This window comes from Pseudobutyrivibrio sp. (assembly GCF_017471675.1).
Lineage (GTDB): Bacteria > Bacillota > Clostridia > Lachnospirales > Lachnospiraceae > Pseudobutyrivibrio.
The window spans coordinates 1-45,519 of the sequence record NZ_JAFUSK010000091.1; the positions used below are offsets into that span (position 1 = coordinate 1).

41 protein-coding genes and 1 riboswitch are annotated in these 45,519 nt (G+C 39.2%); of the genes, 3 read left to right on the forward strand and 38 right to left on the reverse strand.

Going from position 1 to position 45,519, the window contains the following annotated elements; genetic code table 11:
* Positions 1 to 197 precede the first annotated feature (197 nt).
* From IJ535_RS13585 to IJ535_RS13615, 7 genes are all read right to left on the reverse strand, one after another.
* Positions 198 to 464 (reverse strand): hypothetical protein, encoded by a 267-nt coding sequence (locus IJ535_RS13585; protein ID WP_294303896.1) that lies wholly within the window; start codon positions 462 to 464, stop codon positions 198 to 200.
* Positions 465 to 522: 58 nt separating this feature from the next.
* Positions 523 to 1,224, reverse strand: a complete 702-nt coding sequence (locus IJ535_RS13590) for an ABC transporter ATP-binding protein (RefSeq protein ID WP_294294670.1) — start codon at positions 1,222 to 1,224, stop codon at positions 523 to 525.
* Between the two features lie 113 nt (positions 1,225 to 1,337).
* Positions 1,338 to 2,723, reverse strand: a complete 1,386-nt coding sequence (gene gltA, locus IJ535_RS13595; protein ID WP_294303898.1) for an NADPH-dependent glutamate synthase — start codon at positions 2,721 to 2,723, stop codon at positions 1,338 to 1,340.
* Positions 2,723 to 3,613 carry a sulfide/dihydroorotate dehydrogenase-like FAD/NAD-binding protein gene (locus IJ535_RS13600; RefSeq protein ID WP_294303900.1) on the reverse strand — a complete coding sequence of 297 codons (891 nt, stop codon included), beginning with the start codon at positions 3,611 to 3,613 and terminating at the stop codon, positions 2,723 to 2,725. The genes gltA and IJ535_RS13600 overlap by 1 nt, the downstream gene beginning before the upstream one ends.
* Before the next feature lie 132 nt (positions 3,614 to 3,745).
* Positions 3,746 to 4,702, reverse strand: coding sequence for a TIGR03943 family putative permease subunit (locus tag IJ535_RS13605; RefSeq protein ID WP_294303920.1), 957 nt, complete (start codon positions 4,700 to 4,702; stop codon positions 3,746 to 3,748).
* Positions 4,703 to 4,716: 14 nt separating this feature from the next.
* Positions 4,717 to 5,856 carry a GTP-binding protein gene (locus tag IJ535_RS13610; RefSeq protein ID WP_294303922.1) on the reverse strand — a complete coding sequence of 380 codons (1,140 nt, stop codon included), beginning with the start codon at positions 5,854 to 5,856 and terminating at the stop codon, positions 4,717 to 4,719.
* A gap of 128 nt (positions 5,857 to 5,984) precedes the next feature.
* Entirely contained in the window at positions 5,985 to 7,550 is a 1,566-nt protein-coding gene (locus tag IJ535_RS13615; RefSeq protein WP_294303923.1) for an ABC-F family ATP-binding cassette domain-containing protein, read from the reverse strand.
* Between the two features lie 168 nt (positions 7,551 to 7,718).
* On the opposite strand from IJ535_RS13615, the gene IJ535_RS13620 reads away from it, so the two are divergent.
* Positions 7,719 to 9,611, forward strand: coding sequence for an EAL domain-containing protein (locus tag IJ535_RS13620; RefSeq protein ID WP_294303936.1), 1,893 nt, complete (start codon positions 7,719 to 7,721; stop codon positions 9,609 to 9,611).
* A 21-nt stretch (positions 9,612 to 9,632) separates the two neighbouring features.
* Here IJ535_RS13620 and IJ535_RS13625 read toward each other — a convergent pair whose 3' ends face one another.
* The 3 genes from IJ535_RS13625 to IJ535_RS13635 all read right to left on the reverse strand — a co-directional run bounded on the left by IJ535_RS13625 (position 9,633) and on the right by IJ535_RS13635 (position 12,987).
* The gene (locus IJ535_RS13625) at positions 9,633 to 10,091 is read right to left on the reverse strand and encodes a low molecular weight protein-tyrosine-phosphatase (protein WP_294303938.1); all 459 of its coding nucleotides are present in this window, start codon (positions 10,089 to 10,091) and stop codon (positions 9,633 to 9,635) included.
* A 24-nt stretch (positions 10,092 to 10,115) separates the two neighbouring features.
* Positions 10,116 to 11,651: a hypothetical protein gene (locus IJ535_RS13630; RefSeq protein ID WP_294303943.1), complete on the reverse strand. Its 1,536-nt coding sequence runs from the start codon at positions 11,649 to 11,651 to the stop codon at positions 10,116 to 10,118.
* A 94-nt stretch (positions 11,652 to 11,745) separates the two neighbouring features.
* Positions 11,746 to 12,987 (reverse strand): Y-family DNA polymerase, encoded by a 1,242-nt coding sequence (locus IJ535_RS13635; RefSeq protein ID WP_294303947.1) that lies wholly within the window; start codon positions 12,985 to 12,987, stop codon positions 11,746 to 11,748.
* A 103-nt stretch (positions 12,988 to 13,090) separates the two neighbouring features.
* Here IJ535_RS13635 and IJ535_RS13640 point away from each other — a divergent pair, with 103 nt between their 5' ends.
* On the forward strand, positions 13,091 to 13,990 hold the full coding sequence (locus IJ535_RS13640; RefSeq protein ID WP_294303949.1) for a TIGR01212 family radical SAM protein: 900 nt from the start codon (positions 13,091 to 13,093) through the stop codon (positions 13,988 to 13,990).
* On the opposite strand, the gene IJ535_RS13645 is transcribed toward IJ535_RS13640, so the two are convergent.
* From IJ535_RS13645 to IJ535_RS13780, 28 genes are all read right to left on the reverse strand, one after another.
* Positions 13,980 to 14,939: a Gfo/Idh/MocA family protein gene (locus IJ535_RS13645; RefSeq protein WP_294303951.1), complete on the reverse strand. Its 960-nt coding sequence runs from the start codon at positions 14,937 to 14,939 to the stop codon at positions 13,980 to 13,982. The genes IJ535_RS13640 and IJ535_RS13645 overlap by 11 nt on opposite strands.
* A 56-nt stretch (positions 14,940 to 14,995) precedes the next feature.
* Positions 14,996 to 16,039, reverse strand: a complete 1,044-nt coding sequence (locus tag IJ535_RS13650) for a pyridoxal phosphate-dependent aminotransferase (RefSeq protein WP_294303952.1) — start codon at positions 16,037 to 16,039, stop codon at positions 14,996 to 14,998.
* Between the two features lies 1 nt (position 16,040).
* Positions 16,041 to 16,985 carry an adenosylcobinamide-phosphate synthase CbiB gene (gene cbiB / locus IJ535_RS13655; RefSeq protein ID WP_294303954.1) on the reverse strand — a complete coding sequence of 315 codons (945 nt, stop codon included), beginning with the start codon at positions 16,983 to 16,985 and terminating at the stop codon, positions 16,041 to 16,043.
* Positions 16,954 to 17,529: a histidine phosphatase family protein gene (locus tag IJ535_RS13660; protein WP_294303956.1), complete on the reverse strand. Its 576-nt coding sequence runs from the start codon at positions 17,527 to 17,529 to the stop codon at positions 16,954 to 16,956. Before IJ535_RS13660 ends, cbiB begins: the two co-directional genes overlap by 32 nt.
* Positions 17,529 to 17,861 (reverse strand): bifunctional adenosylcobinamide kinase/adenosylcobinamide-phosphate guanylyltransferase, encoded by a 333-nt coding sequence (locus IJ535_RS13665; RefSeq protein WP_294303958.1) that lies wholly within the window; start codon positions 17,859 to 17,861, stop codon positions 17,529 to 17,531. Before IJ535_RS13665 ends, IJ535_RS13660 begins: the two co-directional genes overlap by 1 nt.
* Positions 17,862 to 17,869: 8 nt before the next feature.
* The gene (locus IJ535_RS13670) at positions 17,870 to 18,628 is read right to left on the reverse strand and encodes an adenosylcobinamide-GDP ribazoletransferase (protein WP_294303960.1); all 759 of its coding nucleotides are present in this window, start codon (positions 18,626 to 18,628) and stop codon (positions 17,870 to 17,872) included.
* Positions 18,625 to 19,140, reverse strand: coding sequence for a bifunctional adenosylcobinamide kinase/adenosylcobinamide-phosphate guanylyltransferase (locus IJ535_RS13675; RefSeq protein WP_294303962.1), 516 nt, complete (start codon positions 19,138 to 19,140; stop codon positions 18,625 to 18,627). The genes IJ535_RS13670 and IJ535_RS13675 overlap by 4 nt, the downstream gene beginning before the upstream one ends.
* Positions 19,137 to 20,222, reverse strand: coding sequence for a nicotinate-nucleotide--dimethylbenzimidazole phosphoribosyltransferase (locus IJ535_RS13680; protein WP_294303964.1), 1,086 nt, complete (start codon positions 20,220 to 20,222; stop codon positions 19,137 to 19,139). Before IJ535_RS13680 ends, IJ535_RS13675 begins: the two co-directional genes overlap by 4 nt.
* Positions 20,209 to 21,570 (reverse strand): cobyrinate a,c-diamide synthase, encoded by a 1,362-nt coding sequence (locus IJ535_RS13685; RefSeq protein ID WP_294303966.1) that lies wholly within the window; start codon positions 21,568 to 21,570, stop codon positions 20,209 to 20,211. The genes IJ535_RS13680 and IJ535_RS13685 overlap by 14 nt, the downstream gene beginning before the upstream one ends.
* A 135-nt stretch (positions 21,571 to 21,705) precedes the next feature.
* Positions 21,706 to 23,751 (reverse strand): precorrin-6A reductase, encoded by a 2,046-nt coding sequence (gene cobK, locus IJ535_RS13690; protein WP_294303971.1) that lies wholly within the window; start codon positions 23,749 to 23,751, stop codon positions 21,706 to 21,708.
* A complete protein-coding gene (cobJ, locus tag IJ535_RS13695) occupies positions 23,748 to 24,503 on the reverse strand; it encodes a precorrin-3B C(17)-methyltransferase (protein WP_294303972.1) in 756 nt (251 codons plus the stop codon). Before cobJ ends, cobK begins: the two co-directional genes overlap by 4 nt.
* Positions 24,491 to 25,501 (reverse strand): cobalt-precorrin 5A hydrolase, encoded by a 1,011-nt coding sequence (locus IJ535_RS13700; protein WP_294303974.1) that lies wholly within the window; start codon positions 25,499 to 25,501, stop codon positions 24,491 to 24,493. Before IJ535_RS13700 ends, cobJ begins: the two co-directional genes overlap by 13 nt.
* 65 nt (positions 25,502 to 25,566) lie before the next feature.
* Positions 25,567 to 26,322 (reverse strand): precorrin-4 C(11)-methyltransferase, encoded by a 756-nt coding sequence (cobM, locus tag IJ535_RS13705; protein ID WP_294303976.1) that lies wholly within the window; start codon positions 26,320 to 26,322, stop codon positions 25,567 to 25,569.
* A gap of 163 nt (positions 26,323 to 26,485) precedes the next feature.
* Positions 26,486 to 26,842 carry an endonuclease domain-containing protein gene (locus IJ535_RS13710; protein ID WP_294303978.1) on the reverse strand — a complete coding sequence of 119 codons (357 nt, stop codon included), beginning with the start codon at positions 26,840 to 26,842 and terminating at the stop codon, positions 26,486 to 26,488.
* A gap of 60 nt (positions 26,843 to 26,902) precedes the next feature.
* Entirely contained in the window at positions 26,903 to 28,012 is a 1,110-nt protein-coding gene (gene cbiD / locus IJ535_RS13715; RefSeq protein ID WP_294303980.1) for a cobalt-precorrin-5B (C(1))-methyltransferase CbiD, read from the reverse strand.
* 15 nt (positions 28,013 to 28,027) lie between these two features.
* Complete coding sequence (locus tag IJ535_RS13720; protein ID WP_330619626.1) at positions 28,028 to 28,666, reverse strand: precorrin-8X methylmutase; 639 nt, start codon at positions 28,664 to 28,666, stop codon at positions 28,028 to 28,030.
* A 24-nt stretch (positions 28,667 to 28,690) separates the two neighbouring features.
* Entirely contained in the window at positions 28,691 to 30,166 is a 1,476-nt protein-coding gene (locus IJ535_RS13725; RefSeq protein ID WP_294303985.1) for a cobyric acid synthase, read from the reverse strand.
* 59 nt (positions 30,167 to 30,225) lie between these two features.
* The gene (locus IJ535_RS13730; RefSeq protein ID WP_294303987.1) at positions 30,226 to 31,017 is read right to left on the reverse strand and encodes an ABC transporter ATP-binding protein; all 792 of its coding nucleotides are present in this window, start codon (positions 31,015 to 31,017) and stop codon (positions 30,226 to 30,228) included.
* Positions 31,010 to 32,026: an iron ABC transporter permease gene (locus IJ535_RS13735; protein ID WP_330619627.1), complete on the reverse strand. Its 1,017-nt coding sequence runs from the start codon at positions 32,024 to 32,026 to the stop codon at positions 31,010 to 31,012. The genes IJ535_RS13730 and IJ535_RS13735 overlap by 8 nt, the downstream gene beginning before the upstream one ends.
* A 4-nt stretch (positions 32,027 to 32,030) precedes the next feature.
* A complete protein-coding gene (locus IJ535_RS13740; protein ID WP_294303989.1) occupies positions 32,031 to 33,557 on the reverse strand; it encodes an ABC transporter substrate-binding protein in 1,527 nt (508 codons plus the stop codon).
* Between the two features lie 100 nt (positions 33,558 to 33,657).
* On the reverse strand, positions 33,658 to 35,235 hold the full coding sequence (locus IJ535_RS13745) for a sirohydrochlorin cobaltochelatase (protein ID WP_330619629.1): 1,578 nt from the start codon (positions 35,233 to 35,235) through the stop codon (positions 33,658 to 33,660).
* A 139-nt stretch (positions 35,236 to 35,374) separates the two neighbouring features.
* A riboswitch (cobalamin riboswitch) is annotated at positions 35,375 to 35,561 on the reverse strand.
* Between the two features lie 42 nt (positions 35,562 to 35,603).
* Positions 35,604 to 37,766 (reverse strand): EAL domain-containing protein, encoded by a 2,163-nt coding sequence (locus IJ535_RS13750; RefSeq protein ID WP_294303991.1) that lies wholly within the window; start codon positions 37,764 to 37,766, stop codon positions 35,604 to 35,606.
* A gap of 110 nt (positions 37,767 to 37,876) precedes the next feature.
* Positions 37,877 to 38,245, reverse strand: a complete 369-nt coding sequence (locus tag IJ535_RS13755) for an NYN domain-containing protein (protein ID WP_294303993.1) — start codon at positions 38,243 to 38,245, stop codon at positions 37,877 to 37,879.
* A gap of 9 nt (positions 38,246 to 38,254) precedes the next feature.
* On the reverse strand, positions 38,255 to 40,444 hold the full coding sequence (locus IJ535_RS13760) for a GTP-binding protein (protein WP_294304001.1): 2,190 nt from the start codon (positions 40,442 to 40,444) through the stop codon (positions 38,255 to 38,257).
* Positions 40,444 to 41,310 carry a YitT family protein gene (locus tag IJ535_RS13765; protein WP_294304003.1) on the reverse strand — a complete coding sequence of 289 codons (867 nt, stop codon included), beginning with the start codon at positions 41,308 to 41,310 and terminating at the stop codon, positions 40,444 to 40,446. The genes IJ535_RS13760 and IJ535_RS13765 overlap by 1 nt, the downstream gene beginning before the upstream one ends.
* A complete protein-coding gene (locus tag IJ535_RS13770; protein ID WP_294304006.1) occupies positions 41,300 to 42,619 on the reverse strand; it encodes an RsmB/NOP family class I SAM-dependent RNA methyltransferase in 1,320 nt (439 codons plus the stop codon). The genes IJ535_RS13765 and IJ535_RS13770 overlap by 11 nt, the downstream gene beginning before the upstream one ends.
* Positions 42,619 to 44,379, reverse strand: a complete 1,761-nt coding sequence (gene argS, locus IJ535_RS13775) for an arginine--tRNA ligase (RefSeq protein WP_294304008.1) — start codon at positions 44,377 to 44,379, stop codon at positions 42,619 to 42,621. The genes IJ535_RS13770 and argS overlap by 1 nt, the downstream gene beginning before the upstream one ends.
* Positions 44,380 to 44,400: 21 nt before the next feature.
* On the reverse strand, positions 44,401 to 44,901 hold the full coding sequence (locus tag IJ535_RS13780) for a QueT transporter family protein (protein WP_294289388.1): 501 nt from the start codon (positions 44,899 to 44,901) through the stop codon (positions 44,401 to 44,403).
* A gap of 116 nt (positions 44,902 to 45,017) precedes the next feature.
* Between IJ535_RS13780 and IJ535_RS13785 the strand changes: the two genes are divergently transcribed.
* On the forward strand, positions 45,018 to 45,407 hold the full coding sequence (locus IJ535_RS13785) for a thioesterase family protein (RefSeq protein WP_294304010.1): 390 nt from the start codon (positions 45,018 to 45,020) through the stop codon (positions 45,405 to 45,407).
* Positions 45,408 to 45,519: the final 112 nt, after the last annotated feature.

Genomic DNA, 45,519 nt, shown 5'->3' on the forward strand with positions numbered 1-45,519 from the left:
AGTTTCTTTAAATGTTTTGGTTTCATATGCGACCTCCTTGCAATCAAGATTCCCTTAATTACAAGGGCCGCTTTCGCTTCTTTGCTTGAGTTCAAAGCGAAAGCGGCCGCACATCTGAAACACCTTGTCAACCCCTTTATCACAAAATAAAAAGACCCCTATACCATTTCTGGTATAGAGATCCTTTGGCTGCCATCTTAACTTAATGACATTGGCTCTACAGCCCTTGCTTTTATATTATTTCCCAGATAATTTATATCTTCATCTTCAAGCCCTAATGTAGAAACTAATCGAAAATCAAAAAATTCCTTGTCCTTTAAATAATCGTGCATAGATGTGCGCATAGCAGGATCTGTTACCTTTAATCCTGCAAAAAATCCCACGCCAAGAGCAATGATTAATAGCAATGCTAAAAATCTGCCAAAGGTATCTTTAATTTCTCTTAATAATGAAACCAACAGCATACATATCACCTATAAACAAGGAATACCAATTTGAAACTATGTTCTAAAATAATTACATTTACCAAATTATCTCATCAACGCTCTTAGGATTCTCGTTTAGCTTAATGCTTGAAACTGTTCCAGATTTTACGGTTATCACTCTATCAGCCATTGCCGTCAAGGCATGATTGTGGGTAATTACAACTACTGTTTTATGATTCTTCTTGCAGGTTTCCTGCAATAGCTTAAGCACCGCTCGTCCTGTTTCATCATCAAGGGCTCCTGTAGGCTCATCACACAAAAGTAGCTTAGGATTTTTTGCCAAAGCTCTTGCTATAGCAACTCTTTGTTGCTCGCCACCTGATAGCTGAGCAGGAAAATTATTCATTCTATCCTTTAAACCCACAGAAGTAAGTATTTCCTCTGCTCCAATAGGATCCTTGCAAATCTGAGCTGCCAATTCCACATTTTCCTTAGCAGTAAGATTTCCCACCAGATTATAAAACTGAAATACAAAGCCTACATCATAACGCCTATAGCTGGTTAGTTCCCTAGGACTATAGCCTGATATGTCTCTATCAGCAAGATATACTCCACCAGCTGTAAGGGTATCCATACCACCTAGAATATTAAGTATTGTAGTCTTGCCTGCCCCTGAGGCTCCTACAATAATACAAAATTCCCCCTCTTCTATCTCAAAATTAACATCCTTCAATGCTTCAATTTTTATATCACCAGTCTTATAGGTTTTGCCTACATTCTTAAATTCAACAAATGCCATAGGTAATACCTCCATCGCAAAACTTAAGGATTGTAAAGCAAATATATCATGAATTTGTGACATAAATAAGAAAATCCACCCTAAATAAGGTGGATTTTCTAACCAATAACATTTTATTTATTCTTGAAATATTCATCGATGGCTGCAGCTGCTGTCTTTCCAGCACCCATAGCCAGGATAACTGTTGCGGCACCTGTTACCGCATCACCACCAGCGTAAACGCCAGCCTTTGTTGTTGCGCCATCCTCTGTTGCAATAAGGCAGCCCTTCTTGTTTGTCTCAAGTCCTGCTGTTGTGCTTGAGATAAGTGGGTTTGGTGATGTACCAAGTGACATGATTACTGTATCACATTCAATTTCATATTCTGAACCTGGGATTTCAACTGGTCTGCGTCTGCCTGAAGCATCTGGCTCGCCCAGTTCCATCTTAATAATCTTACAGCCCTTAACTGAACCTTCCTCGTTAACAAGAATTTCAACAGGGTTCTGAAGAAGATCAAAGATAACGCCCTCTTCCTTAGCATGATGTACTTCTTCTGCTCTTGCAGGCAGCTCAGCCTCTGAACGACGATATACTACGTGAACCTCTGCCCCAAGACGAAGTGCTGTACGTGCAGCATCCATAGCAACGTTACCACCACCAACAACTACTACCTTCTTGCCGCGGGCAATTGGTGTGTCATAGCCTTCCTTGAATGCCTTCATAAGATTGTTTCTTGTAAGGAATTCGTTTGCTGAGAACACGCCGTTAGCCTGCTCACCAGGAATATGCATAAACATTGGAAGTCCTGCACCTGAACCAATAAATACTGCCTCAAAGCCTTCCTTTTCAATAAGCTCATCAATTGTAATTGAGCGGCCAATGATTACGTTCTTTTCAAACTTAACACCAAGGGCCTTTACGTTTTCAACCTCGGCCTTAACTACCTTATCCTTAGGAAGACGGAACTCTGGGATACCATAAACAAGTACACCGCCCATCTCATGAAGAGCTTCAAATACTGTAACATCATATCCAGCCTTTGCAAGGTCTCCTGCTGCTGTAAGACCAGAAGGGCCTGAACCAATAACAGCTACCTTGTGGCCATTAGGAGTAGATGTATTCTTAGGCTTGATTCCATTTTCTCTAGCCCAGTCAGCTACAAATCTCTCTAGCTTACCAATAGCTACAGCCTCGCCCTTGATACCACGGATACATTTACCTTCGCACTGAGATTCCTGTGGACAAACACGTCCGCAAACTGCTGGAAGTGCTGATGACTCAGATATAATCTCGTAAGCCTTTTCAAAATTGCGTTCCTTAACCTGCTCAATAAATGCAGGGATATTAATAGAAACCGGGCAACCGCCTACGCACATTGGCTTTTTACAATTAAGACAACGGCTTGCCTCAGCAACTGCCTCTTCTTCTGTATATCCTAAACATACCTCTTCAAAGTTTGTAGCACGAACCTTAGGGTCCTGCTCTGAAATAGGTACTCTAACCATCATATCTGCCATTATTTGTCACCTCCGCAATTTCCGCATCCGCCGTGGTGTGTATCGCCCTCCTGAAGCTTCAGAAGTGCTCTACCTTCCTCTGTCTTGTACTGCTTGCTACGAGCCATAGCCTGATCAAAATCAACTAGGTGTCCGTCAAACTCTGGTCCATCAACACAAGCAAACTTAACCTCATCGCCAACAACAAGACGGCAAGCTCCACACATACCAGTTCCATCAACCATGATTGGGTTCATAGAAACTACTGTAGGAATGCCAAGATCCTTTGTAAGTAAGCATACAAATTTCATCATAATCATAGGACCAATTGCTACGCAGTGATCAAATCTCTTGCCTTCATCCCATAAAGCCTGAAGCTGCTGACAACCATTTCCATGGAATCCGTAGCTTCCATCATCTGTTGCAAGATAAAGATTAGTTGCTACAGCCTTCATTTCCTCTTCGTAGAAAAGGATGTCCTTTGTACGTGCACCAATGATAACTGTTGAATCAATGCCATGTTCCTTAAGCCATTTAACCTGAGGATATACTGGCGCTGTACCAACACCACCTGCTATGAAAACGATGTTCTTCTTTTTAGTCTCTTCAAGATTCTCTTCTAAGCAAAGCTCTGATGGCTGACCAAGTGGTCCAACAAAATCATCAAATGCATCCCCCTCATTAAGAAGTGCCATACGCTCTGTAGATGCACCAACAGTCTGAAATACTATTGTAACTGTACCCTCGGCTCTATCGTAATCACAAATAGTAAGTGGAATACGCTCGCCCTCTTCGTCGATTTTTACAATAATAAACTGTCCTGGCAAACATCCTGCAGCAACGCGAGGTGCCTTGACAACCATTAGGAAAATCTTATCTGAAAGCTTTTCCTTTTTTAAGATTGAATACATAAATTAGACTCCTTCCCTATCATCCTTTAATCAGGTATTATATCTTTTTACTTTAGCATTGTAAAGTGTTAAATTAACCAAATACTAATAAATAGCCTCTAGTTTATTTACTAGAGGCTATTTTAAAGACTTTTAACTAAAATATACTAACTCATCCTCAGGCTTTTCAGTAGGTTCTACACTAATTGGATAAAGAACTGGCCCCTTACCCTTATATTCCTTAGCGAACTCAACCTTTATCTGAGCTGTAATATCAATCCAGCTTCTATGCTCTAATGATGATGCCTTGTCCCATTTACATTTCATACCAAGGAACTGAATATCCTCTACGCAACATGTCATAGCAAATCTTCCTGGAACAAATACATCACGGCGAAGCTTTCCATCGTTAGGATTGTAAACAAGGCCAGTGAAATGAACCTTCTTACCATCATACTTCTTAGGTGTCTCCATACAATCCATAAACCAAAGAGCATAATCAGCATCTGTAATCTCTATCACATCTGCATTAATATCAAATGGAAGCTCCTCTGGAGAATCATCAACAGTACCATCTGCTCTCTCATATACAATCTGAGCTGGTCTGTTCATAGATTTAATCTGACCGCGGAACTTAGTCTTTGGTGTGTCATCTGTACATCTGTTAAAAATAACTACCTCTGCCTTAAACAGCTGTTCCATCATCATGGTACGCATATTGTTAAGGTAATTCTCAAATGTGGTAGCATCAACAGTTGCTAAAGACTGAGCTGGTACCCAACCTTCTGGAAGCTGTTCATCATATATGTGATCCACACCCCAGGTACCGTTGTACTCAAGGAAGATAACATCTGGGTCATATTCCTTCTGAAGCTTGTTAAGGTTCTCTAGATTGAAATCCTCTTCGTTTTCAATCATTGTAACCTTAGCATTAACTGTCTTAAGCTTTTCAATGTCGTATTCAACATCTCCATCCTCACATGCAATAATGAGGATTTTATCATCACCGCCCTGGGTGAAATCATTTTCAAACAAAGTCTCCTGGATAAGGGTAGTTTTTCCACTATCCATAAATCCAGTAAAGACGTAAACTGGTATATCCTTTGCCATAAAAAACCTCTAAATTATAATCCGAAAATCTCTTCAATCTTGTGCTCGTCAATATCAGCACCGATAACTACAAGACGTCCTGTGTAATCTGGCTCGCCACTTCTTAATTCATACTCGCCATCAACGAAGTCGAAGTAAATCCATCCACCGTTAACATCCTCAACCATACCCTTTGAACGGATGATTGTTCCATAATCGTTTGTGTTAGCAAATGCCTTCATAGCATTTTCGATAGTAGACTTCTCGAACTTGTGAGGTGTCTCCTTGCCCCATGTAGTAAATACATCATCTGCATGATGGTGATGATGATGCTCATGGTCGTGATCATGACAACCGCATGTGCAATTCTCGCCATGCTCATGATGATGTTCGTGATCGTGTTCCTCATGGTCATGATCGTGATGATGCTCGTGCTCATGCTCCTCGTGGTCATGATCGTGATGATGCTCGTGCTCATGCTCCTCGTGGTCATGATTATGATGATGCTCGTGCTCATGTTCCTCTTCTTCATGCTCATGGGCTTCTTCTGCAAGATGCTTCATCTCTGATGCAAGATTGTCCTGTCCCTCCATAACTGAGAGAAGCTTTTCACCTGTGATTTCATCCCAAGGTGTTGTAATAATAGCAGCCTTTGGATTAAGCTTCTGAATCTGCTTAACGCAGAACTCAAGCTGATCCTCAGTAGCTGTCTGTGAACGTGATAATACTACTGTTGTAGCAAACTCAATCTGGTTGTTGAAGAACTCACCAAAGGCCTTCATCTGCTTAGAAGCCTTAAGAGCATTAACGACTGTAACAAGACCAGTAAGCTTAACATCAGCTGATTCCTCAAGCTTGATAACTGATGTCATAACATCTGAAAGCTTACCAACACCTGATGGCTCAATAAGAATTCTGTCTGGGCTGAATTTCTCAAGAACCTCGTGAAGATTCTTATCAAAATCTCCAACAAGTGAGCAACAAATACATCCTGAGTTCATTTCTGAAATAGTAATACCAGCATCCTTAAGGAAACCGCCATCGATACCTACCTCACCAAATTCGTTTTCAATAAGAACTACCTTCTCACCCTTGTATGCTTCCTCAAGCATCTTCTTAATGTAAGTAGTCTTACCTGCACCTAAAAAACCTGAAATTATATCAATCTTTGTCATAATGTAACCTTCCTTCCAAAGAAAAATTTATTATCTAAACAACACTTAATTTTAGCACACTATTATAAAAAGTGCTATATTAATAGTGTATATATTGTGTACAATTTAATTTGTCTTTTAATGCATTTTTATAATACTTTTGTAGTCCATTGACTAACATCCCACACATCTGTTGCAAGACCTTCATAAAACTCTGGCTCATGACAAACCATGAGGATAGAGCCATTATATTCCTTAAGGGCGCGCTTTAGCTCATCCTTTGCATCCACATCCAAGTGGTTAGTAGGCTCGTCAAGAAGAAGTAAATTAGTCTCACGATTAAGTAGCTTGCAAAGTCTAACCTTAGCCTGCTCTCCACCTGATAATACGCGGCATAGGCTTTCAATGTGTTTTGTTGTAAGGCCGCACTTTGCAAGAGCAGCACGTACTTCGCTTTGGTTGTAAGAAGGGAACTCATTCCATATCTCTTCAATACATGTAGTTGAAATATGCTGATCCATCTCCTGCTCAAAATATCCTATTTCAAGGAACTCTCCCTGATATACTGTGCCTGAAATTGGTGGAATCAAACCTAAAATACTCTTAAGCAGTGTTGTCTTTCCAATACCATTTGCTCCTGTAAGAACCACTTTCTGCTTTCTTTGCATCTCCAGGTTAAGCGGCTTTGATAAAGGCTCATCCTTATCATATCCAATTACCAAATCCTTTGTTGAGAAAATCACTCTACTTGGTGTTCTCGCTTCCTTAAAATAAAATTCCGGCTTTGGCTTTTCAGCAGCAAGCTCAATCTTATCCATCTTATCAAGCTTCTTCTGACGAGACATTGCCATATTACGAGTAGCCACATTTGCTTTATTTCTGGCAACAAAATCCTTAAGCTCGGCAATCTCCTTCTGCTGCTTGTTATATGCAGCCTCCAGCTGAGCCTGCTTCATAGCATATACTTCCTGGAACTTATCATAATCTCCCACGTATCGCTCCAGCTTCTTGTTATCCATGTGATAAATCAGATTAATAACAGAATTCAAAAATGGCACATCATGGGAAATAAGAATGAAGGCATTTTCATAATCATTAAGATATCTTTTAAGCCATTCAATATGTTCCACATCCAAATAGTTAGTAGGCTCATCCAAAAGCAGTATGTCAGGCTTTTCAAGGAGCAGCTTCGCCATCAGCACCTTGGTACGCTGTCCACCTGATAGCTCAGTAACATCTCTGTCAAGGCCAAGGTCAAGTACTCCAAGTGCTCTTGCAACCTCTTCCACCTTAGAATCTATCATGTAAAAATCATGCATTGTAAGAAGGTCTGCAATAGTTCCAGCCTCCTCCATGCGCTTGTTCATTTCATTATCATCAGTAACATCACCAAGGCTTGCATAGATATCGTTCATCTCTGTTTCCATCTCATATAGGAAATCAAAGGCTGAACGAAGCACATCACCGATAGTCATTCCCTTTTCAAGGACTGTGTGCTGGTCAAGATAGCCAACACGCACCTTCTTAGACCACTCTATCTTACCTTCGTCTGGCTGAAGCTTTCCTGTGATAATATTCATAAAAGTAGATTTACCTTCACCGTTAGCTCCAACAAGCCCAATGTGCTCTCCCTTAAGTAATCTAAAGGAAACATCTTCAAAAATCGCTCTATCACCAAATCCATGGGATAAATGCTCAACATTTAAAATACTCATACTATTAATCCATTTCTATATTCAAACTTCGCCCTATTTTAACAGATAATCAGTGGCGCTAACAAGCTTTATTTCTAGGACACAAATTGTTCATTGGAAAAGACTGTTCCACTCAAATAAAATAAGAGTGAAAGGTTTGTTTATTACATCATTTTTAGGAGACTAAATATGTGGGATTACAGCTTTGCCATACCTAGCCTTATGATACTAGGCCTATTAATGTCAAATTATTTTTTACTTAAGCGTCTTCCGCTTAGGGTTGATAGATATTTCGTAGATTTATTAATTATTGAAGCTATAGTCATTTCTTCTAATATTATTTCCAGCTGGGCATGTGAAGAATATAGAGATTTACCTAGAACTATTGTTATATTGACAAACATGGTATTCTTCATTTTCTTTGCAATCCAAGGGCAAGCCTTCTTTGCCTTTACCTGCAGTTTTTTGGGACTAGACCCTAGTGAAAATAAATTTAGAACCTTTCTATGCCAACTTCCGCTAATATTCAATGAACTTGTTATTATTTCATCCCCATGGACCAAAGCCATATATAGTGTAGATGAAACTGGCTATCATCGTGGAAAATACTATATGTTAATTGTATTTATATTTTTCTTCTATATATTATTTAGTGCTTATGTTTCCATAGTTTATCGAAAAAATATAAAACGACGTCGCGAATTATATGGAATTGCCATATATCTTGTATTGCTATGCATTGGCCTAACTTGCAGAACCTTTATACCACAATTTCTTTTGATGGATACATTTTGTATCATGGCAATTTTGACAATCAATCTTGTGTTTATGAATCCTGATTTTTATATCGATATAAGAACCAGGCTCTTTAATACAGAAGGGCTTAGAATGTATTTAAATGAAATGAATTCTAAAAAACACTTTGTGATTGCCGCATTTATTATAAACCATTATGAAGAGGTTGTAGAAATATATGGACGAAAACAAATGGATAACGGTATCGGCTTAATTGGTTCTTATTTAAAGAAGACTTTTCCTGATTTACTTTTATTCTATTATCGCTCCGGCAGGTTCATTATAATTGCAAAACCTGATGTGGACATGGATGATATTTTAACAGATATCGAAAATAGATTTAGTGAGCCTTGGACATCTGATGATACTGAGCTTTACTTAAACGTAAGCTTTACAAAAATTGATTGCAACTGCACCAGATACTCTACAGATGCAATCTTAAACGTGTTAGCCAATTCCTTAGAGTTTGTCAGCAACACAGAAAATGAAACATACATAATAAGCGAAACTCAATTTGATGCAAGCGAGGAATCCACCACTATAAAAAGATGCTTAGAAAAATCCATCGAAAGCAATTCTGTAGAAATATTCCTACAGCCTATTGTGGATGCCCATACATATGAGCTTGTTGGCGCAGAAAGTCTATGCAGAATCAGAGATTATGAAGGAAACATCATTCCTCCTGGCAAGTTTATATCCATTGCCGAAAGTAATGGTAGAATTAATCAGTTAGGTGAGCAGGTATTTGAAAACACCTGTAAGTTTATCAGTGAAAACAGCCTATCTTCCTTTAATATGAAGTGGATTAACGTAAACCTTTCCACTGCCCAGTTTATGAAGAACGACTTAGCCCATACCTTTGAAGCTTTTACTAAGAAATACAATGTAAATCCATCTGAAATACATTTAGAGATTACAGAAGCCGCTATTATTGATGAATCCATTATGAAAAGCCAGATTCAGGAAATTCAAAAGATTGGCTTTGTATTCGCATTAGATGATTACGGCACAGGATATTCAAACGCCAGCCGCCTAAAGCATTTCCCATTCATCAATGTAAAGATAGATATGAGTCTTGTTTGGGATTACTGTGCTGCACCTGACCAGATGCTTCCAATGTTAATTGAAACACTAAAAAGCAACGGTTACAGCATCACAGCCGAAGGAATAGAAACCCTTGAAATGGCAAAAGCCATGACCGAAATCGGTTGCGATTATCTACAAGGCTGGTACTTCTCAAAGCCAATACCACCAGATGAATTTATAGCAAAATACAAGAAAAGCTAGCGTTTTGCTAGCTTTTCTTAGTTAAATATCATATCCTAAATGCTTTAATAATCCATTACAACCATTTACTACATCTTCATAGCAAACATCGAACTTTCTTGTGTACCATGGATCATCAATATCCCTAGGCCTATCAGTAAAATCTAACAATCTATAGATTTTGCCTTCCCTGTCCTCGCCAAATTCATACCTAAGGTCACGCATATTTTCTGCATCCATCCCGATGATATAGTCAAAATCCCTATACTCATCCTTTCTAATATGTCGCGCCCCATATCCACTGCAATCTATCCCCTTGCTATTTAGCAGCTGCCTAACTGGTGGATACACTGGATTTCCAATTTCTTCGTAGGTCATAGCAGCACAATCTATATAAAACTCCTCCGCTATTCCTTTCTTTTCAACCATATCCTGCATAACGTACTTAGCCATTGGTGAGCGACAGATTGAACCATGGCAAACAAATAAAATTCTTGTCATTGTGAAATCCCCTTGTTTTTTTTGCTATTTTGTAAATGATGACATGAAGTTCCAAGCCACCTCACAGGTGTGTTCTCTACATTCATGTACCTGATTATCCACACTTCCAAAGGCTGTACGGCACACTCCATCTTTGCTGTCATAATAATTGACAGTAAGCACACCACCAGTAGATGGATCCTTAAACTTCTCTACCCTGTCACCTGGTATACCGTAGATTTTATCTTCCCAGTTGTCTTTATCTGAAAAATCCACATCAAAATTAATCTTTAGCTTATTAACCGATGCTGCATATTGAATACGCTCTAAAGATTCATTTGCCTGAAATGGCAATTCTGGAAGTGGACTCTTTACACCTCCGGCATAAAAGATTGGAACTGACACTGATGTGTTCATGCCTGGGTCACCAAGTGATTTGCCAAATGGATTATCCTTTACTGGAAACAGTGCGCTCTGTGGAGCCACTGCAGCAAATACATTTGGATATTCCTGAAACATATCCCAAGTCTTTGCACTTCCCATAGAAAATCCTGTGGCATAAATTCTCTTCTCATCTATGTTGTATCGCTTCTTAAGACCTTCAATAATCTGTATAGCCTTGGTAGGTGTTACATTCTGATGATTTTCGATTGCAACAAACAAAAAGTTATGCTTATGGCAAACCTCCCACCAGCCTGAAACGTATGTTAAAAATAATGCGGAATCACCGCCACCATGAAATCCTATTACAAGAGGCGCTGGTCCTTTGTCAAATATGCCTTTATTGTAGTAGGCAAAATAACCATCTCCAGGCTCTGCCACCATACCTATTTCATTAAAGTCTGGCTCGATTTCCACCTTGCCACACCACATTTTATATTTCCAGATAAAGCTCTTAAAATCTGCAACATAATCAGCCTTATCCTTAATCATCACATGCTCACATGACTCAAAAGCCTCGTTAACTTCTAAAGAATTCCCTACACTTATAATAGCAATATCCTTACGCCTTACATCAGGTACAACTGAAAGACCTTCCATAGAAATCATTATCGGTGTAATCTCACCTGGTCCCCAAAGATATTCCCCATCAATTGTCTGTATAAGATTCTTAGCACAATAATCAGCAGATTTGCCAAAGCTAAAAATATCTGCTCTGTAAATAGCACCGCGGATATAATATCCCCTAAACTGCTTGTTTGGAAAATCGTAGTATTCTACAATTCCATCTTCGTATCTAGGGTCAATTCTAGTATTGGCAATAAGCTCTTTGTAAAGGCTAACATCTGCATTATCCCAACCGCCATTGCAAGTAGGATATACAAATAACACACTTGAATCGTATGAAGCTGCAATATCGGCTAATCCTGATTCCTTAGCAAAAGCAATTGCCTCTTCCTCTGTCTTTTTAGTTTCCTCAAAAACAATTAACATTGGAGCCTTAAATCCGTAGTTAAGCACTGTTCCATCTATATCTGTTTTTGGAACGTAAGCCTTTAGATAGAAGTGCTCATATTCATGCTCCCAAAACTTTCCTCCATCAGTAAGCTTTCTAACTGTTGGTCTAATCATTATTCCCATGTCTAATTCCCCCTTTATTTGATGGTGTAATCTTACTATTTCAAAGAGGAATTAAACACCTGTATTCTTTAGAAAAAACCTTGAAAAATTATTGCTATTTTTCTCTATTGTCTTCCATTTCTGCCTTATGACGCCTGTTAATATTTTTGCTGGTATCAATGGTGCTGGCTCTTTGGACAGAAGCATTTCCAAATTTACCCCTGATGGAATCCAGTGCCCCATCCAACGCCTTTCTTTTTTCCTTATTTTCATCTGCAAATAAGCTCATTTGTTCAAAGCCATCTCTATCTATATCAGTAACAGAAAGCCCTATAAGTCTAAGGGGCTCTCCTTGCCAGCTTTCCCTCATAAGCCTTTTGGCAGTTTGATATATAACCTCTGTAACATCTGTAGCATCACTTAGCTTAGTTTGATGTGATTTATTAACAAAATCAAGATTCCTGAAGGTAACCCCGACACACCTGCATTTACCATTATCTGCCCTCATTCTGGCAGCCACCACATCAGCCTGAGCCAAAAGCAATCTGTTAATAGATTCCAAATCTACCAAATCATCCTCTACCGTTGTCTCGGCTGAATATCCCTTAGCATCCTCAGGCTCATCCACAACAGGCGAGTCGTCATACCCATTAGCATAGTTATGAAAATGCACTGCCGCCCTTTCGCCAAGAACCAGTGCCAGCTGATTTACAGGAGTTGCTGCAAGCTCACCTATTGTTTTTATATTAAGGCTCTTTAACCTGGCTGTAGTAGATTTGCCACATGAAAAAAGCTCACCTACAGGAAGAGGCCACATTTTCTTAGGTATTTCATCTAAAAATAATGTATGAACCTTATTAGGCTTTTCGAAATCTGATGCCATCTTAGCGCAAAGCTTGTTAGGACCTATTCCAACATTTACAGTAAATCCAAGCTCCTTATAAATCCTATCCTTTATTTCATGAGCTGTGGCAATAGGGTCTGGATAAATCAGATGCATGCCTGACATATCAAGGAACACTTCGTCAATTGAAAAGGATTGCATACAAGGAGTATATTCCTGACAAATTGCCTTAAAAGCTCTGGAGCATTTCACGTACCACTTAAAGTTGGAACCAGCGATAACCAGATTAGGGCATTTTCTTAGGGCTGCACTAACTGGCTCCCCTGTTACTATTCCGTACTTTTTGGCAGGAATAGATTTGGCTGCAACTATGCCTCGCCTTGATTTTGGATCACCACCAACTATAGATGGAACCTCACGCAAATCAGGCCCGCCGTTTTTAAGCATCTCAACAGCCGACCAGGAAACAAAAGCACTATTAACATCTACGTGAAAAATCAATCTATCTGACATAAAATAACCTCTTAATATATAATACAACATATTTAGGCAAATGCAAACAAACGTTTTCCTGTCGACTATTGAAAAATAAGCCAATGGACTATATTATCTTAGTATGAATTACATTAGTTTATCCGATTATCTAAAAAGTAAATATGGAACAAAAGTGTACAAGCTTTCTCTTTCAACAGGCTGCACATGCCCTAATAGGGATGGAACTATTTCTTATGGTGGCTGCATATTCTGCTCCGAGGGTGGCTCTGGGGATTTTGCCGCTACAGGCATGGATTTAGATGAACAGATTGCCTATGCCCGTGAAAAAGTCGATGCTAAAATACCAGCTAAGATTCCAGCAAACGAACGAAAATATATAGCATATTTCCAGTCCTTTACTAACACCTATGGGGATGAAGCATATCTTATGGATTTGTTTAAACGAGTGCTTGATTATCCAGAGATTGTAGGTCTTTCCATTGGAACCAGACCAGATTGCCTGTCTGATGAAATGATTGATTTTTTGGGGAATCTAAATAAGGATAAGGAATTCTGGGTGGAGCTTGGCCTTCAGACTATTCATGAAAGTACTGCAAAGCTAATTAATCGTGGTTATGAACTGCCTGTTTTTGAGGATGCATATAAAAGGCTTACTAATGCTGGGCTTAAGGTGGTAGTCCATGTAATTTTAGGCCTACCTGGGGAATCAGATGACGACATTATTGAAACAGTAAAATATTTAGCAAAGCTTAATCCTACTTTATTTGGAATCAAGCTACAGCTTCTTCACGTGCTTAAGGGCACAAAGCTGGCTGAGATGTATGAAGAAAATCCATTTCGTATATACGAATTAGATGAATACTGTGAAATTGTAGGCCGCTGCCTAATGGCTCTTCCTAAAGAAACTATTATTCACCGGCTTACTGGCGACGGACCAAAAAAGCTCCTCATTGCCCCTCTTTGGAGTGGCAACAAGAAGCTTGTAATGAACACAATGCGAAGCTATATTGCTAAGCTGTAGCCAAGTCAATAATCTTCGCCACCATCTTACTATATCCTAAAATCTTTTCCATCAAAGAAGTGTCCTTCTCTTCAATGGCACGCTTAAATTCAGCAAATTCAAAGTACAGGCGATTACTTCCATCTGAAAGAGACACTTCTTTTGTATCAGTATCTGCATCATTGAAAAGTACATCATACTCAGTCATCCCATTTACATGAGGATAAATACAAACTGTACCATCCACCCCCTGAATAGTGCTTGGTCCTGGAGCATTACAATCCTTTGTAGCCATGCAGATGCACTTAAAGCTGCCATAATCTGCAAGCAAAGCTCCACTTGTATCAATGCCTCGCTCCATATTTGCACTGTATATCACCTGTTCAGGCATTCCAAACAATCCCACCATTGCAGAAATATTATATACATTCAAATCCCTAAGGCATCCCCCTGCATGGTCAGGTGAAAACACAGCCGGTGCCTCACCGCCTTCATGGAAAGCCTTATATCTTCTGGACATCTGACTATAATTGAAGTTACAAAACTTCACATCACCCACAAGCTTTACATCTTGCTGCAGCTGTTTATAAGCTGGCATATGATATATACTCATAGCTTCAAATATCATCACACCATTTTCCTTAGCCTTCTTCTCAAGCTCTTCCACCTCAGCTAAAGTAACACACATAGGCTTCTCGCATATCACATGCTTTTTAGCCTGAAGTGCCTTCACAGCGTAATCATAATGCATATCATTAAGCAGCCCAATATATATCACATCTACATCACTTGAAAGTAGCTTATCATAATCTGTAAAAACCTGATTCAAATGAAATTTACTTGCCAAAGCATTAAGCTTGTCCTCACTTGCCTTTCTTCCGCAAATATAAATCTCATCAAAACCAATCTCATCAATAAATGTAAGTATCTCTTGAACGATAACTCCATTTCCAACTATTCCAAGTTTCATAATGCTATTCTCCTTCTATTTTCTAACACACTACAGCAGCGCTGCCACAAGTTGTCTTACTCATTCAGAATATTCTCCAATGCTGAAATCAATCCATTATTCTCATTGTGTAATTTGATTGCAACTCTATAATAGCCTTCCTCAAGCCCTACGTAATCTGAGCAATCTCTTATCATGATATTATACTCAAGTAATCTTTCTGCCAAATCCCTTTTTTTTGTTTTAAACAGGATGTAATTAGCCTCCGTAGGATAAACCTCAAAGCCTAAAGCTGTGAGCTCCTCACTCAAATATTTTCGCTCTGCGTTTAGGATTTTTACTGAATCTTCTACATAATCCATGTGCTTAAGACATTCTGCCCCTGCCATTTGGGCAAAGATAGATAGATTCCATTCAGGCAAATGAGCCTTAATGCCTTCTGCAAGAATTTTGCGTGAGCAGATGGCGTAACCTAGTCTAACTCCAGGAATAGCAAAGGTCTTTGTAAATGCCCTAAGGACAACAAGTGATTTATACTTTCTGATGTTGTAAGCTAATGAAAGTTCCTTTTCCTTGCCTGTAAGTGTAAGGAAACACTCATCAACTACCACTGTACAAGAAATGCTTTCGCAGGTTTCAATTATTCGCTCAAGCAAATCCTTATCAATTAATAGCCCATTAGGATTGTTAGGATTTGTAAGAAACAGTACCCTAGGCTTTTCTGTTTCGATGGCATCTAATATGCCTCCTGTCAGTTTAAAATCATCGCTTTCCTTTAGCTGATAATAAACCACATCACATTTTGGGCAGGCTCCCTGTAAGCAGTATTCGTATCCTGAAAAACAGGGAACTACAAGCATAGCCTTTTTAGGAAGCAGGGCATGGCATATAGCCATTATGATTTCAGATGCGCCATTTCCATATACCACAACATCATTTATTACATTAAACATCTTAGCTGTTTCTGTAACTAAGCTTTCGTGAACAATGTCAGGATATCTTCCTGCGTGTAAAGCTGCTTCAGTAAGAACCCACTGTACCTCTGATGGAACCCCCAGTGGATTAGTGTTTACTGAAAAATCGAAATGAATACTGTTTCTGTAAATATCACCGCCGTGCATGTTAAAACCTTCCTTCTACTGCCAAAATCAAAATGCTGCAAATTATCACACATAAATTAGAGGTGCATGCCATAAGCTTATTTGTCCTTTTAATATCCTCTATTTCTATGGTTCTTAACATATCTCCAATATAAGGCTTATCCTTAAGCTTTCCAAAATAGCTAGCAGGACCTGCCAGCTGTACTCCTAATGCCCCTGCACAAACACTTTCTGTCTGAGCAGAATTAGGGCTTGGATGATTAAACCTGTCTCTCTTAAAAATATATATGGCATTTACGGTATTATAACCCTTTCCTAAAAAAAATGTAGCCATAATCATAAGATAAGCGCTAATTCTTGCAGGAATAAAATTTACTACATCATCTAATTTCGCTGCTGCCCTGCCAAAATCCATATATTTATCATTCTTATATCCAATCATGGAATCCATGGTGTTAATGGCCTTGTAGCAAATTCCAAGTATAGGACCGCCTATAGCTAAATATATCATTGGGGCAATTATTCCATCTGAAGTATTTTCTGCTACAGTTTCTACCGCAGCCTTTGTAACCCCAGCTTCATCAAGGGATGCAGTGTCTCTTCCTACAATCATTGAAACTGCCGCCCTTCCAGCTTCAAGTGAAGTCTCCTTAAGTGCATGATACACCTTCATGCTCTCAGTATAAAGACTCTTTGTTGCAAGACATTGATATGTGATTATTGACTCTACTACAATTCCAATATAGGCATTAATTTTATATGCTAAAATACTGCAAATACCTGTAACTAAAACCGATATCGTAATTACGATAACAACAAGTAATATTCCCTTTTTTCTTTTTTTATCAGATGAATCATTTTCCTTTAAAAGCTTTTGTGTAAATGCTGAAATAATCTTCCCAATCCAGACCACCGGATGAAAGCTGCCAAATGGATCACCTAATAAAAGATCTAGTACGTAGCCCATGATAAAGGCCGTTAGATGATAATTCAAATGTATATCCCTCGCCATTTTCTACATGATATGAATAATAATCCCCATCAAAAAGACTGCTTAAAATCGCCATGATAGTTCCGCCGTGGCAAACGACTGAAATATTCTTACAATCGCCGCTTAGCTTAATAAGCTTTTGAAAACCAATCATGGTACGGCTATTTGCCTCATCCCTACTTTCTCCATTTGGAAAAGGCGCCGTTCCTCCTGATTCTATCCAATCTATATATTCCTTGTTGTCAGCAAGCTCTAAGTAATTTTTCCCCTCAAAAATACCAAAATCTGTTTCCCGTAATTCCTCTATAATAACAGGCTTACATTCGGGATATATAAGCTCTGCCGTCCTGACACAACGCATCAGTGGACTAGAAAAAACTATATCGCATTTCGGATAATGCCTTGATATTATTTCCTTTTCGCCATCTACGCTCAAGGGTTCATCAGTGATTCCAATATACCTTTTTTCATAATTTCCTGGAGTCTTACCATGGCGGATTAAAGTGATTGTCTTTTCCATTATTTAATCCTTTGACCTATGCCTAAAACTACCCTGTGCACCTCTGTAGCTTCCTTGGCAAGCTCTATTAATATTTGACCTGCAATATCACGCCAATTTCTTTCATTGGCATCCATTGGAACCACGCCATTTCCTATTTCGTCAGCAATAATTACCCATTGCCCCTCAGATGTAGTCTCAAGAATTTCGGCCAAAATTTCTTCTTGTGTCTTATCCTCAGATAACCTCTTTTTTATAAATAGATGGGCCTGATTAAAAAATCTGGCTTTAGGAAAAGTATTAAGAGCATATTCTGTTTTCCCCTGATAGCTACCGCCTATTACAAGATTCATTTCACACCTCATAGATATTTATATAATGCAAGAAAAAGAGCAGCTAGAAACTCAGCGTTTACCACATACCAGCCAGCAACATCTCCGGTGATTCCACCAAACAATCTACCTGCTCTTTTTGCAAGTGTTAGGACTGTTACGATAGGAATAACAAATGCGAAACAAGCTCTAAAAGGAGATACTACAAATGCCAAACAAAAGCTTATTATTAATTCTATGCACAAGCATGCAAATACTGGTTTGTCCAATGTATTTTGGGCTTCTGAATAAAGCATCCCATCTGACTTAGCCTTCTTCCCCTTTACTACAAGCATTCCGCTTAAAGCTCGTGCCATAAAAAATGAAAAGCTCCAGATTATGAAGCTTTCTCTATCCATAATAAGAATGGAAGCAAATAGTAATAATCCAACAATGATTACATTGATAACAGAAAAAGCTCCGATGTGAGGGTCCTTAAGTATTTCAAGGCGCTCTTCCCTAGTCTTAAAAGAGCTAATAGCATCTTCAACATCCATAAAACCATCCAGATGAAAGCCCCCTGTTACTATAAGAGGTATTGCTATTGCAAGAGCCCCAAATGAAGCATTTGGAAAACCATACTTTTCAGTTAATAGCAATAGCCCGTACTCTAACAACCCTATTACAGCCCCAACCCATGGGAAGAAAATAAGATGATATTTCATATCCTCACTATCCCAGGTAAATCTTGGCATGGGAATTCTTGAATACATTGAAAAAGCTACAATAAACGATTTTATAATTCTCATAATTTTATTCCAATCCCTACCACTACTTCGTATACTTCATTAGAAAGCTTAGCCAGTCTTTCGTTTATTAGCCCTAAGGCTCTCATGTATTCCTTAGTACCTTCATCATAGCTTACCCCATCTTCAAATATGTTATTAGTAACTATTACAAGGGCAGCTGCTTTCTTAGACAAAGCAATTACATCATCTATTATCTTATCTGCACATTCTGTAAAAGAGACATTTCTTTCAACTGCAAACATTTCATTAGCCACTAGATTAGACATACATTCAAGAAGCACTATAGAATCAGCATCTACTATCGTATTTGCGATATCTGTAGGCTGTTCTATTGTGATGAAGCCCATGCCTTCTCTTTGCTTTCTATGCTTTTCAATTCGCCTATCAGCTTCTTCATCAAATGATTTCATTGTGGCTAGATAATATCTGTTTGGGTAATTAGTTTTACAAACTAAATCCTCAGCAAATGCTGATTTACCACTACCACTTCCACCATATACTAATGTAATCATGCTTCCTCTTTAAAATCCTTATACTGCTCCACTCCAGAATCGCCGAACTTTAATGCATCATGAAATGCAATATCTACTATCCTAAGGGAAGATACCATCATAACTGCACCTACACCCTCGCCTACAGCCATAGCTGCATCAATTGCAGGCGTAAGTTTAAGCTTATTTACAAGCTTCTTTGCCACCGGTTCTTTACTAATATGTGATGGAATCAGATAATCCTTAGTATTATCTAATAACCTGTCAGCCACAAGAGCTGATACCATACTAAGCATTCCGTCTAACACTACCGGCACACTATACACAGCACCACCAAGAATGATTCCTGTCATTGCTGCAAGCTCAAGACCACCAAAATTACTGCAAATCTCCACTGGTGACAGACCGCTGTACATTGATAAGGCCATAGATACAACGGCACGCTTTTTGCTGAAGCCTTCATCATCTAAGCCAGCCCCTCTTCCGGTAACCGCCTCTGCATTCAAATCCAGCAGATAGCCTGCAATGACTGCAGCTGATGTGGTATTTCCGATTCCCATTTCACCAACCAGCAGTAAATCATATCCACTTTCCTTGCTCTCCAAAGCTAAGTCCATACCAACCTGAACAGCTCTTGAAAATTCTTCAACAGACATAGCTGGCTGCTTTAAAAAATTGCAGGTTCCGTATTTCACTCTTCTATTTAGTGTATATGGCACCTCTTTGGCATAATTAATACCAACATCCACAGCCATAATATCTATCCCCAGGGATTTGGCCATGACACCAGCAGTAGTAAGCCCTTTTCCAATATTTGTTGCGCAGATTCTAGTGACATCCTGATCTGCCTGACTCACCCCTTCTTCAACAATGCCATGGTCTCCACAACACACAATAAGCCTTGGATGATATAAATCAGGTGCATCAACGCCTTGAATGGCAGCGATTTTGGAATGAATATTCTCAAAGTTTCCAAAGCTATCAATAGGCTTTGAAACCCTGTTCCATTCCTGCTTTACCTGTTTAATTTTTTCTTTATTAACAGGCTCTATTTTAATTTTATCCTCTAAAATGTCGTCAAATAATACTCTAGTATCCCCCATAATTTTTCATAGCCTCCACAAAATTTTTGATAAAATCCGGATTAGAAAGATAATATAGATGTGGGAACCCCACGAACCCACCATTTGCCTTATGAATGCACTGCCAGCTTCTTGTTGAAGATGGCTTTGTTGCCTTACAATCACTTCCATTATTATCTGTATCATAATAATGAAATTCATGCCCGTTAATCTTTCTTTCTCCATCATCTATTATAGCATATCCGAACCTAACAAGATGCCCTGTAAATGTGGCTTTTCCATTTATGGCAGAAACCATTTTATAAGCTGTATTATCACTATCTACTATCTCATCCATAAGATACATAAAGCCTCCACATTCAGCCATTATAGGCATCCTTTTTTCATAGGCTAATCTTATTTCATTTTTTATTTGATTATTAATAGAAAGCTCCTTTAGATGGTTTTCTGGATAACCACCGCCAAGCAATATTCCACTAATACCTTCTGGAAGATAAGAATCATATATAGGTGAAAAAAAGCAAAGTTCAATTCCAATGCTTTCAAATAGCTTTAAGTTTTCTTTATAATAAAAACAAAATGCTTCATCCTTTGCAACAGCAAGCTTTATCGTATTTACGGATTGCATACTGTTCATTAGTGCATCTAATTGCTCAGGTGCTTTAGCCTTTCCTATATCCTCACATGCCCCATTGGCAAGCTCCAATATCGTATCAACATCTATCTCTTCCTCAACCTTATTACCAAGAAGGGATAGCTGACTTTTAATATCTGCAATTTCCTCAGGAAGATATAATCCTAAATGCCTGCTTGAAATATTGATATCTGAAATATCAGAAAGGGTACCAAGATATTTTACGCCAAGCTCCTGTTCAATTATAGGCTTTAGAATCTGCCCAAAGCTCTTTGAAGTTTTATTTAAAATCACACCCTTAATAAGCTTATGCTTATCATAATCAATAAAGCCTTTTAAGGTAGCCACCACTGATTTGCCAGCACCCTTGGCATTAACTACTAAAATAATCGGGCAATTTAGCACTCTTGCTAAATCATAGCTGGAGCCTGTTTCTTCAACACCCCTTACACCATCAAAAAGCCCCATTACACCTTCTATAACACTGATTTCACCAGTGCATTCTTTGCCGTAAATCCATCTGGTAACCTCATCCTCTGTAAAAAAAGTATCCAGGTTACCTGACTCTATCCCTAGCACATTTCTGTGATACATAGGGTCAATATAATCTGGGCCACACTTAAAGCTGCAGGGCTTTACGCCTCTTTGCTTTAGGGCTGTAAGCAGGCCACATGTAATTGTAGTTTTTCCACTGCCACTGGCTGTGGCTGCTATCATAACTCTTGGTTTCTTCATTTGAGTTTCCAATATTCTAATCTTCCTCCGCTCGTTACGGTCACAAGCCATTATATTCCTACGCTTCGCATGAAAAGCTCTGCTTAAGAAACATAAGAGCTTGTTACCTACGAGCTCATCCAAATGCTAATCTAATTACAAAGAAAACGATACCACGTATACGGGATTTTGAGCTTGCATTACGTTGTAATCACCAATAGTTTTTGCTTTACTTATAGCAACTTGAACCACATCAGCATCACTTATTGCATAATCCTTTAGGATACCATTAACCTCTGCTATAGTCTCAAGGGTAACCGCATTTATTACAACCCTTGTATTATTTCCTTTGGCTTTTATAGTCCTTAGAATCTCTTCTAGTCTGCCTCCACTACCGCCTATAAACACATGAGTAGGCGCAGGCAGGTTTTCTAATGCTTCTGGCGCAACTCCCTTGTATAGCTTTACATTCTTCAGATTGAATTTGTTAATATTAGCTCTTATAAGCTCACAGGCCTCTTCCTTAAACTCTACCGTATATACGTTAATTGATGGGTGAAGCAATCCAATTTCAACAGAAACAGAGCCACTGCCTCCACCTATATCATAGACAACAGCATTCTCTGTAAGCCCTAGCTTGCAAATAGAAAGCGCTCTTATCTCTTCCTTTGACATAGGAGTCTTGTTACGCAAGAAAGCATCATCTGCTAATCCAGGTGATAACCTTCTGGTGGTAGGCTTTTTATTTTTTATCATAAGAACCACAAGACCATCCTCTGGGAATGTGGAACACTTCATGGCACTTAATTTAACAATCTTTTCATAGGAATATAGATTAACGCCAGCCACTATTTCATATTTAACATCGTAATCTTCTTCCAGCTTGCATAGGATTTCACCGATAATGCGAACATCTTTACCACCTGATGTAAGTGTAAAGACCTTTGCATTATGCAAGGTAGCATCAATAAGCTTAGGTTGCCATACACTTTCTTCAATACCATGGCAGCTCATAACAACTGCATCATCATAGCTTTCCCCTATACGGCTTGCCAGGGCACTTACTGATGAAATGCCAGGCATTACATTTACCTTTATCCTACCATCTGCTTTAAGTGCATCCCTAAGCTTTTTTGTTCCACTATAAAATCCGGTATCCCCCGAAAACAGTACCAATGCATTAAGAATTCCATAAGGCAGTGCTTCAATCCGTTCATTTAATACAGGCATAATATCCTTCGCCAGGTAATATGGATACTTCTTTCCCTTACACTCTATAGAAGAAAGCATCCTGGCAGCCCCAAATATAATGTCTGCATTTTGAATCGTCTCTTTAACCTCTTCCGTAATAGAGCCAAATCCCATTCCAAATCCTGCTAATGTAATATGGCATTTCACATCAGGAGTAATTTCTGAAAAAGCATTAGGCTTAAGGCTAACCTGTAAAACCTCTTCTAGCTTTTTAATTGCATCTTCATTAGATAAGCCTTCTGCTGAATCATTAGGCCTTTTTATGATGAAGCATTGTACCCCTTCTTCTTTTGCTGCATTTATTCGCTCAGCTTCTCCACTGGATTTGCCACTACTTTTAAGAACCATAATCTTAGCATTAGTTTCTTTTAGTTGAATTCTATTCATAGCCTTAGAAAATGGTCCCTGCATTGCAATGATTTGCTTTCCTGTAAGCCCGTTATCCATGCATATTTTAAGGCTTTCAATGCTTGGAATCACTCTTACAACTAATCGCTCTTTCAAAGCTTCATTCTTGCAAAAGGCGCTTAGCTCTTTGCTTCCAGTTGTAAGAAATATAATTCCACTGGTAGATTCTAGTGCCTTTTCGCATGAATCAACATCTTCAAAGAAAGTACAATCTGTATAATCTACCTCGTCTGCATCACGGCACACTCTTATAAATGATGTATCTTTGTATGAAAAAACTGCGCTATCTATTTCCTTTTTTACAATTTCTGCAAAAGGATGAGTGGCATCTACTATTACATCTGGATTTTCAGCTTCAAACAGCTTTATCATTTGGTTACTGTCAAGCCTACCTACCCTAACATCTATGCCATTATCACCTAGCACCATATCTTTGCCATATTCAGTTGCAACGCAGTAAATTACAGCTATCTTAGCCAGATTTAATTTCTCTGCCAGCTGTCTTCCCTCTGTAGTTCCACCAAAAACAATTGCTTTTTTCAAATCTGATATCCTCGTTTTGTTACAAGCTTACCTTTTATAATTTCACTTTTAGAATTGCCTATAAATACTGTAGTAAACATATTTACAGAAGCATCCTTCAGCTCGTCTAAGGTAAGTACCTTTGAGTTAGTTCCTTCCCTTCCAATATTTTCTACATAGCCACAGGCTCTTTTATTATCTGCTCCCGCATCTAACATTATTTCGCAGGCTCTCTGTAGATAATCATGCCTCTTTTTACTAGAAGGATTATATAAAACAATGGCAAAATCTCCCATTATTGCTGCCCTTAGTCTCTTTTCAATCACTTCCCATGGAGTAAGCAAATCGCTTAGACTGATTACACAGAAATCATGATTTATAGGTGCCCCTAAAACTGCCGCACCTGATATAGCCGCTGTTACTCCTGGAATAACAATGATATTATCTTCCGTAAAATCTGAATTCGTATTTACGTATTCAGGAAGAAGCTCATACATAGGGGCTGCCATGCCATACACCCCTGCATCTCCGCTACAAATAAAAGCAACATTATTACCTTCATTAGCAAAATCAAAGCATGCCCTGCACCGTTCTATTTCCTGCCGCATTGGAGTAGTAAAAAACTCTTTATCCTCAAAATACTCTTTTACCAAATCCACATAGACTGTATAGCCTACGATAACATCAGATTTTTTCATGGCACTAAAGGCTTCATCAGTCATCATATTTCTGTCCCCAGGTCCTATGCCAATTATGTATATTATTCCTGCCATTTTATGCTCCTTAAATCTCTAGTGCCGTAAGCCTTTGTCATGCCATCACGTGCCTGTTTTTTAGCTATTAGCTTAGCCCCTACACACACTGCTGCTCTTTCACTTACGTTTCCTACGCCTACATTTTCCTTCACAAACTCTGATTCACTAAAATCTCCTGAAACCGATTCTAATTCCTCAACCATAAAGGTTATAAATTTGCAATGAAGATATGCCGCAAGCTTAAGTAAGCCTATCTCATTTGCCTTTTTATCTATTGAACAAATTCCATATAGATTATCCTTAAGTTCTTCTAAGGTGTAATCCTCTAGGATAAAATCAAGCAATTCTTCAAAGCTTTTTCCTCTTTTACAGCCCATGCCAATTACTAAAGTCTTGGGCTTTAATATAAGGGTGCCATCATCTTTCTTTTTATCATTCATAAATACGAAGTCTATTTTTTCGCCACTTGCCTGATTAATATTTTTAGGCTCTTTATCTTGGAATTTTAAATCTTCGATTTCATTTTTGTAATAAACTATCTGGCCTTCTAAAAGCTTCATGGATACATCTTTAATCTTTGATTTATCAAGAATTATAAAGCCATTTCTTGCTGCAAAAGAATCTATAGCATATACACCTTCCACATCTGTTGCAGTAGTAATCACAGGATTTGCATTAAGTACTTTTGCAAAATCTCTCGCCAAATCGTTACCCATCCCATAGTGTCCAGACAAAACAGGAATAACATTTAATCCTTTTTCATCAATAACAATCACTGGAATATCTGAAAGCTTATTATCTATAAAAGGTGCAATAGTCCGTACAGCAATTCCCACAGCTCCAATAAAAATAAGCGGAATATGCCCCTCAAAGCTATCCCTTGCAAACTCCTTTAAAGATGTATTGTCATCCTTCACTTCAAAAGTAGCATTGCCTAAGGCCTGTTCAAGCTTGCTATAAACCTTCCTACCTTCGTCGGTAAAATATGAAATTCTAATAAGAAAATTTTCAATCATATACTCTCCAAAGGCTTCTCCCTCTGGGAGAAGCTGTCACCGAAGGTGGCTGATGAGGGCAACCATCATCTACTCTTCCTAAACTCCGTCTCAAATTCAGCATCATATAGTTTCGACAAAGAATACCCCGACTTCGAAATCACATCCCCTACAAGCACCACAGCCAAATTCTTTATGCCATGAGCCTCAGCCGTTTCAGCCAAAGTCCCAACAGTACAAATATATTTTTCCTCATCTGGCCAGCTAGCCTTATAAACTATAGCCGCCGGTGTATCCTTAGAATATCCACCATTTATAAGTGCTCTTGATAGCTTATCCATCATACCACTACTAAGATAAATTGCCATAGATGCATTATGTGTAGCCAGCTTTTCAATAGATTCCCTTTCCGGTACTGCAGTGCGCCCAGCCATTCTTGTAATAATAAGCGTCTGGCTTACATCCGGAAGAGTATACTCCAGATTAAGGCTTGCTGCCGCGCCAAAGCATGCACTCACCCCCGGACAGCTTTCATACTCAATACCATTAGCTTCCAATATCTGCATCTGCTCAAGCACTGCGCCATATATACTAGGCTCACCTGTATGCAATCTAACAACCATTTTCCCCTGCCTTGCAGAAGCAATTATCACAATCATTACCTCTTCAAGAGTCATGGTAGCACTATTATGAATCTCACAATTCCTCTTTGCATAATTCAAAAGCTCTGGATTCACTAAAGACCCAGTGTATATAATCACATCAGCCGCCTTCAGCAGATTCATACCTCTCACCGTAATCAAATCCGCCGCCCCGCAGCCAGCTCCAACAAAATAAACCAAAGGCTTCTCCCTTTTAAGGGGCGAAAGAGGTCCAGTGGACCTCTGCTCTGAGCCGACCGAAGCGGAAGCGGAGAAGAAGCTGTCACCGGAGGTGACTGATGAGGGTCTTTCCCCTTTGTTATTATCTATCATAAAAATTTCCTCTCACTCTAAATCAATCTATCTACATAATCCTCTCTTTAATCTTGGCATCTATATCTTCACAAACTGCCACAAAATTATTGTTTATATCATAATTAGAATATCTTAAAATCTTTATTCCCAAATCAGCTAAATATTTATCTCTAACTAAATCAGCTTCATGTCCTTCTTTTTCATAATGCTGACTTCCATCTAGTTCTATTACTATTTTTGCCTTAGCACAATAAAAATCTACTATATATTTTTCAAAGACTTTTTGTCTTTTGATTGTAATTGAATATGATTTTAAAAAGTCATACCAAAGATGTTTTTCCTCTTTGGTCATGTCATTTCTTAAGTTTCGAGAGTATTGCTTTAATTTAGGGTCCAGTTTTGGCATGGAAAATCCTTTCTGCTAAAAAGCGTTCTATAAATGTTATTACTCCCCCTCATCAGTCACCTACGGTGACAGCTTCCCCCCTAAAGAGGGGAAGCCTTTGGATTCTGCTAATAATCCAAATTCATTTGAATACAATAAACACTCTATTTTTATTCTACCTTGGGCTCTGAAGTCTAGGTAGAATAGGATTCGTTCTAGGACGATATCCATTGTTGGCTTTAGTAAGCCTGCATCCTCTATGTGATGAAGTGCTTCTTCAGTGTTTAGGCAGGCTAGAATCTTTCTGGCTAGTTCAGCATCTGCGCCTGCTTTAATGGCGCAGGCTGAAAGAATTTCCATTCTGGCATCCGCCTCATGGGAATGGGTATTCATTATGCCGCCAGCTACCTTAACAAGCTTTCCAATGTGGCCTGTGATGGCAAGAGTTTCAAAGCCCATCTCACAAACCATGTCTACAGTCTCTCCTATGAAGTTAGAGCACTTTACACTTTTATCTAAATCATAGTCATAATTATCCTTCATAAATTTCAGGCCGTAGTTGCCTGGGGTTACGAAGGCTGTTTTAAATCCTAAGGCTTTCTTCTGGGAAAGCTCAACTCTTATTGTATCCACCAATGCTTTTGCACTCATTGGCTCAACGATACCTGTTGTTCCGAGTATTGAAATACCTCCTACAATTCCAAGACGAGGATTGAAGGTGTGACTGGCAAGCTCTTTTCCTTCAGGAACAGATATGATTACACTAAGCTTTCCACAGAAATCAAAAAGCTTGCAGACCTGTAGCACTTCCTTTTCAATCATCTCTCTTGGCACATGATTAATTGCAGCATTTCCCACAGGCTGATCCAGACCTGGCAATGTTACCCTGCCTACACCAAAGCCTCCATCTATGGTAATAGCACAATCTCCTGTATCACAGGATTCAACCATACTCACTGTAGCCACCACATGACTTCCAGTAGTCACATCAGGGTCATCTCCACCATCCTTTATAACAGCGCAGCTCACCCGCGACTCTTCTCGTTTAATATCTACAATATCCGCATTAAACATAATCCCTGCAGGAGTTTCTATTTCAATATTCAGTTTTTCCTTCCCCGACAAAAGCATGTAGGTCGCCGCCTTCGCAGCCGCCGCCCCACAGCTTCCCGTGGTAAAACCTTTTTTCATGGAAAACTACCTTTTCTATAAGCTATATAGTAACGCATTTACGATGGCAGCGGCGATGTTGCTGCCGCCTTTGCGGCCTTTGTTGATGATGTACGGAACTGAGGAGTTAAGGAAAAGTTCCTTGGCTGCCTCTACATTTACGAAGCCAACTGATACGCCGATGACAAACTCGGGTGTGAATATGCCTTGCTCCATCATTTCGTATAGGGAAATGAGAGCTGTTGGGGCGTTGCCTATGGCAAAGATTACTGGCATAGGCAGGGCTGCTGCTCGTTCCATGGATACAGTAGCTCTTGTAACCTGGCGTTCCTTTGCTTCCTTGGCTACGTCTTCATCTGCCATGAAGCAGTGTACCTGGCCTCCGAAGGATGCCAATTTCTTTTTGTTGATGCCGGCTAATGCCATGTTAGTGTCAGTAACTATGTGAGCACCATTTTTTATTAATTCCTTGGCAAGATCAATTGCACCTTGCGAATAACACATGGTTTTTGCATAATCGAAATCAGCACTGGTGTGGATTACACGCTTTGTGATGGGAGCTTCTTCCTCGGGGATTGTGATTCCCAGGGAGTCTAGCTCGGCGGTTATGATTTCGAAGCTTTTGTGTTCGATTTCGGTTGGTAGAATGTAGTCTATTTTCATGTTCACCCTCATCCGCCCCTTCGGGGCACCTTCCCCCTACTTAGGGGGAAGGCTCATTATTTCGTATATATAGTTTATATCGAGATTTGCTCGGACTATGTAGGCGAGTTTGTCGTATTCTTTTTCTTTCATGGCCATATAGTCCATGGTTTCATCCGATAAGCTTAGGCCTTTTTTGGCTGCTAAGGACTTAGCAAGCTTTAGGGCTAAATCTCCATTGTCAAAACAGCCGTGTACATAGGTGCCAAATATATTACCGTTTTGATAGCTACTTACAAATTCTTCGCTAATTTTTGAGCGTCCATTATGTATCTCATAGCCTTCAAAATATTCTCCTGAGAGACTTTCGAAAATTCCGTCCATTATTCTAAAATGGCCTTTTGTCTGGCTTCTGTATTTGCCATCAACAATAACTGTATCCATAGGAATAAGCCCTAGTCCATTAATTCTGCCTACTCCTGCGCCCTCAACTAAATCTGGATCACTGATGGTGTTTCCCAAAATCTGAAAGCCTCCGCAGATTCCTACTACAGGCCCATGGTTTGCAAATTTTTTGATGGCGGTAGACATGCCAGTTTCAATAAGCCATACCATGTCTGAAATGGTATTTTTGCTGCCTGGAATAATCACCATATCCGCCCCATCCAGCTCAGATGGTTTTGAGACAAATTTAACCTTTATGCCATCAATATTTTCAAATGGTGCCACATCAGTGAAGTTAGAAATCTTAGGTAAACGAATAACTGCAATTTCAATTACTGCATCGTCCTTAGCTAACCCCTTATTATCAAGCCTTTCGCTAAGACTATCCTCATCATCTATCATAAGCCTTGTATAAGGAATGGTTCCAACCACCGGAACGCCACCCCTGTCTTCTAGCATATCTATGCCAGAATCAAGCAGTGTTTTATCCCCTCTAAATTTGTTAATTATTAATCCTTTTACTCTATCTCTTTCATCTTCTTCTAAAAGCTCCAATGTTCCAAGCAATTGTGCAAATACACCGCCTCTATCAATATCTCCCACAAGAAGGACCGGGGCATCCACCAGCTTTGCCATTCCCATATTAACAATATCATCTGCCTTTAGATTAATCTCCGCAGGGCTTCCTGCACCTTCTATAACTATTACATCTGCCCACTGAGCAAGCTTATTGTATGCAGCCTTAATATCGCTTATTAAGTTTTTCTTATAAGCAAAATATTCCCTAGCTGTCATGTTGCCTAGCACTTCCCCATTTACAATCACCTGAGAGCCTACATCATTAGTAGGCTTTAATAGAATGGGGTTCATATATACACTAGGCTCTACACCTGCGCACTCAGCCTGCATTACCTGGGCGCGGCCCATTTCAAGGCCTTCCTTTGTTACGAAGGAGTTTAGGGCCATGTTTTGAGATTTAAATGGTGCCACTTTTAGGCCGTCTTGTTTAAATATTCTGCATAAGGCACCCACCAATAGGCTTTTGCCTACGTTTGACATGGTGCCTTGGATCATGATTACTTTTGACATATATTCATACCCTCATCCGCCCCTTCGGGGCACCTTCCCCCAGAGGGGAAAGGCATAATTTAGAGAAGCCTCCGAATTGATGTTGAATAGTTCCAGAGGCCGCTGCATATTATTTCTCCGGTGCCGGGGGTCATTTTGTACATTGTTTCCAGGTTGGCTCCTGTTAGGACTTCTTCTGGGGAGCCAGTGACGTACACTTCATCGCCAGCGATTCCGATTACTTTATCAGCTACGGCTGGGACAAATTCTAATTCGTGTATAGACATGAGAACTGCAACATTCTTTTCCTTTGCCATTTTCTTAATTACCTTTAGAATATCCAGCTTATACTGCAAATCCAAAAATGAAGTAGGCTCATCTAAAACCATTATTCCTGTATCCTGGCAAATAGCTCTGGCAAGCATTATGCGCTGCTTTTGGCCATCACTGATTTTTGAAAAATCTTTATCTATTATCTTTCTTGCCCCTACTAAATCTATAGCATAATTCACAGCTTCCTTGTCTTCATCAGACAAAAAGCCTAATCTGCCTGTATATGGATATCTTCCTGTGGCTACCACCTCAAAGCATGTCATAAGCTCAGGATGAATCCGCTCTGTCATTACCATAGAAACAGACTTTGCCACATCCTCTTCACGAAGGTTCGCCTCATTTACTCCATCAATGATAATGCTTCCTTCCAGCTTTTTTAGCTGCCTTACAATAGTCTTAAGCACTGTAGATTTGCCAGCCCCATTGGCACCTATAAGGCATACTATCTCTCCAGGTAAAATATCTATGTTAACATTATTAAGTACAATAGATGTGCCGTAGCCCACCTTTAAATCTTCTAATCTTATTCCCTTATCCACGGGATACCTCCCTTCTTGCCACCAATAGATAAATCACAACTGGTGCAAGAAAAACAGATGTAACTGCACTAATGCTAATTTCGGTTGGTGCAAAAGCTGTACGGGCAATGCAATCACACAAAAGGGTGATAATTGCTCCTCCTAAGAAACAGCCTGGCACCATCACAACAGGCTTGGCTGTTTTCATAGCCATTCGCATAATATGAGGCACAGCTATTCCCACAAAAGATATAGGTCCTGCAAAAGCTGTAACAGTTGCAGATAAAATGCTAGAAAGTAAAATCAAAATTATTCTAATACGTTTTATATTTACACCCATATTTCTGGCATAATTCTCACCTAGCTGAAAAGCCCCAATAGGCTTAGAAAATATGAATGTACAAATAACTGCAATAATCACAATTACAGATGATACAAGCACCTGTTCCATATTAATTCCAGAAAAACTTCCCAAGGACCAGTTATGAAGATTTACTATGTTTGTATCGTCTGCAAATGTAACTACAAATTCTGTTATAGCTGAACAGATATATCCAATCATTACTCCGCACACTACTAAAAGCGACATGTTGCGCACCTTCTGTGCCAATGCCATAACAGCAGCCATGGCAATAATAGAGCCGATAAATGCTGCAATGACCATTACAAGAGAGCTAATCATTACTCCCCTACCAAGCAAAAACACCATAGATAATGCAACGAAAAGCTTTGCCGCAGAAGATATTCCAAGAACATAAGGACCTGCTATTGGATTTCCAAAAAAGATTTGCAATAAATATCCAGACACTGATAACGCCCCACCTAAAACTATGGCAGCAATAATCCTAGGAAGTCTGATAGAAAGTAAAATCCTTCCCATATAAACATCCCCAGGATTAATAAGAGATTTACTGATATCCACTACAGAAATATCTGCACTTCCAACTCCCATTCCTACAAAAAAGAATATAACAAGTGCACAAATCATCACTAGAAAACAAACCTTATATCTTTTCTTATTTGAATCCATTTTTCTACTCCCTTAGCCTTATAAAGCAATCTCCCTTATCAAAAGAGCCCTCTAGAATTTCATTAAGCTCCTCTATAAATTCTGCCACATTTGTACTCTTTTGGAAATAACCTTCTCTTAAACAATACACATTTTTTTGTTTTATCGCCTTAAAATCCCCCAAAGACTGCTCTAAAGCTATCAGCTCATCCAGAGTTTCAATCTCCCCTTCAATGGTGCTGTTGTATATAAGAACATCAGCATCTAATGCTCTAATATAAAAATCCTCAGTGGTAATTTTCATGGTGGATAATGCATTATCTTCTGTTACGCTTATATCATCAGGCACATAATGTCCCCCTGCCATAGATATCATGGTAGCAATATAATCCTTAGGCTTTCTTACTATTATTTGTCCATTGGAATTAACAGAAAAGAATGCCACCTTTTTTCCATTAGACTGAAGCTGCCCGATTTTATCTACTCTTGCAACCTGCTGATTAAAATAAGCTTCCGCCACATCCTGCTTATCATACAGTATCCCGTATAATTTAATCCACTCTAATCTTCCCAGAGGATTTTCCTCGTAGCTGGAACGCTCTACCATCACAGGGATTCCTATCTCCTCTAGCTTTTCCTTAACCTCTGGATTGTGATATATCATGGTATTTTCTATTGAAAAATTACAGCCAGATGATAAGAGCAATTCATAATCAGGTGCTGAGTATTTTCCAGCGTAAATTATTTCTCCTGATTTCATAGCAACTTTTGCTGCTGATACATACCAATCCTTTGCCTTTGTGCCAGACAATGCAATACTTTTAAGAGCATCTATTTGGCATACCATATCCATCACAGATGTTGACACCAGATAGGTCTTTGAAATATCTGGTAAATATTTAATATAATCAGATACCCCTTTAGGCCTTTCATGTGCCCCCTTCATAGGCTTAAGAAAGCACTGCATGCTATCACCGCTTCCAATTGTGATTGCAGCATATTCATTACTATCACTATCTACATAAAAATCCACAGAATATTCCCTGGCATAATCAAGTGGATAGGAGCTTACAAAAGTTAAATCACCAAATGAACGGTCTTCATTCTTAGCTACTGATTTATTACCAACTGTCGATTCTTTCTTTTCCTGAACCGATGTACCTTTTTTCTCAGAAAAAACAGTGAGCTCATACTCTATTTCATGAGGTGTGCTCATTGCAGTGGTATCGCCTATTACAGTGAATGGTTCATTGAATGAATCAAATGGTATGGTAAATACGGAGTTGGCATTTGCTTCTGCCTCATTATCGTATCTAATATCATCTACTATCATGTAATCGTAGTTAGAGCTGGACCAAACAAGCTTTACCGTATTTCCCGATTCAGAAGTTACTACTTCGGCTGGAGATTCTACAGTGACTTTGCCGCTGCCACCAGTAAGTGTTACCTCACAAAAGCAGGTTCCATATTCAGTTTCGTTGTTATTAAAAAAGCTGCAGGCTGTTAGAAGTATAGCCAGCGCTGCAGCGATTATATATAGATTTTTTTTCATTTACCCTCATCCGCCCCTTCGGGGCACCTTGTCTCGCCTCCCGGCTCGGTCGTTGCTAAACAGGCTCCACTGGAGCCTAGCAACCCATAGGGGGAAGGCTTTATAGTGTTACAGATACTACGTGGTCGTACCAAGTACCTTTTTCACCTAAAATTGCTAAATCAAAATCCTTATCAAGTGCCTCAACAGGAACATCAAATCCATTAACTGTTTCTGTTGTTCCATCAGAATATGTTACCTCATCCTTTGTAGGCTGAAGCCAGTTAGCCTTGTCGCTTTCAGCATCAGCTGCTTTACCTACATAGAGGTTTACAATCTTATCAGATACAAGCGAGATATGAATTGTCATCTTGCCATCTTTAACAGTAAGCTCACCCTTGCCATTCTTTGCTTCGTTCACATGGAACATGCTGCTATCTGTTGTAAACTTTGCTTCGTAAGTTTCGCCTTCCTTAAGCTCATCTGTATGTGCAACTTCTGCAGGCTTAACACCAGTAGCCTCTGATGTATGTGCTACATAAATAGCCTGAACATCTGCAATCTCACCAAGACCTGCAATCTGGCACTCAACTGATTCAAAAGCACCATCAGCTTCAAACATAGACTTCCAAGAATCCTCTTCATCACCAGCCATATCGTTGTTAGCGTGGTCACCAGCAACTACCATAAGTGGACGAAGGATTACCTTCTTATATCCAGCCTCCTTAACAGCCTCGATAATGTTCTCACAAGCTGTCTCCTCTGGCTCACCCTCTACTGTACCGATGAATACGTTCTTGTAACCAAGCTTATCCATCTGTGTCTGCATCTGGCTGTATGTAACCTTTGCAGTGTGGCTTGTACCATGACCCATAAATACAAATGCTGTAGAATCATCAGCTGCAGCATCAAGTGAATCAAAGCCTGCTGTCTTAACAGCCTCTGCTGTAATTGCCTTTGCAACTGTTTCCTTATCACTGTTTACTGCACTAGCGTCTGCACCAACTTCTCCAAGTAATGGCTCAGCGATCTTTACACTTTCAAACTTATCAGCGTACTCATTTACCGCCTCTGTTAATTCATCGTACTCAGCACCATGCATTAAATGAGTTGGCTGAACTACCAAATTCTTCACCCCGTTTGCAACAGCTCTATCTAAAGCCTGTTGCATGTTATCAATCTTCTCCTCATCACGAGCCTGGATATGATTGATAATAATCTGTGCTGTGAAAGCTCGTCTTACAGACCACTCTGGATATGCAGCTGCGATTGCCTTTTCTACACCACCGATATCAGCAACACGGCTATCATTAAATGATGTACCAAAGCTTACTACAAGAATCTCATTCTCACCAATTTCGTCCTGGTTTAATGGGTCATCCTTAGATGCATCACCTGTATCTCTTCCAAAATAATCAGGATCAGCAAATTCACCCTCAACCAATTCCTTTTGAGCATCGCTAAGTGCGTCCCATGCTTCCTTAGCAGCCTTGCACTGCTCATCTGTCTTATCTGTACGCTCCTGTACATAGATAGCATCGATTAATGCTGCACAATTATCTGCCATAGCCTGATCATCCACCTCAGTCTCAGCCTCTACAGCTGTATCTACTGTTTCTTCTGATTTTGTTCCACATGCTGCAAACATCATTGTGGCACTTAGCATTAAAGCCAAGCTTGTAACTAATTTCTTCTTCATGTTAATCCTCCTAAAATTCATTTGGTAATTTTGACACGAGAAATAAAAAGACTGCTATTAAATAGCAGTCTCTAAAATCAAAGCTTGGCACATAAAAACCTAAAATGCGTTTTGCTAATCTGATTCGAGTTCCGCAAATCAAAATTACCTGATATAGGCAGGTCTCCTGACTTCGATCATCATTTGCACTCTCTTCCCAAGACTAGCTCAGTGATATGAGTACAAACTCCCTAACACAGTGACGGCTTCGCTCTGGATTCTCACCAGATTCCCTTTTCACCTATGCAAATTAATATTCCATAGGCACCTAAATCATATTTTTAAATTTCGTAAAAGAACATACCACATTTATCAAATACTGTCAAACCCTAGTCCCCACTACTTACAGCCACAATAACAACTTCAAAGGCTTCATATCCGTATACAGGATTTTTGCTAATTTTTCTAATGAATAAATTCATTATCAATCCTTCTATTTTTAGGTTCTCAACAATTGCCCATTTATTAATTTTATTACATGTTTTTATAACATCTAAGAAGTCTTTTTCTGGCGGACGTTTTTGCTTGATTAATTCATGTCCCAAATCAATCTCATCTAGATAGTCAACTTTCAGCATAAACTCAGCAAAGGTTCTGTTGTAACGCACTATATAAACATCTTCACCTCTTAATTCAAGCACACCTGTAGGAAGCTGTCCAAAGAATTCATCAGCTTTCCAATTGTAATCCTCATTGACAAGTGGTTCTACTAAATTAGCCCTACTTATAGCTTCGTAATAGTCATTTTCTTTATAATCTTCAATTCTATTACCAACCTTAGCATTACAAATAGCATACCATTCTGCAAGAGGTATTGGCTTTGCAAATAAAAATCCCTGCATCTTGCTACATCCAATTTCTCGTAAGAATTTCACCTGTTCTATGGTTTCTACACCTTCAACAACTGTATCTAATCCAAGCTTGGTAGCCATCTGAATTAATTCCTGCAATATGATATGATTCTTCTTTGACATATCAAATTCACGCATGAATTTCATGTCAAATTTAATCAAATCAAAATCAAACTTCTGTAAGGTATTAAGTGATGAGTATCCACTTCCAAAATCATCCATCCACACCTTAAAGCCTGCTTCATGGAATCTACGAATCTGGGTGGCAACAAAATCACTATCAAGGCTTGATACACTTTCTGTTATTTCAATGGTAATCATGTCAGGTGTAATGGTTGATGCCTTTACCCTCTTATTTATTTCTTCTACTATATCGCAAAGTTCAAAATCGTATTTTGATAGATTAATAGAAACCGGCACAATAGGTAAATTCCTTTCAGCCACTTCCTCTAAATCCCTTAATACGCAATCAAGGATATATAAATCAAGCTTATGTATAAGCTTTGAATCCTCTAATACATAGATAAAATGGTTTGGAGGTATTAATCCTCTGGTAGGGTCTATCCACCTGGCAAGAGCCTCTTCGTCGCACACTAATCCATTAACAGATCTTATCAGCTGTTGATAGTATGGCTGAATCCAGCCCTCTTCCATTGCCTTTTCAAAATTATTAATTACATATTCAAAGTGAGTTGCTGCAGCATGAGTGTTCTCATCATAGTAGGCGAACTTGGAAACATATGCTCCCTTTTCCTTATCGCTGACAATCTTTGCCCTATCACACGCACTAGAGGCTGTAACATCTTCAAACTCCATGGAATATATGCCCACGTGTACTGGCAATGTTTTACCATCATTGGCGGACTTAATATCTTCAAATATTTCATGGAGAATTTCTTCAATTCCTTCCATCTCAGCAAATACAGCAAAATGATCCTGACCCATTCTTCCGCAATCTTCATTGGAGAAATACTTTTTCAGAATCATACTAAAGGCAACCAGTAGATTGTCCCCTTCTCTCAGACCATATTTTTCATTAAAGAATTTCATACCTGTAAGGTCAAAAAATACTATTCCAGGGGTACATCCCTTTTTATAAATAGCTTCTTTTCCTGCATCAGCAAGAGTAAGAAAATATGACATATTTGGTAGACCTGTTAATGTGTCATAGAAATTATCACGGATAAGACTTTCCTTAGTCATTAACTCCTTAAAATTAGAAGCAAGCTTTTCTGTAAGTGGATTTTCACAATCCTCTCCTATACCCTCAAGCATATATATAGTGGTAGAAAGCATTATTCCATTTTCAGTAAAGAAATGACTGCCATGAGAATGAATAATTACATAATCCCCTGTTAAATGAGATTTAGTCCTGTAAACGCAGTCAAAGGAATCTCCGCCAGAAGCAAATTTAAGGGCAGCATCAGCCACCCTGGCTTTATCATCTGGATGGGTGTCACGATACATATCGTTATCTAAAATCCTAATCACTTCATCCCGCTTAACTCCCATCATATTGCATAGTCCATCTGTAACAAGAAGTGTTACCACCCTCTTATCAATAAACTGGTATATAGCCATTGGGATATTAAGCTTCTCAAGTACCATTCTTTCGTTATCGCCAAATTCGTATCTGACCATATTTTCATCCTCCGTGAATGTTTTCAGGTCACCTCATGATGCGTCTATTTAACTATAATCAAAACCTATGAATTTTCTGTTAAAAAAATGTATTTAGCCTTTTAAATAGTTTATTTTATGTTATAGCTTTCTCTTAGTTCCTTTGCCTTTCGCTCCACTTCTTCTATAAAATCTCTTGATGAAAAAAGTCTAGCTCCAGCCCCTCTGATAATAACCTGTTCCAAGCCATCAGAAGTTACTACTGTAATATCATATTTTTTACCATGCTCATGGGTAAAACGCTCTATGTATGCATCAGCAGTTTGGGCTTCTGCAGTGAATACCTGATGAATATTAAGATAGTCCGATGCTGTCACCTCATGCCCTTTTACCTTATAAGCATCAAATACAGCAATCACCTCATAATCAGTCATGGCTTTGTAGTTACTAAGTATATCAAGTAGTTTTCCTCTTGCTCCGTCTAAGTTTACATCTAACACTTCTTTAAGCTAAGGCCATGCATAGATAAGATTGTAGCCATCCACAAGAAGATACTTCTGCCTTGGCTTAACCTCCTTTGGTGCAGTATACACGTAATCCGAATCCACTCTCCTTGGTCTTGTAGAATCCCCATAATGCCAGCCCTTCTTAGGATTCTTACCATGATTACTATGTGTAGCCTGCCTTAAGATACTGTCTATCTCATCAGGATCTAACCATTCGTCCACGCTGTGATTCATTCGCTTTGAGTTGATTGGAATATTCATATCTATATCCTTATCAACTGCATTTTCAATACATGGTACATGACACTTATCCTTTACCTCATACCATGGTACGATAACCCCAGCCCCGTGAGAGCAGAATACTGAATCCGCCGGATTATCTATATCCGCTTCAGGATTATAATTAGAGCTTGCAATTACCTCTTCACTATTTTTGCATTTATCGTAGTGTGCATTGCTTAAAGTAATTCGACCCATGCCCTTTGTAAATGTCACAAGACTGGCCTGATAATTTCTGATTGCAACAGCCGGTGCCTGACCTGTGATTTTGGAATCGCCGCCTAAATCCTCTGGTGCATCAAAGCTTCCACCCATATTTTCAATATCAGTCATAACTCGTCCTATTTGAGTGGATGGTAATACTATTTCAAAATCAAAATATGGCTCTAAAATCTCTGTGCCAACCTCCATAAGACCTTGCCTGATAGCTCTGTAAGTGGCTTCTCTAAAATCACCGCCTTCTGTATGTTTAATATGGGCTCTACCTCCCACTATAGTAAACCTAACATCTGTAAGTGGAGCGCCTATTGCAGTTCCTAGATGTTCCCTTTCAAGGATGTGGGTAGTGATTAATCTTTGCCAGTTAAGTGCCAAATCATCTGTAGAAACCTGGCTTTTAACTTCTATTCCGCTTCCAGTAGGAAGTGGCTCCATAAGAATATGGGCTTCTGCATAATGACGAAGAGGTTCAAAATGCCCTACCCCCTCCACTGGCTCCTTTATAGTTTCCTTGTAAAGTACCCCTGCCTCTGTAAACTTAGCCTTAATACCAAGCTCTGTTTCGATACGTGTAAGTAAGATTTCTGTTTGAACCTCACCCATCAGGTTAAATGTAATTTCTTCCAAGGCCTCATTCCATTTTACATTTAAGGATGAATCCTCATCACCTAAAGCCATCAGCTTAGGGTATGCAAGACGAGGAATAGTATCATCCAAAAACTCAAGCTTATATTTAAGCACAGGAGTAATATTTAGCTCCGGTCTGTTAGAAACTATCCCTAAGCCTTGTCCTGCAAATGTATTTTTAGGACCTACAAATGCCACAACATCACCAGCATTTGCTTCATCCAGTTGGGTGTATTTTGCCCCTGAATACAGGCGAATCTGATCTACCTTTTCACCATTTGATAGTGTATCCTTAACCTTTATTTTTCCTGAAGTAATTTTGACAAAGGTAAGGCGACTGTCTCTTCCAAGGCTTTCTATCTTATAGATTTTAGCTCCAAATTCAGCCTCTTTCACATCTTCATTTTTCTTATTTTTATATTCACTTAAGCCTTTAATAAAACTAAGCAATTCATCTACGCCTTGATTTTTCAAGGCTGAACCTTTAAAAACCGGGAACAATTCCCTATTAACTGTTAATTCGTATATACGATTATCTGATAGAGTGTCTGTATCTAAGTATTCCTCCATTGCCTCTTCATTTGCCATAGCAATATCCTCAAGTGAGGTAAGCAAATGACAAGAGTTTGATATTTCTTTTAAAGCATTAAGACACATAGCCTCATCGAAGCCTGGCATATCAGTCTTGTTTATAAAGATAACTGTAGGTACATTATTCTTTTTTAGAAGGGAAAACAGTGTCTTAGTATGAGCCTGCACTCCATCTGTACCGCTAATAAGAAGAATAGCAAAATCAAGTGCCCAGATTGCACGCTCTGTTTCTGTGGCAAAATCCACATGCCCTGGAGTATCAAGAAGTGTTATCTTAGTTCCCTCATATTCAAATACTGCTGGCTTTGAAAATATAGTGATCCCCCTGTTTTTTTCCTGCTGATTTGTATCCAAAAAGGCGGACCCCTTGTCTACTCGACCAAGGTCCGCCAAAACTCCAGCGTTATATAAAATTGCTTCTGATAGTGTAGTCTTGCCTGCATCTACGTGAGCAAGAATTCCCCATGCCTCATTCATTAATTGTATCCTCTAAAGCCTTTTCCTATAATTTCGCTACTGTTTGTAATCGCAATAAATGCTCCAGGCTGATTGCGTCTGATAAAGTTCTTAAGCTCCACTGCCTGCTGACGCTTAAGAATTGTAAGAATAACTGTCTTTTCAGTGTGACCATAAGCTCCCTCAGCCTTGTACACTGTAGCCCCTTTGCCTAAATCATTCATAATATAATCTACTATAGGCTCAGGATTTGTACAGATTATTGTAAAATACTTGGCAAGATTGATGTTTTCTATTGTCTCATCAACTACCAGTGATTTTGCAAGAAGACCTACAAGGGAGAACAATCCTGTTTCAACATTAAATACTAAGCATGCCAAAATAACGATAATAACATCTGACATAAAAAGTGCTGTACCAATATCTACCTTAGTGTATTTCTTAAGTACCATGGCAACTATATCTGTTCCACCACTAGATGCACCTAAGTTAAAAAATACTGCAGATGCAAAGGCAGGAAGTGCTATGGCAAACATAAGCTCAAGCACTGGCTGGCTGGTAAGTGGCCCATTCATAGGAGCAATCTTCTCTAAGATGCTAGGTCCAAAAGAAACAAGCAGTGTAATATATGTTGTCTTAATTCCAAAGGATTTGCCAAAGGTAACAAATCCCAAAATAAGCAAAATAATATTAATCACCAGGTTAATATAGCCAGGTGTATGAGGTAGTAGCTGTGCTAATACAATAGAAAGACCACTAACTCCACCAAAAGAAAAATGGTTTGGGAATTTAAAGAAATATATTCCAATTACCATTACCGCAGATGCTATGGTAAACATAAGATATTCATATATGTCTTGTTTATGTCTGTAAATTTTATGTATCATATCTTCTTAGTCCCTTCGGATAGTGATTCTTTATCTGACCTTTAACAGATTTTCCCCAACCAATAGAAACCCCATCAACAGTAATTAAAGCCCATCCATCAGCTACGCCATCTATACGAAGTGATTGACCTAATAGATAGTTTTTAATCTCCTGACTGTCACAAGAAAAATCTATGCTGTTATTAACCTCATCAGCCTTAAGCGCCAAAGCCATAGCATGGCTTGGTTCAAAACGATTCTTCTTAAGGGTGCCAAGGAATAGCCCACCTCTTAGCACATGAAGTCCGCTAAAATCAGGACAATTCTCCGGTAATTTATACAGCAAATCATTAATAAGAAGCAGATTATTCTTCCACTCCTTAGGCGCCTTAAATATCTCCTTAATAAAGGCATAATAATCCACTAACATTTTATCACTAGGCCGCTTAATATCATAGTAGTTTCTATCAAAGCTTTCCATACCAGCCTTTTCAAGAAGGCATGCATAGTGACCTTCACCCTTATCCTTATGCGGCCACAGCCTACGCTCCTCTACCACCTTCATATCCGGATGTCTTTCTACAAATGCTGCTACTGCTTCCTCATCCTCAAGCCTTGCAAAGGTGCAGGTGCTATAGCACATCCTTCCACCAGAAATTAACATTTCGTAGGCACTATCAAGGATTTCAGCCTGACGCGATGCACACATCTTAACAGAATCAAGAGACCATTCATCACAGGCATCGTGATTCTTTCTAAACATCCCTTCCCCAGAGCAAGGTGCATCCACCATAATCTTATCGAAATATTCAGGGAATTTATCTGCAAGCTTATCTGGATATTCAGATGTTACGATACAGTTTCTGATTCCAAGACGCTCTACATTCTCTGAAAGAATCTTGGCTCTGTTTTTCATAGGCTCGTTGGAAACTAAGATTCCCTCTCCAGCTAAATATCCAGCAATCTGTGTAGATTTTCCACCAGGAGCAGCACAAAGATCAAGACAAATATCTCCAGGCTTTGGAGCTAACATCTCCACTGGAAGCTGGGCTGATGCATCCTGAATATAGTACAAGCCTGCCGCATGATATGGATGAATACCTGGACGGTTTATTTCATCATAGTAATAGCCATTAGGGCTCCACTTCAACTGCTCTTCAAGCATAGACTTAGTGTTTTCAACAGCCTTTTCATTTGATTTTATAGGATTAAAACGTAAAGCTGATATCTTGCTTTCCTCAAATGAACGCAAAAACGCATGGAAGTCAGGACCTAAGTCCTGCTCCATGCGATTAACAAAATCAATTGGTAAAAATGAATGATCACTCATTACATACGCTCCGGTGCCTTAAAGCCAAGTAAATCGATAGACTTTTCAAGGACGCTACGTGTAAGCATAAGAAGCTTAAGGTAGCTTGCCTTTGTAGCCTCATCCTCCTCAGCTAAAATCTTAGTGTCGTGATAGAATCTATTAAATGCATTTGCTAAATCATAGATATATGCACAAATCTTGTGTGGTGCCATATCTTCATAAGCTGATGTAAGAGCAGCCATAAACTTAGTAAGCTCAAGCTGTAAACCACGCTCTGAATCAGAATGTGCTGGAAGGATAGCGCCATCAATGCTTTCTACTCCTGCCTTAGCAAGAATTGACTTACATCTAACAATTGTGTAAAGGATGTAAGGACCTGTGTTACCTTCTGCAGATGTGAATCTGTCAATATCGAAGATATAATCCTTAGAAGCCTGGTTAGATAAATCACCATACTTAACAGCTGAAAGGCCAACAATCTGAGCTGTCTTAATAGCATCCTCATCACTCATTGTGCCATTCTCTTTAATCTTCTCAAGCATCTTATCTTCTACTTCCTTAAGAAGATATTCAAGACGCATAACTCCGCCCTGGCGAGTCTTAAATGGCTTACCATCCTTACCGTTCATAGTACCAAAGCCTACGAAGTAAAGATTCTTGTCAGCTGGAACAATGCCTGTTTTCTTAGCACAACGGAACACCTGTGTAAAGTAAAGCTCCTGACGCTTATCAACAACATAAATGATTGAATCTGGATTATAATCCTTCATTCTCCATACCATTGTTGCAAGGTCCGTTGTATTGTAAAGAGAAGCACCATCTGATTTAAGAATCATACATGGTGGAACTTCCTTAGTATCTGTTTCTTCCTTAACATCAACAACAAGAGCGCCTTCAGAAATGTAAGCGAATCCATCATCCTTCATCTTCTGAACCATATCAGGGATGTAAGGTTGTGCGTCTGATTCACCCTTCCATAAATCAAAAGTAACATCAAGCTTCTCGTAGTTTCTCTTAAGATCTGTAACTGAAACATTAAGGATGTGTGAAAGAAGTGCCTGATAGCCCTTTCTTCCATGCTGAAGCTCGTAAGTAGCTCTAAGAGCTGCTTCCTTGTATGCCTCATCCTCCTTAGACTTACCTGATGCACATGGGTAAATCTCCTCAAGCTCTGAAATAGTAAATGGTGGCTCTGTAGGATATTCACCATCATAATTCTCATCAAAGTAAACAAGCTCTGGCTTACGAAGCTTAAGCTCTGTAATGATAAGACCCATCTGAAGACCCCAGTCACCAAGATGAACATCGCCTATCACCTCATCACCCATGAAACGAGCTGTACGCTTAATAGACTCACCTATAATAGCTGAACGAAGATGTCCTACGTGAAGTGGCTTAGCAACGTTTGGTCCGCCGTAGTCAATCATAACCTTCTTAGGTGTGGCAACCTTTTCAACGCCAAATCTTTCAGTATCTGCTGCCATGCCTGAAACAAAGCCTGCAATAAACTCATCCGAAAGATTCATATTAATAAATCCTGGAGGACATGCCTCACACTTTGAAAACATTGCATTTTCTGCAAGCTTCTCTACCACTTCGTTGGCAATAGCTATAGGAGCCTTCTTGTATTCCTTAGCAGCTGCCATAGCGCCATTACACTGAAACTGGCATAAATCAGGTCTGTTTGAGAGGGTAACCATCGCATATTTCTCATCAAACCCGCAAGCTGCAAAGCCCTTAACTACTTCTTCTTTAATCTGCTGAAGTATTTCTTTCATCTCGTCCTCCAAAAAATAATATTAGGCATTCACCTGATTATCTCTAAAAATAAACATTCTCTCTTTCCAAAGAGCTGCCTTTAAAATCATTCCTAAAATGCAAACGCTAATAACCTCTCCTACGCATACTGTTACAACTAAGAACCAATATGCATCAGGCATTTTATAAGCGAATCTAAGTACTAATGGAATTATAACACCATTTGCGATAACTGGTGGTAATGTAAATAAAAATTTTGTTTTTCTAAGGTAATAAGTACCGATTGCACCAAGTAATGTAGCAAGACTTCCAAAAACAATATCATAGATAGCGCAGCCAGTAATGATGTTGGAAAGTACACAACCTACGAAAAGTCCAGGAATTGCTGCTGGTGTAAAAATAGGTAAAATGCAAAGAGCCTCAGATATACGAATCTGAATTGCACCATTTGCAAGACCGAATGCATTGATAAATACTGTCAATGCAACATAAATGGCTGCAATCATTGCACCCTGACATAATAATAAAACTTTTCTATTCATTTAAATATCTCCTAGTTTTGATTTACGTGAGGATGGTTACGAACTCACGGAGTTGAATTATAGCACAAAAATGGCTATTATACAAACCATAGAACACAGGAAAAGAGGTAGAAATAATGCTAGAAGTTGGTATGAAGGGCACAGCCCAGACAAAAGTAACAAAAGAGAACACAGCCAAGGCTTTTTGCAGTGGCGCACTTGATGTATTTGCTACACCTGCCATGCTTTCTTTAATGGAAGAGACCTGCTGGAAAATGATTCAGCCAGAACTTGGTGATGGTGAAGGAAGCGTTGGCACAAAGGTTGATATCAGCCATGACCGTGCATCAGCTATTGGTCACACTATCAAATGCGAAGCAACACTTGTAGAAATCGACAGACGCCGTCTTGTTTTTGAAGTAACCTGCTTTGATGGGGACAATGTAATCGGCAAGGGAACCCACGAGCGTTTCATTATCAACAATGAAAAATTTATGGAAAAAGGGGCTGTTAAAAAACTCCCCTAAAAGGTAAGGAGTGAAATCTTCGGATTTCACTCCTCTTTTATTAAAAAAATGAGCCACAGACCTATGGCTGTGACCCAAATCCGGTATATAATATACCTATGCTAACCACTAC

Excerpts from the sequence above, each read along its gene's own strand:
- IJ535_RS13585 (WP_294303896.1), bottom strand. The coding sequence starts at position 464 with ATGCTGTTGGTTTCATTATTAAGAGAAATTAAAGATACCTTTGGCAGA.
- IJ535_RS13590 (WP_294294670.1), bottom strand. The coding sequence starts at position 1,224 with ATGGCATTTGTTGAATTTAAGAATGTAGGCAAAACCTATAAGACTGGT.
- gltA (WP_294303898.1), bottom strand. The coding sequence starts at position 2,723 with ATGGCAGATATGATGGTTAGAGTACCTATTTCAGAGCAGGACCCTAAG.
- IJ535_RS13600 (WP_294303900.1), bottom strand. The coding sequence starts at position 3,613 with ATGTATTCAATCTTAAAAAAGGAAAAGCTTTCAGATAAGATTTTCCTA.
- IJ535_RS13605 (WP_294303920.1), bottom strand. The coding sequence starts at position 4,702 with ATGGCAAAGGATATACCAGTTTACGTCTTTACTGGATTTATGGATAGT.
- IJ535_RS13610 (WP_294303922.1), bottom strand. The coding sequence starts at position 5,856 with ATGACAAAGATTGATATAATTTCAGGTTTTTTAGGTGCAGGTAAGACT.
- IJ535_RS13615 (WP_294303923.1), bottom strand. The coding sequence starts at position 7,550 with ATGAGTATTTTAAATGTTGAGCATTTATCCCATGGATTTGGTGATAGA.
- IJ535_RS13620 (WP_294303936.1), top strand. The coding sequence starts at position 7,719 with ATGTGGGATTACAGCTTTGCCATACCTAGCCTTATGATACTAGGCCTA.
- IJ535_RS13625 (WP_294303938.1), bottom strand. The coding sequence starts at position 10,091 with ATGACAAGAATTTTATTTGTTTGCCATGGTTCAATCTGTCGCTCACCA.
- IJ535_RS13630 (WP_294303943.1), bottom strand. The coding sequence starts at position 11,651 with ATGGGAATAATGATTAGACCAACAGTTAGAAAGCTTACTGATGGAGGA.
- IJ535_RS13635 (WP_294303947.1), bottom strand. The coding sequence starts at position 12,987 with ATGTCAGATAGATTGATTTTTCACGTAGATGTTAATAGTGCTTTTGTT.
- IJ535_RS13640 (WP_294303949.1), top strand. The coding sequence starts at position 13,091 with ATGAATTACATTAGTTTATCCGATTATCTAAAAAGTAAATATGGAACA.
- IJ535_RS13645 (WP_294303951.1), bottom strand. The coding sequence starts at position 14,939 with ATGAAACTTGGAATAGTTGGAAATGGAGTTATCGTTCAAGAGATACTT.
- IJ535_RS13650 (WP_294303952.1), bottom strand. The coding sequence starts at position 16,039 with ATGCACGGCGGTGATATTTACAGAAACAGTATTCATTTCGATTTTTCA.
- cbiB (WP_294303954.1), bottom strand. The coding sequence starts at position 16,985 with ATGGGCTACGTACTAGATCTTTTATTAGGTGATCCATTTGGCAGCTTT.
- IJ535_RS13660 (WP_294303956.1), bottom strand. The coding sequence starts at position 17,529 with ATGGAAAAGACAATCACTTTAATCCGCCATGGTAAGACTCCAGGAAAT.
- IJ535_RS13665 (WP_294303958.1), bottom strand. The coding sequence starts at position 17,861 with ATGAATCTTGTAATAGGCGGTAGCTATCAGGGGAAAACAGAATATGCT.
- IJ535_RS13670 (WP_294303960.1), bottom strand. The coding sequence starts at position 18,628 with ATGAGAATTATAAAATCGTTTATTGTAGCTTTTTCAATGTATTCAAGA.
- IJ535_RS13675 (WP_294303962.1), bottom strand. The coding sequence starts at position 19,140 with ATGATTACATTAGTATATGGTGGAAGTGGTAGTGGTAAATCAGCATTT.
- IJ535_RS13680 (WP_294303964.1), bottom strand. The coding sequence starts at position 20,222 with ATGGGGGATACTAGAGTATTATTTGACGACATTTTAGAGGATAAAATT.
- IJ535_RS13685 (WP_294303966.1), bottom strand. The coding sequence starts at position 21,570 with ATGAAGAAACCAAGAGTTATGATAGCAGCCACAGCCAGTGGCAGTGGA.
- cobJ (WP_294303972.1), bottom strand. The coding sequence starts at position 24,503 with ATGGCAGGAATAATATACATAATTGGCATAGGACCTGGGGACAGAAAT.
- IJ535_RS13700 (WP_294303974.1), bottom strand. The coding sequence starts at position 25,501 with ATGATTGAAAATTTTCTTATTAGAATTTCATATTTTACCGACGAAGGT.
- IJ535_RS13710 (WP_294303978.1), bottom strand. The coding sequence starts at position 26,842 with ATGCCAAAACTGGACCCTAAATTAAAGCAATACTCTCGAAACTTAAGA.
- cbiD (WP_294303980.1), bottom strand. The coding sequence starts at position 28,012 with ATGAAAAAAGGTTTTACCACGGGAAGCTGTGGGGCGGCGGCTGCGAAG.
- IJ535_RS13720 (WP_330619626.1), bottom strand. The coding sequence starts at position 28,666 with ATGAGGGTGAACATGAAAATAGACTACATTCTACCAACCGAAATCGAA.
- IJ535_RS13725 (WP_294303985.1), bottom strand. The coding sequence starts at position 30,166 with ATGTCAAAAGTAATCATGATCCAAGGCACCATGTCAAACGTAGGCAAA.
- IJ535_RS13735 (WP_330619627.1), bottom strand. The coding sequence starts at position 32,026 with ATGGATTCAAATAAGAAAAGATATAAGGTTTGTTTTCTAGTGATGATT.
- IJ535_RS13740 (WP_294303989.1), bottom strand. The coding sequence starts at position 33,557 with ATGAAAAAAAATCTATATATAATCGCTGCAGCGCTGGCTATACTTCTA.
- IJ535_RS13745 (WP_330619629.1), bottom strand. The coding sequence starts at position 35,235 with ATGAAGAAGAAATTAGTTACAAGCTTGGCTTTAATGCTAAGTGCCACA.
- IJ535_RS13750 (WP_294303991.1), bottom strand. The coding sequence starts at position 37,766 with ATGGTCAGATACGAATTTGGCGATAACGAAAGAATGGTACTTGAGAAG.
- IJ535_RS13760 (WP_294304001.1), bottom strand. The coding sequence starts at position 40,444 with ATGAATGAGGCATGGGGAATTCTTGCTCACGTAGATGCAGGCAAGACT.
- IJ535_RS13765 (WP_294304003.1), bottom strand. The coding sequence starts at position 41,310 with ATGATACATAAAATTTACAGACATAAACAAGACATATATGAATATCTT.
- IJ535_RS13770 (WP_294304006.1), bottom strand. The coding sequence starts at position 42,619 with ATGAGTGATCATTCATTTTTACCAATTGATTTTGTTAATCGCATGGAG.
- argS (WP_294304008.1), bottom strand. The coding sequence starts at position 44,379 with ATGAAAGAAATACTTCAGCAGATTAAAGAAGAAGTAGTTAAGGGCTTT.
- IJ535_RS13780 (WP_294289388.1), bottom strand. The coding sequence starts at position 44,901 with ATGAATAGAAAAGTTTTATTATTATGTCAGGGTGCAATGATTGCAGCC.
- IJ535_RS13785 (WP_294304010.1), top strand. The coding sequence starts at position 45,018 with ATGCTAGAAGTTGGTATGAAGGGCACAGCCCAGACAAAAGTAACAAAA.